Annotated in this window: 51 protein-coding genes (2 of these 51 running past the window's edge); 29 read left to right on the plus strand and 22 right to left on the minus strand. The window is 70.4% G+C overall.

All coding sequences use genetic code 11. The annotated features are described in order from the left end of the window. The 3 genes in view from C4T42_RS06165 to C4T42_RS06175 are tightly spaced (at most 25 nt apart) and all read left to right on the plus strand, a layout consistent with a single transcriptional unit that may run on beyond the window. Positions 1–484, plus strand: partial view of a flagellar basal body P-ring protein FlgI gene (locus tag C4T42_RS06165; RefSeq protein ID WP_042672916.1) — the final stretch only. The gene continues 653 nt to the left of window position 1, outside the view; 484 of the gene's 1,137 nt are visible here — the last part of the coding sequence; its start codon lies beyond the left edge, outside the window; its stop codon occupies positions 482–484. Positions 485–509: 25 nt separating this feature from the next. After that, entirely contained in the window at positions 510–869 is a 360-nt protein-coding gene (locus C4T42_RS06170; protein WP_020092928.1) for a rod-binding protein, read from the plus strand. Continuing rightward, entirely contained in the window at positions 856–1,329 is a 474-nt protein-coding gene (locus tag C4T42_RS06175) for a hypothetical protein (protein WP_020092929.1), read from the plus strand. The genes C4T42_RS06170 and C4T42_RS06175 overlap by 14 nt, the downstream gene beginning before the upstream one ends. Here the strand turns inward: C4T42_RS06175 and C4T42_RS06180 are convergent. From C4T42_RS06180 to C4T42_RS06200, 5 genes are all read right to left on the minus strand, one after another. Further along, positions 1,326–1,661 carry a hypothetical protein gene (locus C4T42_RS06180; protein ID WP_020092930.1) on the minus strand — a complete coding sequence of 112 codons (336 nt, stop codon included), beginning with the start codon at positions 1,659–1,661 and terminating at the stop codon, positions 1,326–1,328. The genes C4T42_RS06175 and C4T42_RS06180 overlap by 4 nt on opposite strands. A 1-nt stretch (position 1,662) precedes the next feature. Continuing rightward, a complete protein-coding gene (locus C4T42_RS06185; RefSeq protein WP_020092931.1) occupies positions 1,663–1,923 on the minus strand; it encodes a hypothetical protein in 261 nt (86 codons plus the stop codon). 147 nt (positions 1,924–2,070) lie between these two features. Beyond that, a complete protein-coding gene (locus tag C4T42_RS06190) occupies positions 2,071–3,678 on the minus strand; it encodes a flagellin (RefSeq protein ID WP_103984878.1) in 1,608 nt (535 codons plus the stop codon). A 2-nt stretch (positions 3,679–3,680) separates the two neighbouring features. Continuing rightward, positions 3,681–5,564: a flagellar hook-associated protein FlgK gene (flgK, locus tag C4T42_RS06195; RefSeq protein WP_042672917.1), complete on the minus strand. Its 1,884-nt coding sequence runs from the start codon at positions 5,562–5,564 to the stop codon at positions 3,681–3,683. Between the two features lie 34 nt (positions 5,565–5,598). Further along, positions 5,599–6,984: a flagellar hook-basal body complex protein gene (locus C4T42_RS06200; RefSeq protein ID WP_103984879.1), complete on the minus strand. Its 1,386-nt coding sequence runs from the start codon at positions 6,982–6,984 to the stop codon at positions 5,599–5,601. Between the two features lie 310 nt (positions 6,985–7,294). Between C4T42_RS06200 and C4T42_RS06205 the strand changes: the two genes are divergently transcribed. Next, positions 7,295–7,762 carry a BLUF domain-containing protein gene (locus C4T42_RS06205; RefSeq protein ID WP_020092935.1) on the plus strand — a complete coding sequence of 156 codons (468 nt, stop codon included), beginning with the start codon at positions 7,295–7,297 and terminating at the stop codon, positions 7,760–7,762. A gap of 7 nt (positions 7,763–7,769) precedes the next feature. After that, the gene (locus C4T42_RS06210) at positions 7,770–8,228 is read left to right on the plus strand and encodes a response regulator (RefSeq protein WP_020092936.1); all 459 of its coding nucleotides are present in this window, start codon (positions 7,770–7,772) and stop codon (positions 8,226–8,228) included. A gap of 51 nt (positions 8,229–8,279) precedes the next feature. Here C4T42_RS06210 and C4T42_RS06215 read toward each other — a convergent pair whose 3' ends face one another. Next, positions 8,280–9,893 (minus strand): peptide chain release factor 3, encoded by a 1,614-nt coding sequence (locus C4T42_RS06215; RefSeq protein WP_020092937.1) that lies wholly within the window; start codon positions 9,891–9,893, stop codon positions 8,280–8,282. A 185-nt stretch (positions 9,894–10,078) separates the two neighbouring features. Here C4T42_RS06215 and C4T42_RS06220 point away from each other — a divergent pair, with 185 nt between their 5' ends. Beyond that, on the plus strand, positions 10,079–11,608 hold the full coding sequence (locus tag C4T42_RS06220; RefSeq protein ID WP_020092938.1) for a DUF1800 domain-containing protein: 1,530 nt from the start codon (positions 10,079–10,081) through the stop codon (positions 11,606–11,608). After that, positions 11,605–12,792 carry a DUF1501 domain-containing protein gene (locus tag C4T42_RS06225; protein WP_020092939.1) on the plus strand — a complete coding sequence of 396 codons (1,188 nt, stop codon included), beginning with the start codon at positions 11,605–11,607 and terminating at the stop codon, positions 12,790–12,792. Before C4T42_RS06220 ends, C4T42_RS06225 begins: the two co-directional genes overlap by 4 nt. A 259-nt stretch (positions 12,793–13,051) precedes the next feature. Here C4T42_RS06225 and C4T42_RS06230 read toward each other — a convergent pair whose 3' ends face one another. Next, a complete protein-coding gene (locus C4T42_RS06230) occupies positions 13,052–14,098 on the minus strand; it encodes a low specificity L-threonine aldolase (RefSeq protein ID WP_020092940.1) in 1,047 nt (348 codons plus the stop codon). Positions 14,099–14,320: 222 nt separating this feature from the next. Between C4T42_RS06230 and rpsU the strand changes: the two genes are divergently transcribed. After that, the gene (gene rpsU / locus C4T42_RS06235; RefSeq protein WP_012322424.1) at positions 14,321–14,656 is read left to right on the plus strand and encodes a 30S ribosomal protein S21; all 336 of its coding nucleotides are present in this window, start codon (positions 14,321–14,323) and stop codon (positions 14,654–14,656) included. Positions 14,657–14,941: 285 nt separating this feature from the next. On the opposite strand, the gene C4T42_RS06240 is transcribed toward rpsU, so the two are convergent. After that, positions 14,942–15,334, minus strand: coding sequence for a response regulator (locus tag C4T42_RS06240; protein WP_026604893.1), 393 nt, complete (start codon positions 15,332–15,334; stop codon positions 14,942–14,944). Positions 15,335–15,654: 320 nt separating this feature from the next. Between C4T42_RS06240 and C4T42_RS06245 the strand changes: the two genes are divergently transcribed. Together C4T42_RS06245 and C4T42_RS06250 are read left to right on the plus strand one after the other, a co-directional pair. Beyond that, positions 15,655–16,440, plus strand: coding sequence for a class II glutamine amidotransferase (locus C4T42_RS06245; protein WP_020092942.1), 786 nt, complete (start codon positions 15,655–15,657; stop codon positions 16,438–16,440). A 101-nt stretch (positions 16,441–16,541) separates the two neighbouring features. Then, positions 16,542–17,975, plus strand: coding sequence for an NAD-dependent succinate-semialdehyde dehydrogenase (locus C4T42_RS06250; protein WP_020092943.1), 1,434 nt, complete (start codon positions 16,542–16,544; stop codon positions 17,973–17,975). A 39-nt stretch (positions 17,976–18,014) separates the two neighbouring features. Here the strand turns inward: C4T42_RS06250 and C4T42_RS06255 are convergent, their stop codons facing one another. Further along, positions 18,015–18,221: a SlyX family protein gene (locus C4T42_RS06255; RefSeq protein ID WP_020092944.1), complete on the minus strand. Its 207-nt coding sequence runs from the start codon at positions 18,219–18,221 to the stop codon at positions 18,015–18,017. A gap of 372 nt (positions 18,222–18,593) precedes the next feature. Between C4T42_RS06255 and C4T42_RS06260 the strand changes: the two genes are divergently transcribed. Next, the gene (locus tag C4T42_RS06260) at positions 18,594–20,069 is read left to right on the plus strand and encodes a PAS domain-containing methyl-accepting chemotaxis protein (RefSeq protein WP_103984880.1); all 1,476 of its coding nucleotides are present in this window, start codon (positions 18,594–18,596) and stop codon (positions 20,067–20,069) included. A gap of 17 nt (positions 20,070–20,086) precedes the next feature. On the opposite strand, the gene C4T42_RS06265 is transcribed toward C4T42_RS06260, so the two are convergent. The 3 genes from C4T42_RS06265 to C4T42_RS06275 all read right to left on the minus strand — a co-directional run bounded on the left by C4T42_RS06265 (position 20,087) and on the right by C4T42_RS06275 (position 26,306). Then, positions 20,087–21,241, minus strand: a complete 1,155-nt coding sequence (locus tag C4T42_RS06265; protein ID WP_020092946.1) for a GGDEF domain-containing protein — start codon at positions 21,239–21,241, stop codon at positions 20,087–20,089. A 295-nt stretch (positions 21,242–21,536) separates the two neighbouring features. Next, on the minus strand, positions 21,537–25,607 hold the full coding sequence (locus C4T42_RS06270) for a Pls/PosA family non-ribosomal peptide synthetase (protein ID WP_020092947.1): 4,071 nt from the start codon (positions 25,605–25,607) through the stop codon (positions 21,537–21,539). 111 nt (positions 25,608–25,718) lie between these two features. After that, the gene (locus tag C4T42_RS06275) at positions 25,719–26,306 is read right to left on the minus strand and encodes a histidine phosphatase family protein (RefSeq protein WP_020092948.1); all 588 of its coding nucleotides are present in this window, start codon (positions 26,304–26,306) and stop codon (positions 25,719–25,721) included. A 96-nt stretch (positions 26,307–26,402) separates the two neighbouring features. Here C4T42_RS06275 and C4T42_RS06280 point away from each other — a divergent pair, with 96 nt between their 5' ends. Both C4T42_RS06280 and C4T42_RS06285 read left to right on the plus strand, forming a co-directional pair. Beyond that, complete coding sequence (locus C4T42_RS06280; RefSeq protein WP_020092949.1) at positions 26,403–27,395, plus strand: polyphosphate kinase 2 family protein; 993 nt, start codon at positions 26,403–26,405, stop codon at positions 27,393–27,395. Positions 27,396–27,411: 16 nt separating this feature from the next. Beyond that, positions 27,412–28,566, plus strand: a complete 1,155-nt coding sequence (locus C4T42_RS06285) for an AAA family ATPase (protein WP_020092950.1) — start codon at positions 27,412–27,414, stop codon at positions 28,564–28,566. Between the two features lie 55 nt (positions 28,567–28,621). Here the strand turns inward: C4T42_RS06285 and fabI are convergent, their stop codons facing one another. Together fabI and C4T42_RS06295 are read right to left on the minus strand one after the other, a co-directional pair. Next, positions 28,622–29,446, minus strand: a complete 825-nt coding sequence (fabI, locus tag C4T42_RS06290; protein ID WP_020092951.1) for an enoyl-ACP reductase FabI — start codon at positions 29,444–29,446, stop codon at positions 28,622–28,624. 127 nt (positions 29,447–29,573) lie between these two features. Continuing rightward, on the minus strand, positions 29,574–30,494 hold the full coding sequence (locus C4T42_RS06295; RefSeq protein WP_056531888.1) for a J domain-containing protein: 921 nt from the start codon (positions 30,492–30,494) through the stop codon (positions 29,574–29,576). Positions 30,495–30,725: 231 nt separating this feature from the next. On the opposite strand from C4T42_RS06295, the gene C4T42_RS06300 reads away from it, so the two are divergent. From C4T42_RS06300 to C4T42_RS06315, 4 genes are read left to right on the plus strand one after another with little or no spacing between them, the layout of a single operon-like run. Continuing rightward, positions 30,726–31,109 (plus strand): VOC family protein, encoded by a 384-nt coding sequence (locus C4T42_RS06300; RefSeq protein ID WP_020092953.1) that lies wholly within the window; start codon positions 30,726–30,728, stop codon positions 31,107–31,109. Beyond that, on the plus strand, positions 31,109–32,173 hold the full coding sequence (locus C4T42_RS06305) for an iron ABC transporter substrate-binding protein (protein WP_103984881.1): 1,065 nt from the start codon (positions 31,109–31,111) through the stop codon (positions 32,171–32,173). The genes C4T42_RS06300 and C4T42_RS06305 overlap by 1 nt, the downstream gene beginning before the upstream one ends. Next, positions 32,170–33,222, plus strand: a complete 1,053-nt coding sequence (locus C4T42_RS06310; protein WP_103984882.1) for an iron ABC transporter permease — start codon at positions 32,170–32,172, stop codon at positions 33,220–33,222. The genes C4T42_RS06305 and C4T42_RS06310 overlap by 4 nt, the downstream gene beginning before the upstream one ends. After that, positions 33,222–33,995 carry an ABC transporter ATP-binding protein gene (locus C4T42_RS06315; RefSeq protein ID WP_103984883.1) on the plus strand — a complete coding sequence of 258 codons (774 nt, stop codon included), beginning with the start codon at positions 33,222–33,224 and terminating at the stop codon, positions 33,993–33,995. The genes C4T42_RS06310 and C4T42_RS06315 overlap by 1 nt, the downstream gene beginning before the upstream one ends. Positions 33,996–34,023: 28 nt before the next feature. Here C4T42_RS06315 and C4T42_RS06320 read toward each other — a convergent pair whose 3' ends face one another. Both C4T42_RS06320 and C4T42_RS06325 read right to left on the minus strand, forming a co-directional pair. Further along, complete coding sequence (locus C4T42_RS06320) at positions 34,024–34,797, minus strand: Crp/Fnr family transcriptional regulator (protein ID WP_020092957.1); 774 nt, start codon at positions 34,795–34,797, stop codon at positions 34,024–34,026. A gap of 134 nt (positions 34,798–34,931) precedes the next feature. Continuing rightward, entirely contained in the window at positions 34,932–35,816 is an 885-nt protein-coding gene (locus tag C4T42_RS06325; protein WP_020092958.1) for a GH25 family lysozyme, read from the minus strand. Positions 35,817–36,018: 202 nt separating this feature from the next. Here C4T42_RS06325 and C4T42_RS06330 point away from each other — a divergent pair, with 202 nt between their 5' ends. Continuing rightward, positions 36,019–36,462, plus strand: a complete 444-nt coding sequence (locus C4T42_RS06330) for a DUF488 domain-containing protein (RefSeq protein ID WP_020092959.1) — start codon at positions 36,019–36,021, stop codon at positions 36,460–36,462. Positions 36,463–36,468: 6 nt separating this feature from the next. Here C4T42_RS06330 and C4T42_RS06335 read toward each other — a convergent pair whose 3' ends face one another. The 4 genes from C4T42_RS06335 to C4T42_RS06350 all read right to left on the minus strand — a co-directional run bounded on the left by C4T42_RS06335 (position 36,469) and on the right by C4T42_RS06350 (position 41,573). Further along, positions 36,469–36,855, minus strand: coding sequence for a hypothetical protein (locus tag C4T42_RS06335; RefSeq protein ID WP_020092960.1), 387 nt, complete (start codon positions 36,853–36,855; stop codon positions 36,469–36,471). A gap of 47 nt (positions 36,856–36,902) precedes the next feature. After that, positions 36,903–37,136: a hypothetical protein gene (locus C4T42_RS06340; RefSeq protein WP_042669484.1), complete on the minus strand. Its 234-nt coding sequence runs from the start codon at positions 37,134–37,136 to the stop codon at positions 36,903–36,905. A gap of 146 nt (positions 37,137–37,282) precedes the next feature. Continuing rightward, positions 37,283–38,200 (minus strand): DNA-binding response regulator, encoded by a 918-nt coding sequence (locus C4T42_RS06345; RefSeq protein ID WP_020092962.1) that lies wholly within the window; start codon positions 38,198–38,200, stop codon positions 37,283–37,285. Next, on the minus strand, positions 38,193–41,573 hold the full coding sequence (locus C4T42_RS06350; protein ID WP_020092963.1) for an ATP-binding protein: 3,381 nt from the start codon (positions 41,571–41,573) through the stop codon (positions 38,193–38,195). The genes C4T42_RS06345 and C4T42_RS06350 overlap by 8 nt, the downstream gene beginning before the upstream one ends. A 283-nt stretch (positions 41,574–41,856) precedes the next feature. Between C4T42_RS06350 and urtA the strand changes: the two genes are divergently transcribed. The 10 genes from urtA (at position 41,857) to C4T42_RS06400 (ending at position 51,492) form a co-directional block, all read left to right on the plus strand. Further along, entirely contained in the window at positions 41,857–43,125 is a 1,269-nt protein-coding gene (gene urtA, locus C4T42_RS06355) for an urea ABC transporter substrate-binding protein (RefSeq protein WP_042669481.1), read from the plus strand. 196 nt (positions 43,126–43,321) lie between these two features. After that, positions 43,322–44,248, plus strand: a complete 927-nt coding sequence (gene urtB / locus C4T42_RS06360; protein ID WP_012322399.1) for an urea ABC transporter permease subunit UrtB — start codon at positions 43,322–43,324, stop codon at positions 44,246–44,248. A gap of 13 nt (positions 44,249–44,261) precedes the next feature. Then, the gene (gene urtC / locus C4T42_RS06365) at positions 44,262–45,434 is read left to right on the plus strand and encodes an urea ABC transporter permease subunit UrtC (RefSeq protein WP_020090546.1); all 1,173 of its coding nucleotides are present in this window, start codon (positions 44,262–44,264) and stop codon (positions 45,432–45,434) included. 7 nt (positions 45,435–45,441) lie between these two features. Continuing rightward, positions 45,442–46,227: an urea ABC transporter ATP-binding protein UrtD gene (urtD, locus tag C4T42_RS06370; protein ID WP_020090547.1), complete on the plus strand. Its 786-nt coding sequence runs from the start codon at positions 45,442–45,444 to the stop codon at positions 46,225–46,227. 2 nt (positions 46,228–46,229) lie between these two features. Further along, complete coding sequence (gene urtE / locus C4T42_RS06375) at positions 46,230–46,994, plus strand: urea ABC transporter ATP-binding subunit UrtE (protein WP_020090548.1); 765 nt, start codon at positions 46,230–46,232, stop codon at positions 46,992–46,994. Positions 46,995–47,003: 9 nt separating this feature from the next. Beyond that, positions 47,004–48,023: an alpha/beta fold hydrolase gene (locus C4T42_RS06380; protein WP_020090549.1), complete on the plus strand. Its 1,020-nt coding sequence runs from the start codon at positions 47,004–47,006 to the stop codon at positions 48,021–48,023. A gap of 63 nt (positions 48,024–48,086) precedes the next feature. Beyond that, the gene (gene fmdA, locus C4T42_RS06385) at positions 48,087–49,316 is read left to right on the plus strand and encodes a formamidase (protein WP_103984884.1); all 1,230 of its coding nucleotides are present in this window, start codon (positions 48,087–48,089) and stop codon (positions 49,314–49,316) included. A 126-nt stretch (positions 49,317–49,442) separates the two neighbouring features. Beyond that, a complete protein-coding gene (locus C4T42_RS06390) occupies positions 49,443–49,760 on the plus strand; it encodes a zinc ribbon domain-containing protein (protein WP_103984885.1) in 318 nt (105 codons plus the stop codon). A 47-nt stretch (positions 49,761–49,807) separates the two neighbouring features. Beyond that, positions 49,808–50,863 carry an aliphatic amidase gene (locus tag C4T42_RS06395; RefSeq protein ID WP_091977677.1) on the plus strand — a complete coding sequence of 352 codons (1,056 nt, stop codon included), beginning with the start codon at positions 49,808–49,810 and terminating at the stop codon, positions 50,861–50,863. A gap of 59 nt (positions 50,864–50,922) precedes the next feature. Then, on the plus strand, positions 50,923–51,492 hold the full coding sequence (locus C4T42_RS06400) for an ATP-dependent Clp protease proteolytic subunit (RefSeq protein WP_103984886.1): 570 nt from the start codon (positions 50,923–50,925) through the stop codon (positions 51,490–51,492). 189 nt (positions 51,493–51,681) lie between these two features. Here C4T42_RS06400 and C4T42_RS06405 read toward each other — a convergent pair whose 3' ends face one another. Beyond that, positions 51,682–53,643, minus strand: coding sequence for a cytochrome C oxidase Cbb3 (locus tag C4T42_RS06405; protein ID WP_103984887.1), 1,962 nt, complete (start codon positions 53,641–53,643; stop codon positions 51,682–51,684). A 134-nt stretch (positions 53,644–53,777) separates the two neighbouring features. Beyond that, positions 53,778–54,530, minus strand: a complete 753-nt coding sequence (locus C4T42_RS06410) for an SDR family oxidoreductase (RefSeq protein ID WP_103984888.1) — start codon at positions 54,528–54,530, stop codon at positions 53,778–53,780. A 111-nt stretch (positions 54,531–54,641) separates the two neighbouring features. Between C4T42_RS06410 and C4T42_RS06415 the strand changes: the two genes are divergently transcribed. Next, a protein-coding gene (locus tag C4T42_RS06415; RefSeq protein ID WP_103984889.1) for a LysR substrate-binding domain-containing protein crosses the window boundary here: on the plus strand, positions 54,642–55,414 show its 5' portion. The gene runs 121 nt beyond the window's last position; only the first 773 of its 894 coding nucleotides appear in the window; its start codon is at positions 54,642–54,644; its stop codon lies beyond the right edge, outside the window.

Here is a 55,414-nt window from a genome sequence, read left to right on the forward strand (position 1 = left end):
CGACTTCATGGGCGCCGACACCGCCGAGCCCACCGACCCGGCCACCGTCACGATCCAGATCCCGTCCCGCTACAACGGCAACATGATCCGCCTCATCACCGAGGTGGAGCAGCTGAAGGTCGAGCCTGACCAGACCGCCCGGGTCGTGGTCGACGAGCGTTCCGGCATCATCGTCATGGGCCGGGACGTGCGCGTGTCGACGGTGGCCATCGCCCAGGGCAACCTCACCGTCACCATCACCGAGCAGCCGCAGGTCAGCCAGCCGGCGCCGTTCTCCGACGGACGCACCGTCGTGGTGCCGCGCACGGGGGTGAAGGTCGATACCGGGGACGGAAACAAGCTCGCCCTGGTGAAGGAGGGTGTTAGCCTGCGCGAGCTGGTCGACGGTCTCAACGCCCTGGGCGTCGGCCCGCGGGATCTCATCTCGATCCTCCAGGCGATCAAGGCCGCGGGCGCGCTCCAGGCCGATATCGAGCTGATGTGACCGAACGGACGCGAAGGGACGATCCATGCTGCAACTCGCCAGTCTCGCGGCCAGCGCCGCCGCCAGCGTCGGAACCTCGGTGGCCGGGAGCGCCGTCGACGGGATCATCAAGACCGCCAACAAGGCCAAGGCCTTGAAGACGGCGACCGAGTTCGAATCGATGTTCCTGGAGAACAGCCTCGACCGGCTGACCCAGTCGGAGGGCACCGACGGGCCGCTCGGCGAGAACGGGACCGGCGGCGGTGTCTACCGCTCGATGCTGACCAAGGAATACGCGAAGCAGATCGTGAAGAGCGGCGGAGTCGGCATCGCCGATTCGGTTTTCCGTGAGATCATGAAGATGCAGGGCGCGGCGAGCGAGGGAGCGATCCATGCAAAGGGCTGAACCGCTGCGCGTCGGGGACCGGATCACCGCCGAGGCCCTGGTGGCGGGCGTGCTCGGCAACATGGCCGCGCTGGAAGCCGTGCTCGCCGAAGAGGCGGCCTACGTCCGGGAAGGGCGACTGCAGGAGGGCGTCGCCGCGGCCGAGCCGAAGGCCGCGCTGGCCGCCGCCTACATGCAGGGTCTCGAGGTCGCGAAGGCGAACGCCGTCGCACTGAAGCGCTTCCATCCCGACGGGGTCGAGGCCCTGCGCACCGCCCACCGGCGGTTCACCGCGGCCGTGGAGGCGAACCAGACGGTGCTCGCCAGCGCCAAGACCGTCTCGGAAGGGCTGATCAAGACCTTGGCGGAGGAGATCGGCCGGGCACAGCTCCCCTCCGGCTACGGGCGGCAGACGCCAGCGCCGTCCCCGTACGGCCGCGGCGTGCGCAGCGGGCCGCTGGTCCTCTCGCGCAACCTCTAGGGCCCGCCCGGACGGCGGCCGGCGCCGATCCGGACGTAGGTCCGCACCTCGCCGAGATCGGTGTCGACGCGGTTGTCGACCGCGATGCGGCCGGCGACAACTGGCGCTGCCGCGACGCCGCTCCCCGCGGCCAGATCCGCCCCCGCGACGACGCGGCCCGAGACGCGGAGGCAGCTGCCGCTCCCCGGCAGCCGCACGAAGCCCTGGCCCTTGGACGGGCACGGCACCGGCCCCGGGATCACGGGCAGATCCCGCAGGTCGAGGGCCTCGGCCGGGCCAGCGCCGGCCACGATCGCCGCGAGGGCAGCGCAGACCGGGATCCGGCCGCGCATCTCAGGCGGCCTGGCGGGCGAGATCCCGGTGAAGCAGGTCGATGTAGTGCTCGACCTCGCCGACGAACCCGTCGAGGTCGGGCTCGTGGATGCGCAGGCGGGCGAGGTCCCGCAGCAGGATGTCGAGGGCGATGGCGCGCTCTTCGGGATGCACGTAGCCCGCGAGGTAGGTGTCGACGGCCTGCTCGACCAGGACGATCGCGCCGCTACGCGGGACGGCTCCCAGGCGGAGGACGAGTTCGATGGGTCCGGACAGCGCCATGCCGACCTCTCCTCAATCGAATGACGGCGCGTGGGCGCGACCGCACGCTGCGCTTCATTCCCGGAAAGCGGCAAGACTATGGTGAACCCGACACGTCGCGAGATTTTTCGAGCGTCAGGCGCGCGTTGACCGGTCTCGGCGATCAGCTCAGCTGATGTAGTTCACGAGGGAGAGCTTCGAGAGCGTCGCGGTCACCTGATAGCTGGCCTGGAGCCGGTTCTGCACGTCGAGCAGCTTGGTGATGACCTCCTCGGGGGAGATCTGCTCGATCCCGTCCAGGGTATTCTGGACGGTGTTCTGGAGCGCCTTGTTGGTCGTGCCGGCATTCGAGAGCCGCGTCGACGCGACGGTGAGCTGCGTGACCGTGTCCTGGACGCTCGGAATCTGGTTGGCGGACGAGAGCAGGCTGCCGGCCTTCGTCGCCACCGTCTGGTAGGTGTTGTAGGTGTTGGCGTCGTTCGTGGTGGGCAGGCCGAAGGCCATGGTCGCCAGGCCGGCGAGCACGTTCTGGACCGCGGGATCGTTGGCGCGGGCGCCTGTCCCGACGCTCCCGGTCGCGCTCACCTGGACCGACTGCGTGTCGATCGCCGAGGTCGGCTGCGGGACTGCCGGCGGCGCGGGCTGCGTGTAGGTGTTCTCGCCCTGGTACCACAGCACCGTGTCCTGAGGCGTGGCCGCCCTGTAGCCGACCGGGGTGGTGCCATCGTACAGGATGCGCTGCGGCATCACGCCCGACCCCGACGGGCCGCCTTCCGCCGCGCCGGAGAAGAAGTTCGACGCGGTCGCCGCGGTGGCGTTCACCGCCAGCGTGCTGTTGGCCGCACCGGTCAGCGCGTTGCTCAGTGTCGCCGACAGGTTGGCCATCGTCTGGGCGGGCGTCGAGCCGATGGCGAAGTTGGTGATCGATTTCGGGTCCGCGCTCGTCGCGGCCGTGAGCGTGATCGTCGTGGAGGTGCCGTCGGCCATCTTCAGCGCGAACGACACGGTGTCGCCGGCGCTCGGCTGCGTCGTCATGCTGAGGCTGAAGCTGCCCGGGCTCGTGGCCGTGCCCGCCGTGTAGGTCGCGCCGATCGCCGAGCCGGTCGTGGTCGGCGCGCCCGCCAGGGTGAAGCCGAATTGCCCTCGGGTCAGGTTGTTCGACTCTTCGGTGACCCGCACGCTCGTGGCCGGGCTGGCCAGAGTCTGCGTCAGGCGGCCGTTGCCCCCCGCGCCGAGCTCGGCGGTGACCCGCTGCGAGATCAGGGTCGAGAGGCCGTCGAGCGTGTTGCCGCTCGCGTCGGTCGTGCCGTTGAGGATCTTGCTCGAATCGACCACCGGCTGGGTCGTGGTGTCGGTGCCGCCGAACAGGTAGTTGCCCGCCGCCGATTCGTTGAGCGTGTCGAGCGCCGTCTGCAGGTTGGCCAGCGCCGTCGACCGGCCGGAGACCGAGTTCGCCGCCACGCTCTGCAGGCCGTTCTGGAGCATCGTCCCGGTGGAGGTGCCGAGGGTCGCAACCTGCGTCAGGCTCGTGACCGCGAGGTCGGTCCGGGTCTGCGCGGCGGTGATTCCGGCGGCGTAGCCGGAGAGCGCGCTCAGGGTGGCCTGCGCGGACAGAGCCGTCGACCGCCCGGAGCCGAGGCCGCCATAGGTCTGCGAGACCTGACCGCTCGAGAGCTGGTTGGTCAGGTCGTTGAGCTGGCTCTTCAGCGCCTGGAGCTGAGAGGCGTTGCGGTTGGTGATGTAGGAGCCGGCCGCGAAGGGCGTGATCGTCGTCATGATCAGATCTGCAGCAGCTGGTTGAGCATGTCGCGGGCCGCGGTGAGCACCCGGGCGTTGGCGCCGTACGCGGTCTGCAGGGCGATCAGGTTCGACATCTCTTGGTCGATGTTGACGCCCGCCCCGGCGGAGAACCGGCTCTGCGCGGTGGAGAGCGCCGTCTGCTGGGTGGCGTCGAGAGCGGCGGCGTTCGACGCGTTGGCCCCCTGCGTGGACACGATGTCCTGCGCGAAACCGATCACGGTGGCGCTGTAGGGGGCCGAGACGCCGCCGATGCCGCTCGACGACGAGAAGGTCTGCTGGTTCGCGGTGAGCGCCGTGAACAGCTTCTGGGCGCGGGCGCCCGACGTGCTCGTGTCCGTGGCGCTCGTCGCCGTCAGCGCGGCGGTGTTGCCCGCCAGCGCGCCGTTGACCGTGATGCGCTGGGCGAAACCAGTGAGCTGCGAGCCGCCGTCGAACGTGCCGGTGTAGAGCTTGTTGCCCGTACCGTCGACGAACATCGCGAGCGACGGGTTGCCGGTGTTCAGGTCCGACGCCGAGACGGCCGTGACGCTGGCGCTCGCCGCGCCGGCGACCTTGCCGGCCGCCCCCAGCGTCAGCGTCGCGCTGGTGGCGGTCGAGGAGACCGGACTCGCCGACAGTGTCGGCAGCTTGTAGGTGCTGCCGGAGGCGTTGAACGTGGCGAAGGCGGACTGGATCGCCGCCGCGTAGGTGCCGGGCCCGCCGCTGGCATTGAAGGTCAGCGTGAGGCCGCTGGCATCCGTGGTCTGCGCGGCGGGCACGACCGCGCCGCTGGAGGTCGCGGACGCCACCAGCGTCACGTTGCGCACGGCCCCGGTGTTGTCGGTGACCGGGAAGGTGATCGTGTTCCCGGGCTGCATCGTCGAGACGCTGATCTGCGTGTCGGTCCCGCTGTACGTCCCGGTGGTCGCGGTATTCGTGAGCGCCTTCGAGAGGCCGGCCGCGAGATCGTCGAGCTGCCGCTGCGCCTGCGGCAGGGTCTGGTCGCGCATCTCGATCTCGGCGGCCAGGCTGCCGGACCGCAGCACGCCGGGGGCGCCGAGGTCGATCTTGCCGCCGCCCGGCAGCGTCGCCGTGATGGTTCCGACCGTCCGCTGGGCGGGGTCGGTCGCGTAGCTCGCGGTGGGGCTGAGCACGCCGCGTCCGTCGAAGGTCAGGGTCGCGGCGTTCCCGCGGTCGACCAGCGTCACGCCCGACTGGGTCATGACCGAGACCGTGCCGTCGCGCTGCTGGACCGTCTGCACGTCCATGTAGCTCGACAGGCTGTTGATCGCCTGGTCGCGCTGGTCCTGAAGATCGGTCAGCGAGGTGCTGTCAGTGGTGTTCTGGATCTTGCCGTTGAGCGTCGCGATGTTGGACAGGATCGTGCTCGCCGCGCTCGTGTCGGTGCCGAGCTGCGACTCGAGGCCGGTGCGCAGGTTCTGCACCGTTCCGGCGGCGCTGTTGATGAGGCTCGCGACGGCCGCGGCATTGCCCAGCACCGTCGTGCGGGCGGCCGCCGAGGTCGGGTTCGCGGCGAGTTCCTGGAGCGATTGGGTGAAGGTGTTCAGCGTCCCGTCGAGGGAGGTAGCGCTGCCGGGCACGCCGTAGAGGGCGTCGAGCTGGGCGGCGATGCCGGACTTGGTGCCCGTGTAGGCGGCCCCCGAGGTCTCCAGCCGGAGCTGGTTCAGCGCCGCGGCATCGAAGCTGCGGGTGATCGTGCCGGCGGCCACGCCGGAATTGTTCGTCCCGGTGGCGACCGTCGAGAGCGTGCGCTTGACGTAGCCCGCCGTCCCGGCATTGGCGACGTTCTGCGAGACGATGTTGATCGCCGCCTGGGTGGCGGCGAGGCCTGCGCTCGAGGTGGAGATCGCATTCAGCGACATGTCACGGCCTCCGCGGCTCGAATCGCACCCTCACTCAGCGGATCACGTTGAGCAGATCAGACATTATCGTCTGGGCCGTCGACATGACGCGCGTGTTCGCAGAGTAAGCCTGCTGGGTTACGATCATCTTAGAGAATTCGGTCGCAATGTCGGTGTTCGATTGCTCGTTGCTCGCGCCCGAGATCGTGCTGCCGTTGAGGCCCGCGAGCGGAGGCCCCGAATCGACCGTCTGGAGATAGTTCCCGTTCGTATCGGCCTTCAGGCCGTCGGCATTGGCGAACTGGACGACGCCGACCGAGGCGAGAGCCACGACCGAACCGTTGGAGAAGGTGCCGTTGACCTTGCCGTCCGGACCGACGGCCACGCTTGTGAGCGTCCCGGAGCTGTTGCCGTTCTGCGTCAGCGCGTTGGTCGTCGCCGCACCGGTCGTGTCGGCATACTGCGTCAGGCCTGAGGCGCTGAGATTCATGTTGAGGCTGGGGAATGTGTAGTCACCCATGGTGATCGGCCCCAGCGGGATCGGGTTCGTCGAGGGCGAGGTGAGCTTCCCGGTGGAATCGAAGGTGAAGGCCGTGCCCACGTTGTTCCAGTCGGACGTCGTGAGCGCGCTCGGGTTGGTGGAGTAGTACAAGTTCCACACGGCCGGCTGAGCCGGCGTGGTCGTCGCGTCCTGGACCTTGGCCCAGCGGGTCGTCAGTGTGAGCGGCGCGCCGGTCGACGTGTAGACCGGCAGCGACGGGCCGGCGATGCTGTTGCTCATGAAGGTCGAGACGGCACCGGTCTGGGTCGAATCGACCTTGACGCCGGTCTGCCCCGATCCGGAGGTCACGACGGCCGCGGTATTCTGATTGTAGAGATCGGATCCCGACGTCGCCGAGGCCGACGTGCTCGGCGTCGAGGGCAGGTTGGCGGCGTAGGTGATCGTCGTGGTGGCCTGCGCCGGCAGCGCCGAGTTGCCGATCTTGATCGGACCGATGCTGGTCGTCTGACCGGTGATCGGATCGAGGTTCGATCCGGTCAGGTATCCGCCGGCGCCGTTGACGAGATAGCCGTCCTTGTCCTGGGCGAAATCGCCCCGGCGCGTGTACAGGCTCGTGCCGCCGAAGGATGTGGCGCCGTTCGCGTCGCCGGTCTTCTGCACGACGGTGAAGAAGCCCTGGCCGTTGATGGCCATGTTGGTGGGCACGCTCGACGAGACCACGTTGCCGGCCAGGGTGTTGGTGAGCTGCGACTGGGGCAGCACCGAACCCGCGACCTCGCGGCCCGGCGTCTTCTCGGACATCAGGTCGACGAAGCTGGTGTCGATGCGCTTGTAGCCGGTCGTCTGCGAGTTCGCGATGTTCCCGGAGATGTTGCTGATGGCGTAGGACTGCGCCTGGAGTCCGGAGACCGAGGTCTGCAGGGCGGTGAAAAGATCCATGGCGAACGATCCCGATGCGCGCCGCACTGGCCCGCAGGCCGGTCCGGCCGCAACCGGCATGCCAGGGCTAAGTCCTTGATAATCCTGGACCGGATTGTCGACGACCCGGCAGGGTTGACCGGTCATGGCCGCGCGCCCGGCAGATCCTGCCGGGTCGGTCCCGCGGGCGCGGAGATCCGGACCGGAAGTCCCGTCCGCCGCGTTTACGCGGTGTTATTCGACACGCGCGAAGATGCCGCCGGGCCGGGGCCACGCGCGGTGCGTCCTGTCCGGAAGCGCTGAACGGGTACGGATTGCGGATCTCGGGATCATGCGGGCGAAACGGACAAGCCTCGTCCACATCATCTACTTCTCGCGTCTCAACCTGTCGTCGGACGCGGCGAAGAGGTCCGAGCAGATCAGCGATATCGGTCGCATCGCTCAGAAGAAGAACGAGTTCGCGGTGATCACGAGCTTTCTGGTCATCGAGGGGAACTTCGCCTGCCAGGTCATCGAGGGCGAGCGCACATCCGTGCACGAGACCTTCGACCGGGTGAGTGCCGACAGCCGGCACCGCGAGGTCCAGATCAGCGAGTGGCGGGAGATCACCAAGCGCGAGTTCGTCCACTCGTTCAAGAGCGCGCAGCGCACGGCCGGGAACGACACGCTGTTCGCCAAGGCCAACCTGCTCCCGATGCTCCAGCGCGGAACGCCGAAGGCGTCCGCGATACACGGGCTGTGCCTGTCGCTGCAGTCCGACGCGATGTCCCGTCAGGGCATCGACCACCTCTTCATCTGAGCCGCCGATGTCCGAGAGCGATACGCCCCCGATTCTCATCGTCGACGATCAGGAGAAGCTCCTGCGGCTGATCGTGATGCTGATGACCCGCATCGGCTTCCCGGACGTCGAGGGCGTCACCAACGCGCCCGAGGCGCTGGAGCGGATGCGGCAGCGCCGCTACGCCCTGGTGATCTCCGATCTCGACATGGAGCCCATGGACGGGCTCACCCTGCTGCGCGAGATCCGCGCCGACGACGCGCTGATGAACACGCCCTTCATGCTCACCGAGTCGTCCTTCGACTTCGAGGACATCAACCTCGCCCACCAGGCGGGCGCGGACGCCTTCATCCTCAAGCCGTTCGACATGGCGGTGCTGAAGACCAAGCTGAAGCAGGTCCTCAACCGCAAGCCGCGCAAGCGCGAGGCGCCGATCGCGTCCGAATCGACCCTGAGCGTCGAATTCCCGATGCTCGGCAAGTTCTGACGCCGCGCACCCCTCGCGGGCCCGGCGACGCGGAGGCGCCGCCGAAGCGCGTCACGCCGCCCGCTTCTGGTAATCCTTCACGTCGGTGAAGCGCACGGCCGGGTAGCGCTCCTCCTCGTAGCGGAGCGAGAAGGCCGTGGTCGCCATGAAGACCGGGGCACCGTCGAGGTCCTTGGCCATGGCCGAGCCGTGCGAGTCGATGAACTTGTCGAGCTCGGCCTCCGAATCGGACGACACCCAGCGGCAGACCGAGAATCGCGAGGTCTCGTAATCCACCGGCAGGCCGTACTCGGCCTGGAGCCGCTCCTTCAGCACGTCGAGCTGCAGCGCGCCGACCACGCCGACGATCGCCTGGCTTCCGTCCTGCGGCACGAACACCTGGACGACCCCCTCCTCGCCCATCTGCTGGAGCGCCTCGCGCAGCTTCTTGGCCTTCATGGCGTCGGTGAGCTTGATCCGGCGCAGGATCTCCGGCGCGAAGCTCGGGACACCCCGGAACACGATATCCTCGCCCTCGGTGAGCGTGTCGCCGATCCGCAGCGTGCCGTGGTTCGGGATGCCGACCACGTCGCCGGCATAGGCCTCGTCGGCGATGGCACGGTCCTGGGCGAAGAAGAATTGCGGCGCCGAGAGCGAGATCGGCTTGCCGGTGCGCACCAGCCGGGCCTTCATGCCTCTGTTGAGCTTGCCCGAGCAGACCCGCATGAACGCGATCCGGTCCCGGTGATTCGGGTCCATGTTCGCCTGGATCTTGAACACGAAGCCGGTCATCCGCGGCTCGGTCGGCTCGACGAGGCGCTTGTCGGCGTCCTGGCCCCGCGGCGGCGGCGCCACCTTGGCCAAGCCGTCGATGAGGTCGCGCACGCCGAAATTGCGCAGCGCCGAGCCGAAGAAGACCGGCGTCAGGTGACCCTCGCGGAACGCGTCGAGGTCGAACGGCTTCAGGCCGCCCTCGGCGAGTTCGACCTCCTCGCGCCACGCGTCGGCGGCGCCGTCCTCGGTGAGCAATTCGTCGAACAGCTTGTCGTCCGGGCCGGACACCGCGACCATCCCGGCATCCTCGGCGGCGTCGAGGCGGCGGACACGGTTGCCGCCGAGCTCGTAAGTCCCGGAGAAGTTGCGGCCGGTGCCGATCGGCCACGTGACCGGGGCGACGTCGAGGGCCAGCGTCTTCTCGATCTCGTCCAGAAGCTCGAACGGGTCGCGCGCCTCGCGGTCGAGCTTGTTGACGAACGTGACGATCGGGATGTCGCGCAGGCGGCAGACCTCGAACAGCTTGCGCGTGCGCGCCTCGATGCCCTTCGCGGCGTCGATCACCATGACGGCCGAATCGACCGCCGTCAGCGTCCGGTAGGTGTCCTCCGAGAAATCCTCGTGGCCGGGCGTGTCGAGGAGGTTGAAGACGCAGTCGCCGTACTCGAAGGTCATCACCGAGGTGACCACCGAGATGCCGCGCTCCTTCTCGATGCCCATCCAGTCGGAGCGGGTCGAGACCCGGTTGCGCTTGGCCTTCACCTCGCCGGCGAGCTGGATCGCGCCTCCGAACAGCAGAAGCTTCTCGGTGAGGGTGGTCTTGCCCGCGTCGGGGTGGGAGATGATCGCGAAGGTGCGCCGCCGCGACACCGGATCGGCCGGCCTCGCCTCGGTCTTGGTCTGCATCAGCATGGAGCGAACGCTCTGGGTCGGCGGAACGTGGTGGTGCGCGGCGCGGCACTCGCGCGGTCTCGGGATCGTGTAGCGGCAAGCCCCGATATTGGCAAAGACGGCGGCAGAATGGGGCCTCCTTTCAGGCACCGTACAGGGGCGCGACACCACGCTTCCCCGGTCGATCCACGCTTCGCGAGGCCCCGATGTCGCGCGCCGCAGCACGCTGCTGTCTGGTCACCGCTCTGCTGTTCGCCTCCGCGGGCCCCGGGCCCCGCGCGGCCGAGGCGCCGCAGCGCGCCGCAGCGGCCGACGCCGCCTTCCTCGATGCCCTGACCTGGGGCGCCACGCCCTCGGCCTTCGCGCAGCTCACCGCGGAGGGGCGGACGCGCTGGCTACACGATCAGCTTCACCCGCCCGCCGAAATGCGCCTGCCCCCCGACGCCCAGGCGCAGGTCGACGCGCTGACCCCGCCGGGCAGCCTGTTCGAGCGAGCCCAGGCCCTGGACGCGCAGGCCAAGGCGGCGAAGGACATCGCCGATCCCGAGGCCAGGAAGGTTGCGCAGCAGGCTTTCCAGGCGACGCTCAACACGGCCGCGCGGAACGCCGCCTCCGTCTGGGTACTGCGGGCGCTCTACAGCCCCGACCAGCTGCGCGAGCGGCTGACGTGGTTCTGGTTCAACCGGCTCAACGTCCACCAGGGAAAGTCGACGCTGCGCGCCGCCGTGGGCGACTACGTCGAGACGGCGATCCGCCCGCACGTGCTCGGGCGCTTCCGCGACCTGCTGATGGCGAGCCTGCGCCACCCGGCGATGCTGCGCTACCTCGACAACGACGCCAACGCCGCCGGCCGCCCGAACGAGAACTACGCCCGGGAGATCATGGAGCTGCACACGATGGGTGTCGGCTCCGGCTACACGCAGGGCGACGTCGAGGCGCTGGCCCGGATCCTGAGCGGGGTCGGCATCGACCTGAAGCCCGAGAACCCGAAGCTCCGCCCCGAGCGCGCCGCCGACTTCCGCCGGGACGGCCTGTTCGCGTTCAACCCGAACCGGCACGATTACGGCGACAAGGTCTTCCTCGGCACGCGCATCCGGGGGCGCGGCTGGCCCGAGGTCGAGGAGGCGGTGGACCTGATCGCCCGCAACCCCGCCACCGCGACCAACGTCTCCCGGGCGCTGGCGACCTATTTCCTCGGGCAGGCATCCGACGACGCCCTCATCGCCCGACTCGCCGCCGTCTTCACGCGGACCGACGGCGACATCGCCGCGGTGATGGAGGCGCTGGTGCGCGAGCCGGCCTTCACGGCCGAGCGCGGCGGCACCTTCAAGGACCCGGTGCGCTACGTGTTCTCGGCCCTGCGCATGGCCTACGACGGGCGCGTGATCCGCAACGCCGGCCCGGTGCTCGGCTGGCTGAACCGCCTCGGCGAGGGCCTGTTCAACCGCTCGACGCCCGACGGCTACCCCCTCGACGCGGCCGCCTGGAGCGGGCCCGGGCAGCTCGCGACGCGGTTCGAGATCGCCCGGCAGATCGGGTCCGGCTCGGCCGGCCTGTTCAAGCCGGCGCTGCCCGATCAGGCCGAGGAGCCGGCCTTTCCGGTGCTCGCCAACGGGCTCTATTTCTCGGCGCTGTCCGGCACCCTGTCGGCGGCGACGCGCGCGGCCCTCGCCCAGGCGGTCTCGCCGCAGGACTGGAACACCCTCTACCTCGCCTCGCCGGAGTTCATGCGATGAACCGTCGCGACCTGATCCGCGCCTCGGCGGCGCTCGGCCTGTCCACGGTGGCCGGCCGCGTCTGGGCCGCCCCGAAGGCCGACGCGCGCCTCCTCGTGGTGTTCCTACGCGGCGCCTACGACGCCGCCAACGTGGTGATCCCGACCGGCAGCGACTTCTATTACCGGTCGCGGCCAAACCTCGCGATCCCGAAGCCCGACGCGTCGGACCCGAAGGCGGCGCTGGCGCTCGACGCCGACTGGAGCCTGCACCCGGCTCTGCGCGACACGCTCCTGCCGCTCTACGCCAAGGGTCAGGCCGCCTTCGTGCCGTTCGCCGGCACCGACGACCTGACCCGGAGCCATTTCGAGACCCAGGACACGATCGAGATGGGCCAGACGGTCGGCGCGGCCCGCGACTACAATTCCGGCTTCATGGCCCGGCTCGCCGCGGAGCTGACCCGGGTCCGGCCGATCGCCTTCACCGACCAGATGCCGCTCATCTTCCGGGGCGGCGAGACGGTGCCCAACATCGCCATCAACGGGGTCGGCAAGCCCGGCATCGACGACCGGCAGGCCCGCCTCATCGCGGCGATGTACAGCGACACCAAGCTGGCCGCCGCCGTGACCGAGGGGTTCCGGGTGCGCGACGCGGTCTACCACACGATCTCCGATCATGCCGGGCAGGCCGACCGCGGGGCGGTCTCGCCCAAGGGCTTCGAGCTGTCGGCCCGGCGCATCGGCCGCCTGATGCGCGAGAACTTCAACCTCGGCTTCGTCGATGTCGGCGGCTGGGACACGCACGTGAACCAGGGCGCGGGCACCGGCTACCTCGCCGACCGACTCGGCGAGCTGGGGCGCGGACTCTCGGGCTTCGTCGAGGAGATCGGGCCGGGCTGGTCCGACACGGTGGTGGTGGTGCTGTCGGAGTTCGGACGCACCTTCCGGGAGAACGGGAGCCGCGGCACCGATCACGGCCACGGCAGCGTCTACTGGATCCTCGGCGGCGGCGTCCGGGGCGGCCGGATCGCGGGACCGCAGGTGCGGGCCGACGAGGCGCACCTGTTCCAGAACCGGGACTATCCGGTGCTCACCGACTATCGCGGCCTGCTGGGCGGCCTGTTCCGGCGGCTCTACGGGCTCGACCAGGCGAGCCTGCGGCGGATCTTCCCCAGCGCGGACCCGGCGGATCTCGCGCTGCTGTAGGGAGCGAGCCGTCGCAGCGTCGCGCCGTCCCAGCACTCGCGAGCCCGGGCTCTCAGCCCCTCCGTCATCGCGAGCGCAGCGAAGCGACCCAGGGCCGCACGAGTTCGGCAGGCGTCGCGCGACGCTGGGTCGCTTCGCTGCGCTCGCAAGGACGACCAAGCGCATGTCGTGCCGACGTATCGATGCTCCTCAGCGGATCTCGACATCAGCGCGCGAAACACCTTCAACGGGTTGGCTCCGCGCCCCTCTGTCCGCGCGCTCAGGCCGCGGCGGCCGCCAGGGCGCGCAGGTCGCCGACCAGCTCGTCGACCCGCTCCGTCCGGGCATCCCAGGCGAACATGAAGCGCGCCCCGCCGCCGATGAAAGTGTAGAACCGCCAGCCCCGGGCGCGCAGGCCCTCCATCGTGGCCGCCGGCATCGTCAAGAAGACCGCGTTCGCCTCGACGGGAAACAGCGCTCGCACCCCCGGCAGCCCGCCGACCGCCTCGGCGAAGCGGCGGGCGCAGGCGTTGCCGTGGGCCGCGTTCCGCAGCCACGCGCCGCTCTCCAGCATGCCGACCCAGGGGGCCGCGAGGAAGCGCATCTTCGAGGCGAGCTGGCCGGCCTGCTTGCAGCGGTAGCCGAAATCCTCCGCGAGCGTGGCGTCGAAGAACACCACCGCCTCGCCGGCATGCATGCCGTTCTTGGTGCCGCCGAAGCACAGGACGTCGATGCCCGAGCGCCACGTCATGTCGGCGGGGCTGCACCCGAGGCTCGCGCAGGCGTTGGCGAAGCGCGACCCGTCCATGTGCAGGGCGAGGCCCAGCTCGCGGCAAGTCGCCGACAGGGCCCGCAGCTCGGCGAGGCTGTAGACCTGCCCGGTCTCGGTGGGCTGCGTGATCGTCACCACGCGCGGCCGCGGGAAGTGGATGTCGCTGCGGTTCTGCGCCAGCCCGCGGATCGCCTCCGGCGTGAGCTTGCCGCCCTCGGTCCGGACGGTCAGCAGCTTCGAGCCGTTCGAGAAGAATTCCGGCGCGCCGCACTCGTCGGTCTCGACATGGGCCGAGTCGGCGCAGATCACGCTGTGGTAGGACTGGCACAGCGCGGCCAGCGCCAGCGCGTTGGCGGCCGTGCCGTTGAAGGCGAAGAACACCTCGCACGGGGTCTCGAACAGGTCCCGGAAGGCGTCGGCCGCCCGGGCGGTCCAAGCGTCCTCGCCGTAGGCCGGGGCGTGGCCGCGATTGGCCGCCTCCATCGCAGCCCAGGCCTCCGGGCAGATGCCGGAATAGTTGTCGCTGGCGAATTGCTGCGAGTCGTCGTGTCTCATCCGCGCAACCTAGCACGGCGCAGGCGCGGATGGATCGCGCGGACAGGTTGGAACTGGTGCGCGCTTGGTGTAATAGCCCCGTCAAGGCGTGAGCTCCACGCCGATTCGGAAACCGACGTTCCCGTCCCTCCCGGGTTCAAACCGGGCGAGGGACGTTGCCGGTTTCCAGATCGGCGGCGGGCCGCGTGAACCCAGAACTTCAGGTCCAGAGGATCAAGTCCGTTGCAGGTACTCGTTCGCGACAACAACGTCGATCAAGCGCTCCGCGTCCTCAAGAAGAAGATGCAGCGCGAGGGCATCTTCCGCGAGATGAAGCAGCGCAAGGCTTATGAGAAGCCGTCCGTGCGCAAGGCTCGCGAGAAGGCCGAGGCCGTCCGCCGCGCCCGCAAGCAGGCCCGCAAGACCGCGATCCGCGAGGGCCTGATCGCCGCGCCGAAGCCGAAGCCCCGCTTCCCCGCCGGCGGCCGTCGTCCCGGCTTCCCGTCGCCGTCCGCCGCGCAGGGCCAGGGCGGCAACGCCGCCGGTCAGACCCCGGTCAGCCCGGCTCCCGCCGCCTGAGCGACACCACGTCAGTCATGAGAGAGCCCGGCCTGCGCGCGCAGGGCCGGGCTTTTTCTTTGCGTCGCGTCCGGATGAAGGCGCCCGGGCACGCGAGCCGCACGTGGCGCGGGTCCCCTCTCCACCCGAGTCGAGCTTGCCCCGAGTCGGGCTTCTCGGGACGGATCTCGGGCAGGCCCGAGATCCGTCTGGAGAGGAGGAAGGTCGCGCCTGTAGCGCCGAGCCGGGGCCCTGCGCTCGCGATGACGTGAAGAGCTTCGAGCGCTAAGCGCTCAGGCCGCCAGCTCAGGCCGCCTTGGCGGCCATGGTGGCGTGCTCGGCCTGGACCAGCACGTCGAGGGCCCGCCAGGGCTTCTGCATGTAGACCGCCTGATCGGGGAGCCGCGCATCCCGGCTCGCGCCCGAGGTGACGACCACGCGCACGTCCGGCCACCGCCGCTTGACCGCCTGCGCCAGCGACACGCCGTCCATGGCGCCCGGAAGGCGCACGTCCGCGAAGAGCAGCGCCACGGTCACGTCGGACCGCTCCAGCACCGAGAGGGCCGCCTCGGCGCTCTCGCAGGCGATCACGCCGAGATCGGTCTCCTCGAGCACCGCCGTCGCGAGATCGCGCACAGCCGCATCGTCCTCCACGACGAGCGCCACGGGGGCGGAACTATCGGGCGTTGCGCGATCCATCAAAGTCTCCTGCTGCCGGTGCCTTGCCCCGCGTCGGGTGGCCGCCTGTACGGCGAGCTTCTGATTCCCCGATTCGGCCATGCTGATCCTTCATGAGGCGGCTCACAAGAGTCGCGTCGCTCCGGAGGCGAATGCCTGCCCTGCGGACAGGCGGCACCATTTTCATGCGGAACGCACGAAAATGGCGCAGTTTCCGGGCGGTTAAGAAACTGTTCACTGGAGTGGACCGACTGTTAACGTCCTGCGGCGGAACGTCTCCACCCGCGCGGGGCGTTTCGCCGGATCGAACGCGGCCCAGAGCTGAAGGATCATCGTCCGACATGTGCCGTTTCCTCGCCTACAGCGGTGAGCCGGTCTTCCTCTCCGACCTCGTCTGCGCGCCGACCCACTCGCTGGTGCACCAGTCGCTGCACGCCGACGAGGGGAAGACCGAGACCAACGGCGACGGTTTCGGCATCGGCTGGTACGCCGAGCGGCCCGAGCCGGGTGTCTACCGCGACATCTCCCCGGCGTGGTCGGACGAGAACCTCGTGAACCTCTGCGGGCAGGTGCGGGCGCGGACGTTCTTCGCGCACGTGCGCGCCTCGACCGGGACGGCCACCGCCCGGGCTAACTGCCACCCCTTCGTGTTCGGCCGCCACCTGTTCATGCACAACGGCCAGATCGGCGGCTACCACCGGATCAAGCGGCGCCTCGAGGCGCTGATCCCGGATTCCTACTACGACCATCGCCGCGGCAGCACCGACTCGGAGGCGATCTTCCTCCTGGCGCTCGCCAACGGCCTTGAGGCGGACCCCGTCGGCGCGATGGCGCGGACGCTGAAGACCGTCCGCGAGTTGATGGAGTCGGCGAATGTCTGCGAGCCGCTGCGCTTCACCGCGCTGCTCACGGACGGCGAGACGCTGACCGCCTATCGCTGGGCCTGCGACGGCCGGCCGCCGAGCCTGTACTACCGCGAGGGGCCGGGCGGCATCGTGGTGGTGTCGGAGCCGATCGACGGCTGCCGCGAGGGCTGGCGGGTGGTCCCGAAGGGCGCGACCCTGCGCGCCCGCCACGGGACCGCGACGCTCGTCGAGGCGCCGGAGCCCGCCCGCGCCGCCGCCTGAATACAGACGGCCCCAGCCATGCCGCCGCGGGGATTGCCGGGGCGCGCCACATCGCCACATTCCGCCTGCGGCCGATGGTGCGGCCGAGCGGGAATCGACCGATGTATCCGGATACCGAGCTTCACATCGCCGGGCGCTGGCGCGCGGGTGCCGACCGGGACACCCTGGGGGTCCTGAACCCCGCCACGGGCGAGACGATCGGCCAGTGCGCGGTCGCCACCACGGCGGATCTCGACGAGGCCCTGGCGGCTGCCGCCCGCGCCTTCCCGACCTGGCGCAAAGTCGCGCCCTTCGAGCGCGCCAAGATGATGCGCAAGGCGGCCGACCTGCTGCGCGCCCGGGTCGACGAGATCGCCCGGATCATGACGCTGGAGCAGGGCAAGCCGCTCGCCGAGTCGCGTGTCGAGACCCTGGCGGCGGCCGACATCATCGACTGGTTCGCCGAGGAGGGTAAGCGCGCCTACGGCCGCGTCATCCCGGGCCGCGCCGACGGCGTGCTGCAGGCGGTGGTCCGCGAGGCGGTAGGGCCGGTGGCCTGCTTCACGCCCTGGAACTTCCCGATCAATCAGGCGGTCCGCAAGATCTCGGCGGCGCTCTGCACCGGCTGCACGGTGATCCTGAAGGGCCCGGAGGACACGCCGGCGAGTTGCGCCGCCCTGGTCCGCGCCTTCCTGGATGCGGGCATCCCGGGCGACGCGCTCTCGCTGGTCTACGGCGATCCCGAAGCCATCTCGGCCTACCTGATCCCGCACCCGGTCATCCGGAAGATCTCGTTCACCGGCTCGACCGTGGTCGGCAAGAAGCTCGCGGCGCTCGCGGGCGAGCACATGAAGCGCGCCACGATGGAACTCGGCGGCCACGCCCCCGCGATCGTGTTCGGCGACGCCGACGTGGAGAAGGCGGTGGCCGTCCTGGCCCCCTCGAAGTTCCGCAATGCCGGCCAGGTCTGCGTCTCGCCGACCCGCTTCCTCGTGCACGATTCGGTCTTCGATCGCTTCGTCGAGGGCTTCACGACCTTCGCCAAGTCGGTGAAGGTCGGCGACGGGCTCGATCCCGAGACCAAGATGGGACCGCTGGTCCACGGGCGGCGCCTCGACGCCGTCACGGCGCTGGCGGCGGACGCCGAGTCGAGCGGCGCGACGCTGCGGGCGGGCGGCAAGCGCATCGGCAACCAGGGCAACTTCTTCGAGCCGACGGTCTTCACCGAGGTGCCGCTGACCGCCCGGATCATGAACGAGGAGCCCTTCGGCCCCCTGGCGATGATCAACCGGTTCTCCGACGACGAGGAGGCGCTCACCGAGGCCAACCGCCTGCCCTACGGGCTCGCGGCCTACGCCTACACCCGCTCCGCCGAGCGCGCGGCGCGGGTGTCGAATGCGGTCGAGAGCGGCATGATCTCGATCAACCACCATGGCCTCGCCCTGCCCGAGACGCCGTTCGGCGGCGTCAAGGATTCGGGCTACGGCAGCGAGGGCGGCCCGGAGGCCCTCGACGCCTACCTGGTCACCAAGTTCGTCACGCAGGCGAATTTCTGACGCACCGGCCGGCGCGCCGCGGCGCGCCGGCCCCTCCCCTCAGTAATGCGGCGGCGGCGGTTCCGGCCCGCGCGGCGCCGCGCGGGCGGCCGCCTCCTCCACCTGCTCCCGCAGCGCGTCGAGCTGCCGGACGAGCCGGTCGATCACCCGCCACTGCTCGGTCACGGTCCGGTTCAGATCCTCGATCGTCGCATCCTGCTCGGTCAGGCGCATCTCCAGGCGATCGATCCGTGTCGCCTCGTCCATGTCGGGTCTCCAGGCAGTGCCGTGTCGCGAGCTGTCCCCGCCCCGATCGTCTCGGACCGCCGGCGCTCGACGCTCCTCCTAACGCAGGCCGCGCGCCGAACAACCCGACGGACCGCCTCCAGCCATGACCAGTCGAGAACGTCCATCAGTCGATGCATAGGCTCGAAGACCGATAATGGCGCAAAAGTGATTTATATCTCGGTTATCTTTGTCGTTTGTATAAATGCATTTTGCGACGATCGACTGCGCTCCTACAACTTTCTCGAACTCTCATTGAGCCCGTTTCATGACGAGAGCACGCCATTGACGGATTTTTAAGCGCGTCTCCTCATGATCGTCCGCACTTTACAGATCAGGCGGGCACGGGCTCCGATGGCGATGTTTGGTTCACGCGACGATGCCCTCCTCGCGGCGATCGACCGGACGATGGCGCGGGTGGAATTCGACCTCGACGGCACCGTCACCGACGCGAACGCCGTGTTCCTCGACCTCGTCGGCTACACGCTCGACGAAGTCCGGGGCCAGCATCACAGAATGTTCGTGCCTGAGGCCGACAGGTCCGGTCCGAACTACAGCGCCTTCTGGGACCGGTTGCGCGCCGATCAGCACGAGGCGCGTGCCTTTCCGCGGGTGACGAAAGCCGGCCACACCGTGTGGATCCAGGGCTCCTACAACCCGATCCTCGACCGCCGCGGCAAGCCCACCAAGGTGGTCAAGCTCGCCACCGACATCACCGCGGAACGCGCCCGCAACGCGCTCCACGCCGGTCAGGTCGAAGCGCTCAACCGTTCGCAGGCGGTGATCTGCTTCGCCCTCGACGGGACGATCACGGACGCGAACAGCAACTTCCTGTCCACGATGGGCTACACGCTGGAGGAGATCCGCGGGCGGCATCACCGCATGTTCATGGCGCCGGCGGAGGCGGCCAGCCCGGACTACACGGCGTTCTGGGCCGCGCTCGGCAACGGCCAGTACCAGGCGGGCGAGTTCCGGCGGATCGGGAAGGACGGCCGCACCGTCTGGATCTTCGGCGCCTACAACCCGATCCTCGACGCCGACGGCAAGCCCTGCGCGGTGGTGAAGTTCGCTACCGACGTGACCCGGCAGGTCGAAGACCGCCAGCGCCGGGCCGAGGGGCAGCGCGCGATCGACGCCGACATCGCGGCGATCCGCGATTCGATGAGCCGGGTGGTCCGGCAGGCGGACGAGACCGCGGAGGCCTCGAGCCGGACAAGCCGCAACGTCGATGCGGTCGCTGCGGGTTCGGAGGAGTTCGCCGCCTCGATCGAGGAACTCAGCCGTCACGCGATGCAGGCGAAATCCTCCGTCGATCTGGTCGTTTCCCGCGCCGAGGAGGCGGGGGCGATCGTCGTGGGGCTGACCGGCGCCGCGGACCGGATCGGGGCGGCGGTGAGCCTGATCCGGTCCATCGCCGACCAGACGAACCTGCTGGCGCTGAACGCCACGATCGAGGCCGCCCGGGCCGGAGCGGCCGGCAAGGGTTTCGCGGTCGTCGCCGCCGAGGTGAAGGCGCTCGCCGAGCAGACCGCCAAGGCCACCGGCGAGATCGGAACCCAGATCGCCGCCGTGCAGGCCGAGACCTCCCGAGCCGTCTCGGCGATCGACGGGATCGGCGCCACGATCGAGCAGCTCAGCGCGATCTCGCTCAGCGTCTCGTCGGCCGTGACCGAGCAGGCCGCGGTGACCCGCGACATGACGGAGAACATGCAGTCGGCGGCGCAGGGCGTCGCGGCGATCCATACCGCCATGGCGGAGATCGCCTCCTCGGCGAGCGTCGTGGACGCCTCGGTGCGCAAGGTCTCGGAGGCGGCGCGCGCCCTCGCGTGAGCCGGCCCGGCAGGGCCTCAGGCCGCGCGAGTGGCGACCGGATCGGCCACGGAGATCCGGTCCCGTCCGCCATTCTTGGCGGCGTAGAGCGCGGCGTCGGCCCGCTGCATCAGCAGGTCGAACGCGATGCCGGGGCGCGCCTGCGCGATCCCGATACTGACGCTGACGCGCAGGGCCGGAAGCTCGGGAACCGCGAGTTGCGCGAAGGTCTGGCGGAGCTCCTCGGCTCGGGCCAGAGCCTCGGCGGGCGAGACGTCCGGCAGGAGGCACGCGAACTCCTCACCGCCGAGGCGGCCCAGCAGGGCCTCCCGCGGCAGCAGGGTCGACGCCATGGTGCAGAAGCCGATGAGCACCGCGTCGCCGACCCCGTGGCCGAAGCGGTCGTTGACGGCCTTGAACCGGTCGAGGTCGAACAGCAGCAGGGCGGCGTCGCCGTGCCGCGCCATCGCGTCCGCGGCGGCCCTGGCGAAGGCCCGGCGGTTACGCACGCCCGTCAGCGCGTCGGTGGAGGCGGCGATGCGCTGCTCCCGCTCCGCCCGCTCCTTGACCAGCGCCATGAAGGTGAAGGCCGAGGCGATCGAGAACATCAGGGTGACGAAGCACAGGATCGCCACCCAGTGCGACGCGAGCGGGCTGAGACCCGGCTGTGGGGGCGCCACCAGCGTCGCGGGGATCCGCACGATGTAGAAGCTGCCGTGCAGTCCCAGGATGGTGGCGGCGGCGATCCGGGAGGCGAGCCGCTCGGCGCGACCGCGCCAGATCTCCGCGGCCGCGGCGCAGCAATAGAGCGCCGCGGTCCCCGAGGCGTAGATGATGCGGGCCTCGATCGACGCGTAGAAGGTCGGGATCAGGCACAGGACGCACCAGCCGAGGGCGCCGGCCATGGCGATGCCCACCCGCGGCTCCCGATGCTCGAAGGAGCGGACGCCGCTCCAGATGAGGCCGTAGGCGGCGAGCACCACGGCATTGGCCAAGCCCACCGAGATCAGGTCGGGGATCTGGTTGCGCAGCGCGAGGCCGGCCGATCCGGCCGCGCCCACGAGATGCGCCGCGCCCCAGTAGGCGAGCACCCGGGATTCGGGCGCCTGCCGCCACGAGGCCATGAAGAGCGTGCCGACCAGGAAGGTCGTCGCCGCGCTGACGACCAGCAGGGTGGCGGGATCGAGTTGCACGGACGCCTGTCTATCCTCGACCCGGACGTTAGCCGCCCCCGCCCCCGTGTCGCACTATGGCCGAGCAACGATACGCGCCGGCAGAGTATATCGCTCTATCTTGCCGGAAGCCACTGTAAGCTAGATTAGAACGGCCAACCGGGACGAGGGTGCTAGTACACCGGCATATTCGTCCCGGAGCTTGCCGGGTCTCCCGTGCTGAGTGCCGCAGGGTCGCCGACTCTGACCTCGGCGCGGGCCCGCCCCCGCACGGCCCCGGAACGCCGGGGCCGGAACGCGCGGTGCGGCCCGCCCGTCAGGCGCGGTGGATCACCGGGACCGCGGGCGCGCCCTCCCACTCGGTGTTGGCGGGGATCGACTCGCCCTTCATGACGATGGTGAGCGGGCGCAGCCGGGCGAAATCGCCCACCTTGGTGTCGTAGAGCACGGTCGAGAACGCACCCACCGAGACGCCGCGCCCGACGACGACGCGGCCGATCTTCATGATCCGGTCCTCGTAGAGGTGCGTCTGCAGTGCCGAGACGCGGTTGATCGTGGCGTAGTCGCCGATGGTGACGCAGTCGAACTCGGTGATGTCGGTGGTGAGCATGCAGACGCCCTTGCCGACCTTCACGCCGAACAGCCGGAGCACCCAGGGCAGGAAGGGCGTGCCCTGGAGGTGCTCGAGCAGCACCTTGCCGGCGAGCCCCCAGTAGGCCACCGCGATCGCCTCGGTGCGCATCGCCCACCACGACCACATCGGCTGCATGCCGGGCTTGTAGACGCCCATCAGCAGCCACTTCATCGCGATGACCGCCGAGGACTGGATCAGCGCGATGGCGACGCTCGCACCGACGAAGCTGTAAGCCAGACCCCACCAGTCCTGCTCCAGGATGGCCGGGTAGAAGTACCAGTCGATCGCCGTGATCGCGAGGGTAATGTAGAGCATCGGCGAGAACGAGGTCGCGAAGGCCTCGAAGACGCCGCGCCGGATCTTCGGCCACGCGCCGGGCTCGTAGGTCTGGGCGGTCGAGCCGAGATCGACCTTCTGGCGGGCCGGCAGCCGGATCGGCGGCGAGCCGAACCACGTCTCGCCGGGGCTCATCGCGGCGTTCTCGGGCGGCTTCGACTTGATGCCGATGAGAACGTCGTCGGGGATGACGGCGCCGGGCGGCACAACGGCGTCGTTGCCGACGAAGACCCGGGCGCCGGTGCGCACCGGCTCCAGGTGCATCCAGCCGCGCCGGATCTCCTCCTCGCCGTACACCACCTCGTCGGCGATGAAGTTCTTCGCGCCGACCTCGGCGAGGTCGTAGCGGCCCGCGAGGTTGGTCGAGATCTCGGCGCCGTGGCCCATATTGGCGCCCATCAGCCGGTACCAGGCCCGCATGTAGACGGTCGCGAACAGCGACGAGAGCGTCTCCAGGGTGACCTCGACGGCGAGCGCCAGCGACCATTTCCGCAGGTAGAACAGCGAGTGGACCGAGTAGGTGCCGGAGCGGGTCCGCGGCAGCACCACCCAGCGGATGCCGGCGATCAGCAGCACCGTGCCGGCGGTCATCAGCATGGCGGTCGGCCAGGTGAGGATCGGCAGGTACCAGTGGTAGTCGATGTCGGTGATGTCGGAGAGCGAGTCCGAGATCTGGTCGAAGATGAAGAAGGCCGGGAAGATCGGCAGCAGACCCACCGCGGGGATCGCGCCGAGCAGCACCACGTAGGCCGCCATGAACGCCGCGCGGCGCGCGAAGGAGGCCTCGGCGGGGGCGGGCAGCTCCGTGGGGTCGGCCATCCCGACCTTGCGGCCGGGCGAGCCGTCCCACCGCTCGGCCGCGCCCACCCGCGAGCCCGTGGGGATCGTGGTGAGGTCGGCGATCTCCGCCTGCGGCCCGATCACCGCGTCGTGGCTGATCACGCAGGAGGTGCCCACCGCCGCGTCCGCGCCGATCTCGACCCTGCCGATGACCAGCTCGTTGCCGACGATCTCCGCGTTGGCGATGACGAGGCGGCCGCCCAGGGACGCGCCGTCCCCGATGGTCAGGAGGTCGGCCGCGCCGATCTCGATGTCGGAGATGAGCGTGTCGCGTCCGACCTTCGCACCCATCAGCCGGAGGTAGACGGCGATCGCGGGCGAGCCCTGGAGCCACTTCACGTGGACGAGGGGCGCCAGCCGCTGCGCGAGCCACCAGCGATAATAGTAGGTGCCCCAGAGCGGGTACCGGCCCGGCTTGGTCCGGCCGAGGATCAGCCACTTGCCGGCGACCGCCGCGACCGCGGTCACGCCGTTGATCGCCACGTAGACGAGGAGCAGTACGCCGAGTTCGGCGAAGAAGCTCAGGCCTCCGCCGGTGAGCAGCAGGTAGGTCACGAACATGCCGAGCCACTGCGCGGTGGCCAGCGCGATCACGAAGGGCAGCGCGACCAGCTGCCCGAGGCCGCACAGCGCCCGGCGCAGCAGCGGCGGCGGCGCGAAGCTCAGGTCGCGGGTCGCGGCCCCGGCGCCCATGCCGCCCGTCCGGGCGATGAGCGCGTCGGCCATCGCCCGCACGGTGCGCAGGGCGTAGACGTCCGGCAGCGTGATCCCGGCCAGCGGCGGGTTCTCGCGCACCGCCGAGACGAAGCGCGCGGCGAGCAGCGAATGGCCGCCGAGATCGGCGAAGAAGTCGCCCTCGAGGGCGATCGGCTGGTTGCCGAAGATCTGCTTGGCGGCGGCGACCAGGGCCGCCTCGGTCTCGTTGGCGGGCGTCTCCTGCTCGCCGTCGGCGGCGACCACCGTGAGCGGGGCGACCTTGAGCGCCTTGCGGTCGACCTTGCCGGACGTGAGCCGAGGCAAAGTCTCGGCCACCTCGAAATGGCCGGGCACCATGTAGGGCGGCATCTGCCCGGCGAGGGTCCGGCGGAGGGCGGCGGCGTCGATGGACCGGCCGCGCTCCGGGATCAGGAAGGCGACGAGGCGGTCGACGCCGTCGTCGTTCCGCAGCACGACGGCGGCCTGGTTGACGTCGGGCGCCGCCCGGATCCGGGACTCGATCTCGCCGAGTTCCACGCGGAAGCCGCGGATCTTCACCTGGTCGTCGATCCGGCCGTGGAACACGATCCGGCCGGCGGCGTCGAGGGAGACCGCGTCGCCCGAGCGGTAGAGCACCGGGTCGGTCCCGTCCGACGCGAACGGGTTGGCGATGAACTTCTCCGCCGTCAGCTCGGGACGGGCGAGGTAGCCGCGCGCCACGCCGGGACCGCCGATCAGCAGCTCGCCCTGCTGGTCTCGGCCGAGCAGGGTCAGATCCTCGCCGGCGACGTAGACGGAGTAGTTCGGGATCGGGCCGCCGATGGTCACCGGCTCGCCGGGCCGCATCTCGGCCGCGGTGGCCACCACGGTGGCCTCCGTCGGGCCGTAGGTGTTGAACAGCTGGCGGCCGCCGGTCGCCCAGCGGGCGATCAGCGGCTCGGGCAGCGCCTCGCCGCCGAGCAGGACGAGGCGCACTCGCGGCAGGTCGCCGGAGATCATCGCCAGGAGCGTCGGGACGGTGTCGAGCACCGTGATCCCCTCGGCCTCCAGGATGCCGGGGAGCGATTCCAGGTCGCCCATCATGGCGGGGCTCGCCACGAACAGGGTCGCGCCCACGAGATACGGCACCCAGATCTCCTCCATCGAGAGATCGAAGGCCACCGAGGCGCCCTGGAAGACCACGTCGTCGGCGCGCATCCCGTAGAGGGCGTTCCCGGACCGCAGGAAGTGGCAGATGTTGGCGTGGCTGATGACGATGCCCTTGGGCACGCCGGTCGAGCCCGAGGTGTAGATCAGGTAGGCGGGGTGCTCGGGCGTCAGCCCGGCCGCGCGCGGATCGGGCAGCGGCGCACCGGCGGGCGTCCCGGAGTCGAGATCGGCGGGCGTCAGGGCCGGGGCGACGTCGGGCGCCGCCGCGGCGAGCGCCGGGGAGACCAGCAGCGCCTTCGCGCCCGCGTCGGCGAGGCACACGCCCACCCGGTCCGCCGGCGCCTCGGCGTCGAAGGGCAGCCAGGCCGCGCCCGCCATCGTGATGCCGATCTGCGCCACGAGGAGGTCCGGGCCACGGGCCATCCAGAGGCCGACGATGTCACCCGGCCCGATGCCGCGATGGGCGAGGCCGGCGGCGATCCGGCCGGCCCGGGCGGCGACCTCCGCGTAGGTCAGGTGCGGGTGAACGCCCCCGGCGCCGACGCCGGCGCCGTCGACCAGGCAGGGATGATCGGGCCGGGTCTCGGCCGCGTGCAGGAAGATCTCGGCCAGGACCTCGTCGCGGATGAGGTCGGGCCGGTGGTCGCCGCGCAGGATCGCCGCCGCGGCTCCGAGAGGCGCGGGCTCCCCGGCCGTCGGTCCGGGCCGGGTCTTCTCGGCGACGTCGCTCATCCGCTGCTCCGCTGGCCGCCCGCTCGGGCCGGCGCCTGTCCTGGCCGCCGCCCTATAGCCTGCCGATCATGCCGTTATCGAGGCGGCTTTGCACTGCGCCGGCGCACGGGATCAAGCCCAGCGCCAGCCACCGGGCTCGAGGATCAGGACCTCGCCCTGGCGGATGCCCAGGCGGGGCGCCGCGTAGACGTCGAGGTGGCCGAGGGCGACCAGCGCGGCCCGCGCGACGCCGCCATGGGCGACGATGACCGTGTCCCGCTCCAGCCCCGCGATCATCGGCCCGACGCGCTCGACGAGGCCGGCATAGCTCTCCGCGCCGAGACCGGGCGGGCGGTAGTGCCAGCGGTCTCGGTCGCGGCCGGCGGCCCCGGCCGGGTCGCGGCGGCGGATCTCCGCCCAGGTGGAGCCTTCCCAGCTGCCGAAACCGATCTCCCGCAGGCGCGGGTCGACGCGGTACGCCTCGGGCGGCAGGCCGAGTGCGCCCCGCAGGATCTCCATGGTGCGCCGGGTGCGCTTGAGCGGGCTCGCGACGAAATCGGCCTCTGCCAGGGCCGGCCCCGCCGCGGCGGCGAGGCGCTCCGCCACGGCCGCGGCCTGTGCCTCCCCCTGGGCATTGAGGTCGGTGTCGCGCCCGCCCTGGAGGCGCCCCTCGGCGTTCCAGGCGGTCTGGCCGTGCCGGATGAAGTAGATCGTACCCAACCGTCTCAACCCCGTCCTGCACAGGCGTCCGGAACAGCCTGGACTACCGGCCGTTCTCGCCGGCGGTCGGCAATATCCGGAACTAGGTCCTGCCCCATGTCCAAGAAGCACGGCAAGCATCATCGCGGCCACAAACGCGGTGACGGCATGACAGGTGAGGCCGATCTGCATGGCGCCACCGTGGATCACCGCCCGTCGACGGCCCGCTGGGCCGGCAGCGTCGACAGCGTGGCCGAATCCGTCCCGGCGGCGCTCGGCCGGCACGGGCCGGTACCGATCCGCCCGGCGCCCGGCATCGTGGCGGTCGAACCGGGGGCGCCCTTCGATCTCGGCACGGTCGATCCCGACGACGTCGGCGGTCTCGACAAGGACTGGGCGAAGGACGCCCTCGCCCAGGAGCGGGCGCGCATCGTCGCCCTCCAGGAGCGCCTCTACGCGGAGCGCGCCAGGAGCCTCCTGCTGGTGTTCCAGGCGATCGACACGGGCGGCAAGGACGGCACGATCCGGTCGGTGCTCAAGGGGGTGAACCCCCAGGGCTGCGCGGTGGCCTCGTTCAAGGTGCCCTCGAGCGAGGAGCTCGATCACGACTTCCTGTGGCGCTACCACGCCCGGGTGCCGGGGCGCGGCATGATCGGTGTGTTCAACCGCAGCCACTACGAGGACGTGCTCGTCGTGCGGGTGAAAGGCCTCGTGCCGGATGCGGTCTGGCAGAGCCGCTACGGCCGGATCAACGATTTCGAGCGCCTGCTCACCGAGTCGGGCACGACGGTCGTGAAGTTCTTCCTGCACATCTCCAAGGCGGAGCAGAAGCGGCGCCTGGAGGCCCGGATCGCCGACCCCGAGAAGCACTGGAAGTTCGACCCGGCCGACCTGGTCGAGCGGAAATCCTGGGACGCCTACCAGCAGGCCTTCGCGGACGCCCTCGGCCGCTGCTCGACGCCCGAGGCGCCCTGGCTGGTAGTGCCGGCCAACCACAAGTGGTTCCGCAACTACGTGATTGCCCGGACCGTGGCGGATACGCTGGAGGCCATGGACCCGCGATTCCCCGAGGCCGCCAAAGGCATCGCGGATCTGACGGTCCCCGACTGACGCGGGAGAATCCGGGATGCTGGTGGTTCGAGAGGTCGCGATCTCGGGCTACCGCTCGCTGCGGCGGATCGGCTTCCCGGTCGACGCGCTGTCGGTCTTCGTCGGCGGCAACGGCACCGGCAAGACCAACCTCTACCGGTCTTTGGAGTTGCTGCAGGCCGCCGCCCGGGGCACCCTCACCCGCGACCTCGCCGCCGAGGGCGGCATGGACTCCGCCCTCTGGGCCGGCCGCCGGCGGCAGGGCGAGGCGGCGCGGATCCGCCTGTCGGCCACCCTGCGCCACGACACGATCGGGCAGGAATTCGTCTACGCCGTCGAGATCGGGCTGGTGCAGCAGGTCGGCGGGACGACCTTCGGCGCCGCCTTCCGGAAGGAGCCGCAGGTCAAGGCCGAGCGTCTGACGGTCCGCACCCGCGGCCGCGCGGCCGTGATCCTCGATCGCGACGGGCGGAGCGGCTTCGTCCGGGACGCGGAGGGCCGAAAGCGCACCCTCGGCGGTGACCTGCTGCCGACCGAGACCGCCCTCGGCAGCCTCCTCGACGCCACCGGCCATCCCGAGATCGCCGTGGTCCGCCTCGCCCTGGCGGGGTGGCGCTTCCACCACGATTTCCGGACGGATGCCGAGTCGCCCCTGCGCCGGCCCTGCCTCGCGGTGACGACGCCGACCCTCGCGTCCGACGGCGCGGACCTCGCCGCCGTCTTCGCCACCCTGGCGCATATCCGGGAGGACACGACCGAGATCGACGAGGCCGTCGACGGCGCCTTCCCGGGCGCGGCGCTCGTGCTGCCGGAGCCGGGCCGTCACGCGCGCTTCGGCCTGCGCTTCCCCGACTTCCCGGGCCGGACCTTCGATCCGCCGGAACTGTCGGACGGCACCCTGCGCTACCTCGCCCTGGCCGGCGCGCTGCTCGGCTACCGGCTGCCGCCGTTCATCGCGCTGAACGAGCCCGAAACCAGCCTGCATCCCGATCTCATGGATCCGCTGGCGCGGCTGATCGCGCGGGCCGCGGAGCGCACGCAGGTCTGGCTCGTCACGCACTCGGAGCGGCTGGCGGCCGGCATCGCGGAGCACGGGAAGGTCCGGCCGCGCACCGTCATCAAGCGCGACGGCGAGACCTGGATCGACGGGCTCACGCTCTCGGGAGAGTTCGACGAGGCGGAGGACGCGTGAGCCACGCCGGGCCGCTCACGCCTCAGGTCCGGGCCGCCGCGACGACAGACCCGTCTCAGTCCTTGTCGAGGGTGAGATCCGGCGCCTCGGGATTCTTCATGCCGACGACGTGGTAGCCGGCATCCACGTGGAGGATCTCGCCGGTCATGCCGGCCGCCATGTCGGAGACGAGGTAGGACGCGGTCTCCCCGACCTCCCCGATCGTCACGGTCCGACGCAGGGGCGCGTTGTACTCGTTCCACTTCAGGATGTAGCGGAAATCGCCGATCCCGGAGGCCGCGAGGGTCTTGATCGGGCCGGCCGAGATGGCGTTGACCCGGATGTTCTTCGGGCCGAGATCGGCCGCGAGGTAGCGCACCGACGCCTCCAGGGCCGCCTTGGCGACGCCCATCACGTTGTAGTGGGGCATCCACTTCTCGGCGCCGTAATAGGTCAGCGTCACCAGCGAGCCGCCCGGGCGCATGATCTTCTCGGCGCGCTGGGCCACGGCGGTGAACGAGTAGCAGGAGACCAGGAGCGACTTGGTGAAATTGTCCTCGGAGGTCTCGATGTAGCGGCCGGTCAGTTCGTCCTTGTCGGAGAAGGCGACGCAGTGGACGACGAAGTCGATGCCGTCCGGGAAGACCCTGGCGGCCTCCGCGAAGACCGCGTCGATCGTGGCCGCCTCGGTGACGTCGCAGTGCCCGATCACGTGGGCGTCGAGTTCCTTGGCCAGGGGCTCGACGCGCTTGCGCAGGGCGTCGCCCTGGTAGGTGAACGCCAGTTCGGCCCCGTGGGCGCGGGCGCTGCGGGCGATGCCCCAGGCGATCGAGCGGTTGTTGGCGACCCCGAGGACGATGCCCCGCTTGCCCGCCAGAAGGCCCTGCCCGTGTTCCGCCATGATCGATCCCGAAGCCGCGCGACCCCTCTCGGGGCCGGGGGGCCTCCTTAGCGGAGGCGGCCCGGCGACGGAAGTCCGGGACGCCGCCGAGCACCTTCATGCGCGCCCCGGTGGCTACGCCGGCGCGTCAGGCCGCGTTGGCCGCCCGGCGGCCGCGGGCGAATTCGGTCAGTGCCGCGTCCTCGCCCTCCGGCAGGACGATCGCCGTCGTGGCGAACAGGTCGCCGCGGGTGCCGTCCTTCTTCGGAAGCCCCTTGCCGCGCAGACGGAAGGTGCGGCCGGAACTCGTCATCGCCGGGATCTTCATCTCGACGGCGCCGGTGAGCGTCGGCACGCGGATCGTGCCGCCGAGCACGGCATCCTCCAGCGGAACGTCGACACTGGTGCGCAGGTCGGCCCCCTCGACGGTGAAGCGCGGGTGCGGCCGGATCCGGATGGTGAGGAGGGCGTCGCCCGGCTCGGCCCGGAGGCCGCCACTCTGGCCGAGGCCGCGAAGCCGGATGGTCTGGCCGTCGACCACGCCGCGGGGAATCACGACGTCGACCTCACGGCCCGTGGGCAGGGCGAGGCGCAGCTTCTCCTCGCTGGCGACCTGCTCCAGCGTCACCAGCAGCTCCGCGGCGACGTCCTCGCCCCTGGCCGCTTGACGCTGGCCGCCCGGACCGGCCCCGCCGGCGCGGAACGCCTCCCCGAAAATGTGCGAGAAGATATCCTCGCCCATCCCGCCGCCGCCGCCGCGCTGCGCGCGCGCCATGTTCTCGAAATCGAAATTGCCCCCGCGCCCGCCGCCGAAGCCGCCGAACCCCTCGAAGCCGGTCGCGCGCGGCTTGCCCTCGGCGTCGATCTCGCCGCGGTCGAACTGCTTGCGCTTCTCGGAATCGCCCAGGATCTCGTAGGCCGAATTCGCCTCGGCGAACCGGTCTTTGGCCTTGGCGTCGTTCTTGTTGCGATCGGGGTGGAAGTCCTTGGCGAGCTTGCGATAGGCCTTCTTGATCTCGGCCTCGCTCGCCCCCTTGGCCACGCCCAGCACGTCGTAGGGATTGCGCATGGATCTCTTGGCTGTGCGGTTGGCTGTGCGATGTGGGTTCGCAACCGGGATGTGGGATGGATGTTGCATCCCTGCAACGGTTCTGGCGGCGAAAGTCTGCGGGTTCGGGCCGAACGTCAAGCGGCCGATCTCGCCGCGGCTCCGCGCCGGCCCTATCGTCGGACACGGCGCAAAACGGCGCCTCCGGGCCGGGGGCCGCGCCCGTCTGGATCACCTGAAACCGGAGAGCCGATGCACTACGCCTGCGACCACCTCCACCTGCGCAGCCGCGACGCCGTCGCGGCCGCCTCCTTCTACGTCGAGACCTTCGGGGCCCGGGAGGTGAAGCGCGTCGGCGCGGACCCGGTGCAGCGCGTCGTGCTCGACCTCGGCGGCCTCGCCGTCTTCATCGAGCAGGCCCCGGACGAGATCGCGCCGGCGACCGCCACGCCCTGCCTCGGGATCGAGCATTTCGGGCTGCGCGTCGCCGACATCGAGGCCGCGATGGCCGATCTCACCGCCCGGGGCGTGCCCGTGCGGACCGGCATCACGGAGCGCGGCCCCGGCCTGCGGATCGCCTTCGTGGAGGGCCCCGACGGGGCGCTGATCGAGATCCTGGAGCGGAAATCCGCCTGATGGCGCCGCGACCCGCGCGCCGCCGCGCCCTCACCGCGGCGCTGATCCTGCTGCTGGCGGCGTCCGGCGGGGCGGCGGCGCGCCCGTTCACGGACGCGGCCGGCCGCACGGTCGAACTCCCCGAACGGGTCGGGCGGGTGCTCGCCGCGGGACCGCCGGCCGCGGTGCTCCTCTACACGCTGGCGCCCGACCTCATGGCCGGCTGGGTGAGCGCCCCGCATCCCGAGGCGCTGCCCTTCCTCGCGCCCCGGACCCGGGCCCTCCCCGCCTACGGCCGCCTGACCGGGCGCGGCGGCACGGCGAACGTCGAGGCGGTGCTGGCCGCCAAACCGGACCTGATCGTGGATTCGGGCAGCCTCGGGCCGACCTACGCGTCGCTCGCCGACCGGGTCCAGGCGCAGACCGGGATCCCCTACATCCTGCTCGACGGCAGCTTCGCGAAGACACCGGAGGCGTATCGGCAGCTCGGCGCGGCCCTGGGCCGTCAGTCCGACGCGGACGCCCTGGCGGCGGAGGCCCAAAGCCTCGCCGACACGGTGGACCGCGCCGTCGCGATGGTCCCGGAGGACAAGCGACCGCGGGTCTACTACGCGCGCGGGCCGCGCGGGCTGGAGACGGGGTTCGCCGGCTCGATCAACACCGAGCTGGTCGAGGCCGCCGGCGGCCGCAACGTCGCGCAGGACGGGGGCGGCCGCCTCGGCAACGTCTCGCCCGAGCAGGTGCTCGCCTGGAACCCCGACGTGATCGTCACCCTCGACCCGGCCTTCGCGGCCGGGCTGCGCGCCGACCCGCTGTGGCGGGACGTCCGGGCCGTGCGGACCGGGCGGGTCTACGTGGCGCCGCTCCACCCTTTCCCGTGGTTCGACGCCCCGCCGGGGGTCAACCGGCTGATCGGCCTGCGCTGGCTGGCGGCCCGGCTTCATCCGGACCTGTTCCCGCAGCCGATGCCCGAGGTGGTGCGCGCCTTCTACGGCCGCTTCTACCATGTCGACCTCGATTTCGGTCAGGCCGTCGCCCTCCTCGGCCCGACGCCGCCGGGCGGCCCCCCGGGCCCGGCGCGGTGACTCGCGTCCCGGCCGCCGCCGAGACGATCCGGGCGCGCACCCGCTTCCGCCTGCCCGCGGCGCTGCTGGCCGGGCTAGCCCTGCTGACGCTGACCGCCGTGGCGCTGGCGGTCGGCAAGTACCCGGTCGCGCCCGCCGACCTCGCCGCGATCCTCGGCCACCGCTTGCTCGGGCTGCCCCTCCGGGTTCCGGCAACGGCGGAGACGGTCGTGATGCAGGTGCGCCTGCCCAGGGTGATCGCCGCGCTGGTCGTCGGCGCGGCCCTGTCGGCCGCGGGGGCGACCTACCAGGGCCTGTTCCGCAACCCGCTGGTCTCGCCCGACATCCTCGGCGTCTCGGCCGGCGCCGGGCTCGGCGCCGTCCTGGGGATCTATCTCGGCCTGCCGGTGGCGCCGATCCAGGCCCTGGCCTTCCTGGGCGGGCTCGGCGCCGTCGCGGCGGTGTACGGCGTCGGCCTCGCCGTGCGGCGGCACGACCCGGTCCTGACGCTGGTCCTCGCCGGGGTCGCGGTGGGGGCGGTCCTCGGGGCGGGCATCTCGCTCCTCAAGGTGCTGGCCGATCCCTACAACCAGCTGCCGGCGATCACCTTCTGGCTCCTCGGCAGCCTGTCCTCGGTCACCATCGGCGACGTCGCCGCCACCCTGCCGATGCTGCTGCTCGGCCTCGTGCCGCTGGTGCTGCTGCGCTGGCGCATGAACCTGATGAGCCTCGGCGACGCGGAGGCGCGGGCCCTCGGCGTGGAGACGCGGGTGCTGCGCCCCGTCCTGATCGCCGGCGCGACCCTGATCACGGCGGCGGCCGTGGCGATGACCGGGGTCATCGGCTGGATCGGGCTGATCGTGCCGCACGTCGCCCGGCTGCTGGTCGGGCCGGATTACCGCCGCCTGCTGCCCGCCTCGCTCGTTCTCGGGGCGGGCTACCTCGTGCTGGTCGACCTGATCGCCCGCAATCTCGGCATCGTCGAGGTGCCCCTCGGCATCCTGACGGCCCTGGTCGGGGCGCCGTTCTTCCTCTGGCTGCTGGCGTCCGGGCGCCGGGGCTTCAGCTGATGCTGCTCCGGGTCCGGGACCTCGCCTTCGGCCACGGCAGCCGGATCGTCGGCCACGACGTGTCGTTCGACCTCGCCGCCGGCGAGGTGCTGTGCCTCGTCGGGCCGAACGGCGGCGGCAAGACCACGCTGTTCCAGACGCTGCTCGGCCTGCTGCCCGCCCGCGCCGGGCGGGTGATCCTCGACGGCACCGACCTGTCGCGCCTGTCGCGGAAAGCCGTCGCCCGCACCATCGCCGCCGTGCCGCAGGCGCACGCGGCGTACTTCCCGTTCACGGTGCGCGAGGTCGTGGTGATGGGCCGGGCGAGCCGGCTCGGCCCGTTCGCCGCCCCCGGGCCATCGGACGTCGCGGCCGCCGAGCGGGCGCTGGCGGCGCTCGGGATCGGCCATCTCGCCGATCAGGTCTACACCGAGATCAGCGGCGGCGAGCGCCAGCTCGCGCTGATCGCGCGGGCGCTCAGCGGCGAGCCGCGGCTCCTCGTCATGGACGAGCCGACCGCGAGCCTCGATTTCGGCAACCAGGCCCGCGTCCTCGGGCAGGTCCGCCGCCTCGCCCAGGCCGGCATCGCCGTGCTGTTCTCGACGCACGATCCCGGGCACGCCCTGCTCTGCGCCGACCGCCTCATCGCCCTGCACGCGGGCCGCCTCGTCGCCGACGGGCCCGCCGCCGCGACGGTCACGCCGGAGCTGCTGCGCCTGATCTACGGGATCGACGTGGTGGTGGCGCCGGTGCCCGGCCTCGCGGCGCCGGTCTGCGTGCCGGTCGTTGCCTGACGTGGTCGACGGATCGCGGGCCGGTCCCTCACCCGGCGCGCGACAGCGTCTCGACCGGCTCGGTCCGGCGGGGCTCCTCGGCCCGGAAAACCGCGCCGAGCACCGCCTCGCACTGCATCCGCACGCGGGCGTGGCACTCGCAGGCGGCGTTCGAGACCGCCCGGCGGTCGAGGATCGTGATGCGCCCGCGGCCGACCCGGATGAGGCCCTGCTCCTGCAGCACCCGCAGGATCCGCGTGAGGTAGGTCCGCTGGACCCCCAGCATGGAGGCCAGGACCTCGTGCGTGATCGGGAGGGTGTCGCCGCCCGTCCGGTCCTGCAGCGACAGCAGCCAGCGCAGGCAGCGCTGCTCGATCGGGTGCAGGGCGTTGCAGGCCGCGATCTGGAACAGCTGAGCCAGGAAGCAGTCGGCGTAGCGCGCGAACAGGTCGCGGAGCGTCGATGACTCGAGCTCGGCCTGCCGGAGCCGCGCCGCGTCGAGGCGCAAAGCCGCGCCGCCGATCTGCGCCAGCCCGCTGACCGCGGGCGGCAGCCGCCCCTCGCCGATGATCCCGCCGATCGCGCCCTCGTGCCCGACGCTCGCGATCTCGGCCGTCCGGCCGTCCCGCGTGGCGACGATCAGCGCCACGACGGTCTGGTCGCGGGGGAAGATGACGTGGCTCGCCGCGGCGCCCGCCGCCAGCGCCGTATCCCCCTTGGCGAAGGTCACCGGCTCCAAGTGGGGGGCGATCAGGGCGCGATCCGAACCCGGCAGCGCGTCGAGGAGCAGGTTGCCGGTGGAGGCGGCAGAGTCGATCGGCATAGGGGACGGAGAGGTGCGGGAGGAGAGTCTCCCGTCAGGATCCTCTCGGGCTCGCCCGCCGGTGCGCGGGCCCGTCAGCCATACCCCGCGCTCTACGTCCTTGAACTAACCTAGGTTTCGCCGACGCCTTTCATCTACTTGTCCGTGCAGAGCCCCTGCTCGGAGAGCCGCTTGTGCTCGCGCGGGTCGCAGTCGGTCGTCAGGAACGAGGCCCATTCGGACGGGGTGCCGTAGAAGGCGTTGCGGTCGACGTCGCCGCGCACGCCCGGAACCCGGCCCGTGGACGTGAACTGCCACAGCATCCACTTGCGGTTGACGAAGCGCTGCTCCGGCTCGGCCGCGGTGGAGCGCAGCCAGTGCGGGTAATCGGGGAGCTCGCCCTCCAGGACGTCCTTGTGGAACGTGATGTCGGTGTAGATGATCGGGCGCTTGCCGGTGTAGCGCTCCATCTCCTCCAGCATCTCGGTGACCATCGCCAGGGCCTGGGCCTTGGGCAGCTTCTTCGGGCAGGTCTGCGAGTGGCCGTTCCACTCGACGTCGAGGACAGGCGGCAGGGCGGTGGGGTCGTTGGGGACGTTCTTCTTGAACCAGTCCATCTGCTCCCGGGCGGAGCGGCACCAGAACACGAAGTGGTAGGCCCCGCGCGGCACGCCGGCCCGGGCCGCGCCGTCCCAGTTGGTCCGGAAGCGCTCGTCGACGTGGTCGCCGCCCTCGGTGGCCTTGATGAAGGCGAACTGGGTGCCGGCGGCGCGGACCGAGGCCCAGTCGACGTTGCCCTGCCACTTCGAGATATCGATGCCCTGGATCGGGTGAAGCTTGGCCTTGGCCACGCCCGGATGGGGCTTGGCGTCGCCCTTCGTCGGATAGAAGTCGTTGTTCGACGCGCAGGCGGCGAGGCCGGCCAGGATCGCGGCGGCGGCGAAGCGCCCGGCGAGACGCCGGGCCGGCTTGAGGCGACTGATCAGGCCCCGAGCGAGATCTTCGATCGGTGACCGCGAAGGCGTGTAGATCCGCGACATCAGTGTTTAGCCCGCCACCGAAGATGCGCCACAGACAGGCGTATTCGATGGCCCTGGCGCGGTTAACGGAGCTTTGCGATCATTGCGGCGGAATTCCGGGACGCGTTGCATCCCCGCGACATACGGCGTCGATCCCCGGCTGGTTCACAGGGCCGCATACGGCTAAGTCGCGGTCCCGCAACGCGAGTCCGGACGGGGCACCGTGAGTAAGCAACTCTTTACCATAGGCTACGAAGGCCTCGACTCGGAGCGCCTCGTCGGCGTCCTGCGCTCGGCCGGGGTCGCGGTGCTGGCGGATGTCCGGGCGGTGGCGAACTCGCGCAAGCGCGGCTTCTCGAAGGGCGCGCTCGGCACCTCCCTGCGCGAAGCCGGGCTCGGCTACGCGCATCTGCGCAGCCTCGGCACCCCGAAATCCGGCCGGCAGGCGGCGCGGGCCGGGGACGCGGCGCTGATGCGCCGGATCTACTGCGAGGAAGTGCTGGACACCGCTGCCGGGATCGCGGCGCTCGACGAACTCGCCGCGCTCGCCGAGGCGTCGCCGATCTGCCTGCTCTGCTTCGAGCGCGATCCGGCCGGCTGCCACCGGCGCGTACTGGCCGAGCGCCTCGCGCCGCGGGGCTTCGTGGTCAGCGATCTCTACGGCTGAAGCGTCTCAGCGCCCGGGCAGCGGTCGCGGCTGCGGCTGCGCGCGCATGCCCAGCGCGCCGGCGAGGCGCCGGACCGGGCCGAGGGCGGCCGTCAGTCCCCGCGGCGCGGCCCCGCGGGGCGCGCGCGGCCGGCGCCGGTCGGCGTCGGGCACCGGCTCGACCGGCAGGTACAGCGTGTCGAAGAAGGACATCTCGAGCAGCACGGCGCCGTCGTCGCCGGTGATCACCATCGCGGCCTCGATGAGGCGTGGGTCGCCGCCGTGCTGACGCATCAGCCCCTGCACGATCGTGCGCGCGGTCGACCGGGCGGCCTCGACATCCTCGACCCACTGGGCCGCCGAGGCCGGGAGCGAGGCGTTGCCGAGGCGGATGGTGAAGTGCGCGCGGACCATGGAGCGCTCCTGGGAGGGGACCGGCGGGACGCCGCCGGCAACGGGTGTCAGGCGGCCTGGGCGTCGTCGACCGCTTCGGCGACGCTCGCACCGTCGGCCTCGGATCTCTCGGCCGCGGATTTCGGATCGAAGGCGTCCGCGAGCAGGCCGAGGCGCCGCGCCATGTCCCGCACCTCATTGAGGGCGATCGACTTCTGGCCTTCCTTCACTGCCCGCGTGATGTCGCTGACCTGGGTGGTGGCGATCCGCTTCAGTTCGTCGGCGAGCTGCTGGCTGGTCATCATCGCATCCGGACTCGGCTTGTCGGGCTGAGCCGGGACCGTGGGGCGGCGGGGCTTACCAAGGCGTTTCGCCGGGGATCGACGCCTGTGGACAAGCTTGGGGATCCGCGGCCGGCGCAACCCTGCCGACCGGCTTCCGCGCGGGCTCAATCCTGCAGGTGCCGCGCCGCGATGATCGAGGCGGCCGTGCGGTTCTCCACGCCGAGCTTCGCGTAGATGCTCTCGAGGTGCTTCGTCACGGTCCGGTGGCTCAGCCCGAGGATCTCGCCGATGTCGCGGCTCGACTTGCCCCGGGACAGCCAGAGGAGGACCTCCGCCTCGCGCCCGGTGACCGGCAGGCGCACCCGCAGCCGCTCGACCCCCGCCGACAGCGCGTCGCGCGACAGGCGGAGCAGGATCTCGTCTGGGGTGCGGCCGATGAAGGTCAGGGCGTAGGCGACGCCGTCGCGATCGGTCAGCGCGAGGGGCTGGGCGGCGCCGGCGAGGCAACCGCGCAGCCACTCGCGGGCGCCGGCGGGCAGCGCGGGGGTGCCGGAGGGTACCGCGCCGAGCCCGGCGAGCAGGCGTCCGGCCTGCGGGGTCGACCACAGGATCGTGCCATCCTCGGCGACCGCGAACAGGGTCCGCCCGGCCGTGTCGAGGGCGGTCCGGGCGCTCTGCGCGGCGCGGGCGCTCGCGAGATGCACGCGGATCCGGGCCAGGATCTCGTCGGGGGCGATGGGCTTCGTGACGTAGTCGATCCCGCCGGCGGAGAGCCCCTTCACGATGTGCTCGGTCTCGCTCAGCCCGGTCATGAAGATCACCGGCACGCCGGCGAGCTGCGGCTTGGCCTTGAGCCGCCGGCAGGTCTCGAACCCGTCGAGGCCCGGCATCACCGCGTCGAGGAGGATCACGTCGGGGGTGATCTCGTCCACCAGGGTCAGGGCGAGGTCGCCGCCGACGGCGACCAGCACGGTGGCGCCGGACCGCTCGATCGCCTCGGTGAGGAAGCTCAGCGTGTCGGGCGAATCGTCGATCACCAGGACGATGTCCCGGTGCGGCTGGACCTTCGGCGCCTCAGTCATGGCGGGCGAGTTCCTGCAGGACCGCGAGGTAGCGGCGAAGGTCGTATCCCTCGACGAGCCCGCGCATCCGGGTGACGAAAGCGGGCGGCACGGTCGGGTCCTGCTCCATCTGGGTCAGCTTGGCCTCGATGGCGCGGATATGCCCGATCCGGCCGAGGCGCAGGAGCTCGCCGACATGCTCGGGCCCCGGCCCCGGGACGTCCGCCGCGGCCGCGGCCGCGGCCGCCCCGGACCGCCCCGGCGCGGCGCCCTCGGTCCATTCGAGGTGCAGGAGCTTGCCGATCCGCTCCATCACGTCGCGCAGGTCGAAGGGCTTGGCGAAGATCGCGTCGTGCGGGGCGTCGTCGCCCCGGGTCGGGCTGATCTCGTGGACGTTGGCGGACATCATGGCGATCGGGCCGGTATGCCCGGCCTGCCGCAGGGCCGCCGCCGCCGCCCAGCCGCTCATCCCGGGCATCGCGATGTCGAGGAGGACGAGGTCGACGCCGCCTTGTGCGACCGTCGCGAGGCACTCGGATCCGGAGCCGGCCTCCCGCACGGAGATGCCCTGCGGCTCCAGGATCGCCCGCATCAGCGCGCGGTGAGCGCTGTCGTCGTCGGCGACCAGGACGGTGCGGCGCGCGCCCGCGTAGGCCCGCTCCGGGGGTGCGGCCGGCGCGGGCGCGACGATCGGCGCGGGCTGGGCCACGGAGGCCAGCATCAGGCGCAGCCGCGCCTGCGTGCCGCCGCCGGGGGCGGCGGTCACGGTGATCTCGCCGCCCAGGAGCTGCGCCAGCAGGTTGGCGATGGTGAGCCCGAGCCCGGTCCCCGGCGTGCTGCGGGCGGCCGGGGTCGAGCCGCGCTCGAACGGCTCGAAGATCCGCGCGAGGTCCGCCTCCGGGATGCCCGGCCCGGTATCGCGGATAGTGAACACCGCGATCTGGCTCCGGTAGCTGAGGTCCAGCGAGACGGTGCCGGCTTCCGTGAACTTGATGGCGTTCGACAGGAGATTGAGCAGCACCTGCCGCAGGCGCTTCTCGTCGGTGGCGACCACCGCGGGCAGGATCTCGGGCCGCGCGAAGCGGAACTCGAGCCCGGCCTCCCGCGCCTGGAGGCGGACCATGTCGACCAGCTGGTCGAGGAAGTCGGTCAGCCGGACCTCGTCGCGGTGGATCTGGAGGCGCCCGGCCTCCATGCGCGAGATGTCGAGGAGGCCGTCGATCAGGCCCGACAGGTGCTGGGCGCTGCGCCGGATCACCCGCAGGCCGTTGACCCGGTGGGCCGGGATCGCGGGGTCGGATTCGAGGAGCTGGGCGTAGCCGAGCACCGTGGAGAGCGGCGTTCGCAGCTCGTGGCTGATCCCGACCACGTAGCGGCTCTTGGCCTGATTGGCGGCCTCGGCCCGCTCCTTGGCCTCCTGCAGCTTGGCGTCGGTGATCTTATGGGCGGCGATCTCGGCCTGGTAGAGCGCGGTCTGGCGCATCGTCTCGGCCTGGGCGACGCGCCGGCTCTCCTGGGCGAGCACGAACAGCCACGCCACGACGCCGAGGATCACCACCAGGGTGAAGAACACGCTGGTCAGCGCCGTGCGCAGGAACTCGCGATTCTCCGGGTGGGCGATCGTCGCGCCCGCGTGCACGATGCCGAGGATCAGGCCGATCACCGCGCAGAGCGTCAGCATCACCGCGAGGTAGCGGCCCAGTGGCGCGCCGATCCAGGCAGCGGTGCGGCCCGGCAGGATCCGCGCGACGGCGGCCTGCGCCTGCACCTCCAGGCGCCCGTGGGGCTTGCACAGGTCGCCGCAGCGGGCGTCGAGCGAGCAGCAGAGGGAGCAGATCGGGGCGTCGTAGGCCGGGCAATGGGCCATGTCCTCGCCCTCGAAGGGCAATTCGCAGACCCGGCAGACCACCTCGGCCGCGCCCCAATCCCGCTTCGGGACCCGCGCCAGGTACCAGCGCCCCGCCGTCGCCCAGGCGATCGCCGGCGCGGCGCAGAACGCGATCGCCAGGGTCAGCAATGGCGCGAAGGGCTGCAGGGTCGCGCCGAGCCAGCCGACATAGGCCGCGCCCCCGGCCGCGAGGGATAGCGCCATGGCGCCGGTCCCCACGGGATTCACCGCGTAAAGGTGGGCGCGCTTGAACTCGATGCCCGGGGGCGAGAGGCCGAGCGGCTTGTTGACCGCGAGGTCGGCGGCGAGCGCGCCGACCCAGGCCGAGACCACGGAGGCGTAGAGTGGCAGGGTGCTCTCGATGGTCTTGTCGATGCCGAGCTCCATCAGGAGCACCGCGATGGCGACGTTGAACACGAGCCAGACCACCCGTCCCGGATGGCTGTGGGTCAGGCGCGAGAAGAAGTTCGACCACGCGATCGAGCCGGCATAGGCGTTGGTCAGGTTGATCTTGAGCTGCGACACGAGGACGAACAGCCCGGTGAGCAGCAGCGCCGCCCGGCTCCCCTCCCCCGTCAGGTAGCCGAAGGCCACCGCGTACATGCGGGTCGGCTCGGCGGCGTGCTCGGCCGGGACGCCGTGCCCCAGCGCAAGGACCGCCAGCGCGGCGCCGAGCAGGATCTTCAGCATCCCGGGCAGGATCCAGCCAGCGCCGCCCGAGAGGACGGCGAGCCACCAGCGGCGGTCGCGCGGGCCCCGCGGCTCCGGCACGAAGCGCAGGAAGTCGACCTGCTCGCCGACCTGGGCGAGCAGCGCCAGCAGGACGCCGGTGGCGAGACCGAAGCGCGCGAGGTCGAAGCCGCCCCCGCCGCCGTCGAGGCCCGGGTAGCCGGCGAGCGCCCGCAGCGGCCCCGTGCCCTGCGCCGCCACGAAGATCAGCGGCAGCAGGCTCAAGGCGATCCAGATCGGCTGCGTCCAGATCTGGAACCGGCTGATCAGCCGGATCCCGTAGACGACCAGGGGAATCACCGCTCCGGCGCAGAGCAGGTAGCCGACGCCGAGCGGCAGCCCGAAGCAGAGCTGCAGCGCCAGAGCCATGATCGCCGCCTCGATGGCGAAGAACAGGAAGGTGAAGCTCGCGTAGATCAGCGAGGTGACGGTCGAGCCGAGATAGCCGAAGCCGGCGCCCCGGGTGAGCAGGTCCATGTCGACGCCGTAGCGGGCGGCGTAGACCGTGATCGGCGCCGCCGTGGCGAAGATGATCAGGCCGACGACCAGCACGGCCGCCACCGTGTTGGGAAATCCCGCTGTGAGCGCCAGCGTCCCGCCGATCGCCTCCAGCGCGAGGAACGAGATCGAGCCGAGGGCCGTCTGCGCCACCTCGAGGCTCGACCAGCGCCGCGCCTTCTTGGCGGTGAAGCGGAGGGCGTAATCCTCCAGCGTCTCGTCGGCGACGAAGCGGTTGTAGTCCCGGCGGATGGGGATGATGCGCTGCGGACCGCTCATCGGGCCCCGGCCGGGACGATCAGCCCGTCGTGCCCGGGCAGCGTCGCGCACGGGCGGCCGCGCGACGCGCGCGCGCGCGAAAGACCGGGCACCGGAGCGGTGCTCCCACTATTCGCGCTCTCAGCCACCCCGACCTCAAAGTATTCCGCCGCGATGGTGCGGCGCATGCAAGACCACGGCCATACGCAAAATCGCGTATAGGCCGCACTGCAACCCAGGACCTAGCCTGCGCTCGTCGATCCGGGCCGCCTCTCAAGGCCCGGACGCGAACAGGGTCAGGCACATGGCAGACGACACCGAGACCGGCGCCGATCACGGCTTGCGCTCCCCGCTGCGGCGCAGGCTGCTCATGGGATTGGCCGGCGCCCCGGCGCTGGCGCTGTTGCCGCGCACCGCCTGGGCGGCGCCGCCGACCGCGGCGGTCAACACCACGGGCCTCGCGGTGACCGACAGCGAGGTGACGGTCGGCATTCTGCACTCGGTCACCGGCACGATGGCGATCTCGGAGACGGGCGCGCAGGAAGCGGAGAAGCTCGCGATCCAGCAGATCAACGACGCCGGCGGCGTGCTCGGCCGCAAGATCAAGATCATCCAGGAGGACGGCGCCTCCGACTGGCCGACCTTCGCCGAGAAGGCCAAGAAGCTCCTCGTCAACGACCACTGCGCCGCCGTGATGGGCTGCTGGACCTCGGCCTCGCGCAAGGCGGTGCTGCCGGTCTTCGAGCAGTACAACGGCCTGCTGTACTACCCGACCTTCTACGAGGGCCTGGAGCAGTCGAAGAACGTCTTCTACACCGGCCAGGAGGCCACGCAGCAGATCCTCGCCGGCCTGGACTGGGTCCACAAGGAGAAGGGCGGCGACAGCTTCTACTTCATCGGCTCCGACTACATCTGGCCGCGCACCTCCAACAAGATCGCCCGCAAGCACGTGGAGAACGTGCTCAAGGGCAAGGTCGTCGGCGAGGAGTACTTCCCCCTCGGCCACACGCAGTTCAACTCGGTCATCAACAAGATCAAGCTCACCAAGCCCAAGGTGATCTTCGCCGACGTGGTCGGCGGCTCGAACGTGGCGTTCTACAAGCAGCTCAAGGCGGCGGGCATCGACCTGTCGAAGCAGGTGCTGATGACGATCTCGGTGACCGAGGACGAGATCGACGGCATCGGCGGCGAGAACATCGCCGGGGCCTACGCCTGCATGAAGTACTTCGAGTCGATCCAGAACGAGAACAACAAGGCATTCGTGGCCGCGTTCAAGAAGATGTGGGGCGAGAAGACGGTCATCGGCGACGTGACGCAGGCGGCCTATCTCGGCCCGTTCCTGTGGAAGATGGCCTGCGAGAAGGCCGGCTCGTTCGACGTCGACAAGGTGGTGGCGGCCTCGCCCGGGATCGAGTTCAAGGGCGCGCCGGAAGGCTACGTGAAGATCGACGAGAACCACCATCTCTGGTCGAAGACCCGGGTCGGCCGGGCGAAGCCCGACGGCCAGTTCGAGATCGTCTACACCAGCCCCGAGCTGATCAAGCCCGATCCCTTCCCGAAGGGCTACCAGTAGTCACCTCGTTCGGAGGGGCAAATTAGCCCCTCCCCAGCGTCATCGCGAGCGCAGCGAAGCGACCCAGGGCAGCGAGACTTTCCGGCACGAAGCGCGTCCCTGGATTGCTTCGCTCCGCTCGCAAAGACGGCCCGGTTCGCCCGGAGGCCGTGACGAGTCGGCAGAAGACGCACTCCTTTTGCGGAAGACCGAAACCATGCTCGGCGACTACTCCCTCGGCGACCTCGGCGCGATCTTCGCCATGCAGGGCTTCGCAGGCCTGATCCTGTTCTCCGTCTACCTGCTGATGGCGCTGGGGCTCGCGATCATCTTCGGCCAGATGGGCGTGATCAACATGGCCCACGGGGAGTTCATGATCCTCGGCGCCTACGTCACCTATCTCTGCTCGACCTTCTTCCAGACCTACCTGCCGGCGCTGTTCCCGATCTACTTCTTCATCGCGATGGGCTTGGCGTTCCTCGCCTCCGGGGCTCTGGGCATGCTGGTGGAATGGGGCCTGATCCGGTTCCTCTACAAGCGCCCGCTCGACACGCTGCTCGCCACCTGGGGCCTGTCGCTGATCCTCCAGCAGGCCTACCGGTCGATCTTCGGCGCCCGCGAGGTCGGCGTCGAATTGCCGTCCTGGCTGATCGGCTCGGTGCAGGTCACCGACACGATCGAGATCCCGATCAACGGCCTGTTCGTCATGGCCGTCACCATCCTGATCACCGTCAGCGTCGCGCTGCTGATCTTCCGGTCGCGCTTCGGCCAGCAGGTCCGCGCCGTGATGTCGAACCGCGCCATGGCGGGGGCGGTCGGCATCGATACCGAGAAGGTCGATCGCTACACGTTCGGCCTCGGCTGCGGCATCGCGGGCATCGCCGGCTCGGCCTTCACGATGATCGGCTCGACCGGGCCGACCTCGGGCCAGCTCTACATCGTCGACACCTTCCTGATCGTCGTGTTCGGCGGGGCCGCGAGCCTGCTCGGCACTATCGCGTCGGCCTTCTCGATCTCCCAGACGCAGTCGACCCTGGAGTTCTTCCTCTCCGGCTCGATGGCCAAGGTCATCACCCTGCTCGCGGTGGTCGGCATCCTGATGCTGAGGCCGCAGGGCCTCTTCACCCTCAAGGTCCGGCGCTGAGGATGTTTTCCCGATGACGAACCCGGTCCAGACTCTCACCAAATCCGTCACCGTCAACGACAACCCGTTCATGAAGCCGGTGGAGTGGCTGAGCCTGCTCCTCCTGGCCGGGGTGATCCTGGTCGTCCTGCCGCTGGTGCTCGACAGCTTCCGCCTCAACCTCGTCGGCAAGTACCTCACCTACGCCTTCGTCGCCCTCGGGCTGGTGATCTGCTGGGGCTACGCGGGTATCCTCTCCCTCGGCCAGGGCGTCTTTTTCGGATTGGGCGGCTACTGCATGGCGATGTACTTGAAGCTGGAAGCTTCGAGCATCGAGAATACGAAAATCCAGTCGACTCCCGGCATCCCGGACTTCATGGACTGGAACCAGATCACCGCCCTCCCCTGGTTCTGGCAGCCGTTCAAGAGCCTGCCGCTGACGCTGATCCTGGCGGTCGCCGTCCCGGTCCTGTTCGCGATGCTGATCTCCTTCGCGATGTTCAAGCGCCGGGTCGGCGGCACCTACTTCGCCATCATCACCCAGGCGATTGCCGCGATCCTGACCATCCTGATCGTCGGCCAGCAGGGCTATACCGGCGGCATCAACGGCATCACCGACCTGCGCACCCTCCACGGCTGGGACATCCGCACCGACTCGGCGAAGTTCATCCTGTACTTCGTCAATGGCGGCCTGCTGATCGCCTGCATCCTGGCGGCGCAGTACGTGAAGAAGTCGAAGCTCGGCCGCATCCTCGTCGCCATGCGCGACAAGGAGGACCGGGTCCGGTTCTCCGGCTACTCGGTGGCGGGGTTCAAGGTCTTCGCCTTCTGCTTCGCCGCCGGACTGGCGGCGATCGGCGGCGCGATGTTCACCCTCCAGGTCGGGTTCATGTCGCCCTCCTTCGTGGGCATCGTCCCCTCGATCGAGATGGTGATCTACGCCGCGGTCGGCGGGCGCCTGTCGCTGTTCGGCGCGGTCTGGGGCACGCTGCTCGTCAACTGGGCCAAGACCAGCTTCTCCGAGAGTTTTCCGGATCTCTGGCTGTTCGGCCTCGGCGCCCTGTTCATCGCGGTGGTGCTGGCTTTCCCGAACGGCCTCGCCGGCATCTGGCGCGAGCATATCGAGCCTCGCCTCACCCGCCGGGTGAAGGGGCTGCGCGCCCCGCCGCCCGCCATCGTCCCGCCCCACGGCACTCCGGCCGAGTGAGCAAGCCATGAACGCCGCGATCCTCTCCTCCCCCGTGGTCGGCGCCGAGGCCGCCCCGCCCGACTACCTCCTCGCCGTCGAGGCGCTCACGGTCTCGTTCGACGGGTTCAAGGCGGTGAACGACGTGTCGTTCTACGTCGATCCCGACGAGATCCGGGTGATCATCGGGCCGAACGGCGCCGGCAAGACCACCGTCCTCGACCTGATCTGCGGCCGCACCCGGGCCAGCGCCGGCTCGATCAAGTACAAGGGCCAGGAACTGACCAAGCTCTCCGAGAGCGCGATCGTGCAGGCCGGCGTCGGCCGCAAGTTCCAGACGCCGTCGATCTACGACGACCTGACGGTGTTCGAGAACCTGGAGATCTCGTTCCCCCGCGGCCGCTCGGTGTTCGGCGCGCTGACGTTCAAGCGGGACGCGGAGGTCCGCGACCGCATCCACGCCATCGCCGAGACGATCTTCCTGAAGGACCAGCTGAAGGAGCGGGCCGAATTCCTGAGCCACGGCCAGAAGCAGTGGCTGGAGATCGGCATGCTGCTGATCCAGGACCCGGAGCTGCTGATGCTCGACGAGCCGGTGGCCGGGATGAGCGTCGGCGAGCGGATCAAGACCGCCGAGCTTCTCAACCAGATCATCAAGGGCCGCTCGGTGCTGGTGATCGAGCACGACATGAAGTTCGTCGAGGACATCGCTCACCGGGTGACCGTCCTGCACCAGGGCAAGGTGCTCTCCGAAGGTTCGATGGAGCGGGTCAAGAACGACCCGAAGGTCATCGAAGTGTACCTGGGACATTGACGATGGCGTCGCTCCAGACTGCGCACATCCCTGGCGTCCAGGCGCCCCCGCTGGCCGCGGCCCCGTCCGCGACGCCGGCCCTCGCCGTCGAGGACCTGCACGCCGCCTACGGCCAGAGCGAGGTCCTGCACGGGCTGACCTTCTCGGTGGCGCCCGGCGAGATCGTCGCCGTGATGGGCCGCAACGGCATGGGCAAGACCACGCTGATGAAGACCCTGATGGGCCTCGTGCCGGTCAGGGCCGGCTCGATCCAGGTCGAGGGCGCGGACGTCGCCGGGCTCAAGAGCCACGCCCGGGTCGCCAAGGGCCTCGCCTACGTGCCGCAGGGCCGCATGATCTTCTCGACCATGACGGTGCAGGAGAACATCGAGACCGGCCTGACAGTCACCGGCACCCGGAAGGTGCCGCAGGACCTCTACGACATGTTCCCGGTCCTGCTGGAGATGAAGGGACGGCGCGGCGGCAACCTCTCGGGCGGGCAGCAGCAGCAGCTCGCCATCGCCCGGGCCCTGGCGAGCCGCCCGAAGGTCCTGCTCCTCGACGAGCCGACCGAGGGCATCCAGCCCTCGATCATCCGCGAGATGGGCCGGACCCTGAAGGCGATCCGCGACCAGCGCGGCCTCTCCATCGTCGTTTCCGAGCAGGTCCTGAGCTTCGCACTCGACGTCGCCGACCGGGTGATCGTGCTGGAGAACGGCGCCATCGTCCACGAGGCCCCGCGCGACGGGATCGACGAGGCCGCCGTCGCCCGGTTCCTGTCGGTTTAGGGGCGCAGCATGGCCGATCACGAGATCTTCGAGCTCGGCGACTTCGTGCTCCAGTGCGGCAAGACGCTGCGCGCGGCCAAGCTCGCCTTCAAGACCTTCGGGACGCTGAGCCCAGCCAAGGACAACGCCATCGTCTACCCGACCTGGTACTCGGGCCAGCACACCGAGAACGAATGGCTGATCGGCCCCGGCAAGGCGCTCGACCCGGACAAGTACTTCATCATCATCCCGAACATGTTCGGTAACGGGCTGTCATCCTCGCCGAGCAACACGCCCGCGCCCTGGAACGGGCCGCGCTTTCCCAACGTCACCGCCCACGACAACGTCCGTGCCCAGCACCGCCTCGTCACCGAGCATTTCGGCATCGAGAAACTCGTGCTCGTCACCGGGTGGTCGATGGGCGCGCTCCAGACCTACCACTGGGCGTCGATGTACCCCGACATGGTGCCGAGAATCCTGCCGTTTCAGGGCTCGGCGAAGTGCTCCCGGCATAATTACGTCTTCCTGGAGGGCGCCAAGGCGGCGCTCCAGGCCGACGCCGCCTGGGCGGAGGGCTGGTACACGAGCCCGCCGACCCGGGGCCTGCGCGCCTTCGGCCGGGTCTACGCGGGCTGGGGACTGTCGCAGACCTTCTACCGCCTTGAGGCCGACATCACCCACATGGGCTACGCCTCGCTGGAGGACTTCCTGATCGGGTTCTGGGAAGGCCTGTTCTACGAGCGCGACGCCAACAACCTGCTCGCCATGCTGTGGACGTGGCAGCACGGCGACATCAGCGCCAACGACACCTTCAAGGGCGACTTCAAGGCCGCGCTCGGCGCCATCCGCGCCAAGGCGATCCTGATGCCCGCCTCGACCGATCTCTATTTCCCGCCCGAGGACAACGCCATCGAGGCGACCGCCATGCCGAACGCGGAGCTGCGCGTGATCGACACGTGGTGGGGCCACTTCGCAGGCGGGCCCGGCACCAGCCCGGACGACATCAAGGTCCTCGACGACGCACTGAAAGAGCTGCTCGCGAGCGGGTGAGAGACGCGCAACGGCGCGCGGACGGGGCCTGCCCCGGTTGAGTCAGGGAGCTGGAGACACGAGATGCCCGAGACGCTGATCAAGGTCGATCTCACGCAATCGGCCTACGACAACGACATGGTGCACAACCGCTGGCACCCCGACATCCCGATGGTCGCCTACGTGAAGCCCGGCGCGGACTTCATCGTCGAGACCTACGACTGGACCGGCGGCTTCATCAAGAACAACGATTCCGCCGACGACGTGCGCGACATCGACCTGTCGATCGTGCACTTCCTCTCGGGACCGATCGGCGTCGAGGGTGCCGAGCCCGGTGACCTTCTGGTGGTCGACCTCCTCGACATCGGCGCCAAGCCCGAGAGCCAGTGGGGCTTCAACGGCTTCTTCTCGAAGAAGAACGGCGGCGGCTTCCTCACCGAGCACTTCCCGCAGGCCCAGAAGTCGATCTGGGACTTCGAGGGCATGTTCACGAAATCCCGCCACGTCCCGGGCGTGCGCTTCCCCGGCCTGATCCATCCCGGCCTGATCGGCTGCCTGCCCGATCCCAAGATGCTGGAGACCTGGAACACCCGCGAGAAGGCGCTCTACGACACCGATCCGGAGCGGGTGCCGGCGCTCGCCACCCTGCCCTTCGGCCCGACCGCCCATATGGGCCGCCTGAAGGGCGACGCGAAGGATGCGGCCGCCGCCACCGGCGCCCGCACGGTCCCGCCCCGCGAGCACGGCGGCAATTGCGACATTAAGGATCTGTCGCGCGGCTCGAAGATCTACTTCCCGGTTTACGTGCCCGGCGCCGGCCTCTCCATGGGCGACCTGCATTTCAGCCAGGGCGACGGCGAGATCACCTTCTGCGGCGCCATCGAGATGGCCGGCTGGGTGCACCTCAAGGTCGAGCTGATCAAGGACGGCATGGCCAAGTACGGGATCAAGAACCCGATCTTCAAGCCGTCGCCGATCACGCCGAAATACGACGACCACTTGATCTTCGAGGGCATCTCGGTCGACGAGAGCGGCGGCCAGCACTACCTCGACGTCCACATCGCCTACCGGCAGGCCTGCCTGAACGCGATCGAGTACCTGAAGAAGTTCGGCTACTCGGGCGCGCAGGCCTACTCGATCCTCGGCACGGCGCCGGTTCAGGGCCACATCTCGGGCGTCGTCGACATCCCGAACGCCTGCGCGACGCTCTGGATACCCACCAAGATCTTCGAGTTCGACATCAACCCCGGCGCCGACGGACCGACCAAGTTCCTCGACGGCTCGGTGCAGATGCCGCTCTCGCCGGATCTCTGACCCTCCGGTCGTCCGGTGGGCACCTCGGTCTCACCGGACGCGACCTGCCCCCTCTCCCGTGCGGGAGAGGGGACCCGCGATCCGTCGGCACCGTTCGCACCTCTCAAGACCCTGCTGGAAGCACCCATGCCCGTCTACGACTACGCCTGCGAGGCCTGCGGGCCCTTCACCGTGATGCGGCCGATGGCGGAGTTCCGCGAGCCGCACGCCTGCCCGGATTGCGGCGGCACGAGCCAGCGCGCCTTCCTCACCGCGCCGCGCATCGCCGGCATGGATGCGGGGCTGCGGGCCGCCCACGCCACTAACGAGCGCAGCCGCCACGCTCCCCGGCGCTCGGGCAGTCACGGGGCCGGCTGCGGCTGCTGCTCACCCAAGAAAGCGAGCGCCGCTCCGGCCGCCGCCAAGAGCTTCCCGAAGGCGCGGCCCTGGATGATCAGCCACTGAGCCGCCCTCAACCGGGGGGACGATCAAGGTCAGGAGGACATCACGCCATGATGCACGGAGACATCTCGTCCAGCCAGGACAGCGTCGGCGTCGCCGTCGTGAACTACAAGATGCCGCGCCTGCACACCCGCGCGGAGGTGCTGGAGAACGCCAAGGCGATCGGCAAGATGATCGTCGGCATGAAGACCGGCCTGCCCGGCCTCGACCTCGTGATCTTCCCCGAATACTCGACCCACGGCATCATGTACGACGCCGCCGAGATGTACGAGACCGCCTCGACGGTCCCGGGCGCGGAGACCGAGGTGTTCGCCGCCGCCTGCCGGGAGGCCAAGGTCTGGGGCGTGTTCTCGCTCACCGGCGAGCGCCACGAGGAGCACCCGCACAAGGCGCCCTACAACACCCTGATCCTGATGAACGACCAGGGCGAGATCGTGCAGAAGTACCGCAAGATCATGCCCTGGACCCCGATCGAGGGCTGGTACCCGGGCGACCGCACCTACGTGTCGGACGGGCCGAAGGGGCTGAAGATCAGCCTGATCATCTGCGACGACGGCAACTATCCCGAGATCTGGCGCGACTGCGCCATGCGGGGCGCCGAGCTGATCATCCGCTGCCAGGGCTACATGTATCCGGCCAAGGAGCAGCAGGTCGTCATCTCGAAGGCGATGGCCTTCGCCAACAACACCTACGTGGCGGTGGCCAACGCGGCGGGCTTCGACGGCGTCTACACCTATTTCGGCCACTCCGCGATCATCGGCTTCGACGGCCGCACGCTCGGCGAGTGCGGCGAGGAGGAGATGGGCATCCAGTACGCCGCCCTATCGAAATTCCTGATCCGGGACTTCCGCGCCCACGGCCAGTCGGAGAACCACCTCTTCAAGCTGCTGCATCGCGGCTACACGGGCATGATCAACTCGAAGGAGAACCGGCACGGGATGTCGGAATGCCCCTACGATTTCTACCGGCGCTGGATCGAGGATCCCGACGGGACCCGCGACGCCGTCCGGGCCATTACCCGTCAGAGCGTCGGCACGGAGGAATGCCCGATCGAGGGCATCCCCTTCGTGGGCAAGGGCCAGGGTGCGCCCGACCCGGCGCGCTGATCGCCGGGCCGGAGCCGCGGGAGAAGTGGGTCTGGGCCGCTCTATTGATGAGGAGGACCATGGACACGACTCCCCTCGGCCCAACCGCCTTCCGGGCCCCGGCCGTCCTGCTCTCCGGACCGGTCGACTACGACATGTACAAGGACTTCCGCCGCCAGCTCGACGCGGCGGGGGACCGCGACCTCGTCGTCGTCGAGCTGACGACGCTCGGCGGCGACCCGGAGGTCGCTCGGATGATGGGCGAGGACATCCGCTTCAACAGCGCGATGGATCCGAACCGGCGATTCGTGTTTCTCGGCAAGGCCGCGATCTACTCGGCCGGCACGACCTTCATGAGCTTCTTCGCCCGGCCCAACCGCTATCTCACGTGCGGGACGCGGCTGATGATCCACGAGCGCAAGATGAACAAGCAGCTTCAGGTCGAAGGACCGCTCACCACCTGCATCGCCTCCGTGGAGGCGACGCTCAACGAGATCCTGTGCTCGATCGAGATCCAGAACGAGGGCTTCGCCAACCTGATCCAGGGCTCTGACGTCACCCTCGACGAGGTGCTCGAGAAGGCACCGTCGAACTGGTACCTCGAGGCCGAGGAGGCCAAGCGGCGCGGCCTGATCGAGGCGGTGATCTGAGCCGCGTCTTTGCGAACGCAGTGAAGCAACCCAGGGCAGCGCGACATCGGCGCGCGCGGCGCTGCTGGATCGCTTCGCCCCGCCCGCGAGGACGATGAAATTTCACAGCGCCGGGTAACAGGGGCCGAGGCTGACCAAGACCGGGGTGAGGGTCCGCGACATGGGAGATCCGGCTCGCGGGCGGCGCGGTCAGGGCGTCGCGGCCGGCTCCGTCAGACGATCGACCGAGAGCAGGTACGCGATCAGCGCCGTCTGCTCTTCGCGCGAGACGCCCGAGCCGGCATCCGCCCAGTAGGCGTGCCCCTTGCCGGTCACGCGGGCGATCCGCGCCGTGTCCGAGGCCGCGTTGGCGGCGATCACCTTCGCCCGGAGATCCCGGTCGACCAGGGCGCGCAGGCTGTTGGCGGGATCGGGGGCGACACCCCGGTACAGCGTGCCCGGGACGCCGAGCTGGCCCTCGGCATCGGGACCGACCGCGACGCCGGAATCGTGCAGGTACGGCGCCGTCCAGGCGAGGCCCACGAGGTTCGGCACCTTGTAGCCGCCCTCCGTTCCCCCCTGCCCCCAGGCGAGCTGCACCTGGGCGAGGGCGTCGCCCGCGAGCGGCATCGGGACGATGACCGGGTCGGCCGGGGTCGGGAACGGCGTGTCGGCGGCGAACATCGCCGGCGCCGACAGGCGCGCCTCCATCTTGGCGCCCGCCCGCGCCCGGGTCGGCTCGGTGCCGATCTCGGCCTCCGGGACGACCCGGTGGTTGGTGAGCGCCGGGCCGGAATGGCAGCTGCCGCAGCCGGCCTTCTCGAACACCGCGCGGCCCGCGCGGACCCGGTCGGGATCCTGCCCGGCGGCCGGCGGGTGCAGCAGGTTCTGGAAGGCCGACATGGCGTTGTTGGCGTGGTTGACCGGCTCCCCGGGCACGGACGTGAACAGGCCGTTGTCGGTGACGTAGTTGGTCGCCGGGTAGGTCGGCAGGACCGCGTAGCTGTTCAGCCCCGGCGAGGCCGGGGTCGGATCGACGCTGCGCAGCACCTCCGACGGGCTCCGGCCGCCGTCGGGCTTGTAGCGGAACGCATCCGTGGCCGAGCCGCGCAGCACGATCCCGAGATACGTCTCGGGATCCATGCCGAACAGCCAGGGCGCGGCGGCGGCGAGCTGGGTCGTGTCGGAATTGGCCGCGTGGACGTTGTTGTTGAGCGAGGACAGGCCCGCGAAGGGCCCGATCGCCTCGCGCCCGCTCCAGCTGTAGGGCTCGCCGTGGGCCGAGAAGCTCGACGGGATCGAGGTCGGGTTGGTCACCCGGTCGGCGGACGAGTCGAAGCTGCCCGGCGGCCAGCTCGCCACCTGCACCTTCGTGGCCGCCTCGACGGAAGCGGCGTCCGGGAGCGCCGGCCCCGTGCCGGTCGAGCCGGTATGCTGCGGATCAGCGGGGGGCTTGGCATCGGCCTCCGGCACGCTGGCGTGCATGAAGTAGGCCGAGGAGTTCTTCGCGAGCGCCATCAGCAGGCCGGCATTGAGGTCGGTGTTGGGCGCACCCTCTACGACCCTGCCGGTGCCGGGATCGACCGCCGCGTGGCACAGGGCGCAGGTGATCCCCATGCGCAGGTGGCCGCGGTCGTAGAAGGTCTTGATCCCGATGATGAAGGCGCCGCCCTTCGGCACGTCGAGCCCGGTCGGGACCAGCTCGCCCGCCCGGTAGACGCGGTCGCCGACGCGCACGTCCCTGGCCATGGCAACTTTGAGATCGGTGGTGCCCTGGCCACCGAGCTTGGCCACCGCCAGGGCGACCTGCGTGGGAGTCAGGCCGCCGTCGAGCATGCCCATGACGTCGGTGAGGAAGACCTCGTTGCCGAACGTCTCCTGATAGAAGGCCTGCCGGCCGCGCTCGACCATGGCGGGATTGATCGCGACCGCACCGCTCTTCGGCGAGAGCGCCTTCCGTCCGGCCTCGATGCCGCTGAGCCGGTCGGCCTCCGCGCGCGAGACGCGGCGGCCGAGGATGTCGAAGGCGGTCTGGATCGGGTAGCGGTCCGGGTTGAGCAGGTCCGCCCGGTCGGGCATCGGCGCGTAGCTGAAGCGGCCGACGCCCAGGGCGACGCCGGCCGCGACGGTCACGAGTCCGGCGGTGATCAGGATGCGGCGCGGCCAGCCCATGGAAACCGTTTGTCCTTCCCGGCGCCCGCCCGCGAGGAAGCGGGACCGGAGGGCCGGGCCTTTAACCGCCGGCCATTGCCAGGGTTCACGGGGGCGGCCGGGACCGGGTGTCGCGTCCCGGCCGCCCCGAACCCTCAGATCTGGACCTGCCCGCCGTCGGCGAACAGCTCGACGCCGTTGACGAAGCTCGCCGCGTCCGAGGCGAGGAACAGCACCGCCTGGGCGATCTCCTCGGGCCGGCCGACGCGGCCGGCCGGGATCTGGCCGGCGAGGACGTCCTTGGTGGCCGCCGCCTGATCGCCGCCGCCGAAGAGCTCGTCGAGGCCGGCGGTCTCGGTCACGCCCGGGCTGATCGTGTTCACGCGGATGCGCCGGTCCTTCAGGTCGAGGATCCAGTTCCGGGCGAAGTTGCGCACCGCCGCCTTGGTGGCCGAGTAGACGCTGAAGGCGGGCGTGCCCGAACTGCCGGTGGTCGATCCGGTGAGTACGATCGCGGCGCCGTCCCGCAGGAGCGGCAGCGCCTTCTGCACGGTGAAGAGCACGCCCTTCACGTTGGTGTCGAAGATGCTCTGGTAATGCGCCTCGGTGATCGCGCCGAGCGGCGCGAAGCTGCCGCCGCCGGCATTGGCGAAGACCACGTCGATCTGCGCGTGCTTCTGCTGGACCGCGTCGTACAGGCGATCGATATCGGCGAGGTTCGCCATGTCGCCGCGGACGCCCGTGATCCGGCCGCCGATCTGCCTCACCGCCGCGTCGAGTGCCTCCTGCCGGCGGCCCGTGATGAACACCGAGGCCCCCTCGGCCACGAAGGCCTGGGCCGCGGCGAGCCCGATGCCGCTGGTGCCGCCAGTCACCACCACGACCTTGTCCTGAAACCTGCCGGTCATCGTCGTTCTCCGCTGTTCGGCACCGTGCGCGCCGTTGGTCGGAGACATGCCGCCGGAACGATGATGCGGGTAGTCGGCGAATGTGGCACTCAGCGTTCCACGGGAGGAACGATGATCCGCGCCGATCTCAACGACTACGTCTACTTCGCCGAGGTCGTCGCGCACGGCGGCTTCGCGGCGGCGGGCCGGGCGCTGCACCAGCCAAAATCGAAGCTGAGCCGCCGCATCGCGGCCCTGGAGGCGCGCCTGGGCGCCCGCCTGATCGAGCGGTCGAGCCGGCGCTTCCGCGTGACCGAGGTCGGCCAGGGCTTCTACGAGCGCTGCCGAGCGATCATGCTGGAGGCGGAGCGGGCCGAGGCGCTGGTCGCGGAGGCGCAGACCGAGCCGCACGGGCGGATCCGCATGAGCTGTCCCACGGGCCTCACCGACATCGTCGCGGCGCGCGTCCGCGGCTTCCTCGTCCGCTACCCCAAGGTGCGGCTGCAGTTGGTCGTGACCGACCGGCCCGTCGACCTGATCGAGGAGCGGATCGACGTGGCGCTGCGGGTCCGCCGGGACCTCACGAGCGACGCGTCGCTGACCATGCGCACGCTCGGAACCTCGCGCTGGATCCTGGTCGCCGCGCCGCGGGTCGCGCGCGGCCTCGGCCCCGACATCGCCGCGCTCGGCGCGGTCCCGACCCTCGGCACCCGCGACGATCCCGGCGAGGCGGAGTGGCGGCTTGAGCACCGCGACGGCACGATCTTCACCCTGCGCCACGAACCGCGCCTGACCTGCGGCGACTTCGCCGCACTCTGCGACGCGGCGGCCGACGGCCTGGGGGTCGCGTTCCTGCCCGACCACGCCTGCACCGACGCGGTCGCGGCGGGCCGGCTCGTGCCCGT

The organism is Methylobacterium sp. 190mf (assembly GCF_900107945.1).
GTDB lineage: Bacteria > Pseudomonadota > Alphaproteobacteria > Rhizobiales > Beijerinckiaceae > Methylobacterium.

Excerpts from the sequence above, each read along its gene's own strand:
- C4T42_RS06170 (WP_020092928.1), top strand. The coding sequence starts at position 510 with ATGCTGCAACTCGCCAGTCTCGCGGCCAGCGCCGCCGCCAGCGTCGGA.
- C4T42_RS06175 (WP_020092929.1), top strand. The coding sequence starts at position 856 with ATGCAAAGGGCTGAACCGCTGCGCGTCGGGGACCGGATCACCGCCGAG.
- C4T42_RS06180 (WP_020092930.1), bottom strand. The coding sequence starts at position 1,661 with ATGCGCGGCCGGATCCCGGTCTGCGCTGCCCTCGCGGCGATCGTGGCC.
- C4T42_RS06185 (WP_020092931.1), bottom strand. The coding sequence starts at position 1,923 with ATGGCGCTGTCCGGACCCATCGAACTCGTCCTCCGCCTGGGAGCCGTC.
- C4T42_RS06190 (WP_103984878.1), bottom strand. The coding sequence starts at position 3,678 with ATGACGACGATCACGCCCTTCGCGGCCGGCTCCTACATCACCAACCGC.
- flgK (WP_042672917.1), bottom strand. The coding sequence starts at position 5,564 with ATGTCGCTGAATGCGATCTCCACCTCGAGCGCAGGCCTCGCCGCCACC.
- C4T42_RS06200 (WP_103984879.1), bottom strand. The coding sequence starts at position 6,984 with ATGGATCTTTTCACCGCCCTGCAGACCTCGGTCTCCGGACTCCAGGCG.
- C4T42_RS06205 (WP_020092935.1), top strand. The coding sequence starts at position 7,295 with ATGCGGGCGAAACGGACAAGCCTCGTCCACATCATCTACTTCTCGCGT.
- C4T42_RS06210 (WP_020092936.1), top strand. The coding sequence starts at position 7,770 with ATGTCCGAGAGCGATACGCCCCCGATTCTCATCGTCGACGATCAGGAG.
- C4T42_RS06215 (WP_020092937.1), bottom strand. The coding sequence starts at position 9,893 with ATGCTGATGCAGACCAAGACCGAGGCGAGGCCGGCCGATCCGGTGTCG.
- C4T42_RS06220 (WP_020092938.1), top strand. The coding sequence starts at position 10,079 with ATGTCGCGCGCCGCAGCACGCTGCTGTCTGGTCACCGCTCTGCTGTTC.
- C4T42_RS06225 (WP_020092939.1), top strand. The coding sequence starts at position 11,605 with ATGAACCGTCGCGACCTGATCCGCGCCTCGGCGGCGCTCGGCCTGTCC.
- C4T42_RS06230 (WP_020092940.1), bottom strand. The coding sequence starts at position 14,098 with ATGAGACACGACGACTCGCAGCAATTCGCCAGCGACAACTATTCCGGC.
- C4T42_RS06240 (WP_026604893.1), bottom strand. The coding sequence starts at position 15,334 with ATGGATCGCGCAACGCCCGATAGTTCCGCCCCCGTGGCGCTCGTCGTG.
- C4T42_RS06245 (WP_020092942.1), top strand. The coding sequence starts at position 15,655 with ATGTGCCGTTTCCTCGCCTACAGCGGTGAGCCGGTCTTCCTCTCCGAC.
- C4T42_RS06250 (WP_020092943.1), top strand. The coding sequence starts at position 16,542 with ATGTATCCGGATACCGAGCTTCACATCGCCGGGCGCTGGCGCGCGGGT.
- C4T42_RS06255 (WP_020092944.1), bottom strand. The coding sequence starts at position 18,221 with ATGGACGAGGCGACACGGATCGATCGCCTGGAGATGCGCCTGACCGAG.
- C4T42_RS06260 (WP_103984880.1), top strand. The coding sequence starts at position 18,594 with ATGGCGATGTTTGGTTCACGCGACGATGCCCTCCTCGCGGCGATCGAC.
- C4T42_RS06270 (WP_020092947.1), bottom strand. The coding sequence starts at position 25,607 with ATGAGCGACGTCGCCGAGAAGACCCGGCCCGGACCGACGGCCGGGGAG.
- C4T42_RS06280 (WP_020092949.1), top strand. The coding sequence starts at position 26,403 with ATGTCCAAGAAGCACGGCAAGCATCATCGCGGCCACAAACGCGGTGAC.
- C4T42_RS06285 (WP_020092950.1), top strand. The coding sequence starts at position 27,412 with ATGCTGGTGGTTCGAGAGGTCGCGATCTCGGGCTACCGCTCGCTGCGG.
- fabI (WP_020092951.1), bottom strand. The coding sequence starts at position 29,446 with ATGGCGGAACACGGGCAGGGCCTTCTGGCGGGCAAGCGGGGCATCGTC.
- C4T42_RS06295 (WP_056531888.1), bottom strand. The coding sequence starts at position 30,494 with ATGCGCAATCCCTACGACGTGCTGGGCGTGGCCAAGGGGGCGAGCGAG.
- C4T42_RS06300 (WP_020092953.1), top strand. The coding sequence starts at position 30,726 with ATGCACTACGCCTGCGACCACCTCCACCTGCGCAGCCGCGACGCCGTC.
- C4T42_RS06305 (WP_103984881.1), top strand. The coding sequence starts at position 31,109 with ATGGCGCCGCGACCCGCGCGCCGCCGCGCCCTCACCGCGGCGCTGATC.
- C4T42_RS06315 (WP_103984883.1), top strand. The coding sequence starts at position 33,222 with ATGCTGCTCCGGGTCCGGGACCTCGCCTTCGGCCACGGCAGCCGGATC.
- C4T42_RS06320 (WP_020092957.1), bottom strand. The coding sequence starts at position 34,797 with ATGCCGATCGACTCTGCCGCCTCCACCGGCAACCTGCTCCTCGACGCG.
- C4T42_RS06325 (WP_020092958.1), bottom strand. The coding sequence starts at position 35,816 with ATGTCGCGGATCTACACGCCTTCGCGGTCACCGATCGAAGATCTCGCT.
- C4T42_RS06335 (WP_020092960.1), bottom strand. The coding sequence starts at position 36,855 with ATGGTCCGCGCGCACTTCACCATCCGCCTCGGCAACGCCTCGCTCCCG.
- C4T42_RS06340 (WP_042669484.1), bottom strand. The coding sequence starts at position 37,136 with ATGACCAGCCAGCAGCTCGCCGACGAACTGAAGCGGATCGCCACCACC.
- C4T42_RS06345 (WP_020092962.1), bottom strand. The coding sequence starts at position 38,200 with ATGACTGAGGCGCCGAAGGTCCAGCCGCACCGGGACATCGTCCTGGTG.
- C4T42_RS06350 (WP_020092963.1), bottom strand. The coding sequence starts at position 41,573 with ATGAGCGGTCCGCAGCGCATCATCCCCATCCGCCGGGACTACAACCGC.
- urtA (WP_042669481.1), top strand. The coding sequence starts at position 41,857 with ATGGCAGACGACACCGAGACCGGCGCCGATCACGGCTTGCGCTCCCCG.
- urtB (WP_012322399.1), top strand. The coding sequence starts at position 43,322 with ATGCTCGGCGACTACTCCCTCGGCGACCTCGGCGCGATCTTCGCCATG.
- urtC (WP_020090546.1), top strand. The coding sequence starts at position 44,262 with ATGACGAACCCGGTCCAGACTCTCACCAAATCCGTCACCGTCAACGAC.
- urtD (WP_020090547.1), top strand. The coding sequence starts at position 45,442 with ATGAACGCCGCGATCCTCTCCTCCCCCGTGGTCGGCGCCGAGGCCGCC.
- urtE (WP_020090548.1), top strand. The coding sequence starts at position 46,230 with ATGGCGTCGCTCCAGACTGCGCACATCCCTGGCGTCCAGGCGCCCCCG.
- C4T42_RS06380 (WP_020090549.1), top strand. The coding sequence starts at position 47,004 with ATGGCCGATCACGAGATCTTCGAGCTCGGCGACTTCGTGCTCCAGTGC.
- fmdA (WP_103984884.1), top strand. The coding sequence starts at position 48,087 with ATGCCCGAGACGCTGATCAAGGTCGATCTCACGCAATCGGCCTACGAC.
- C4T42_RS06390 (WP_103984885.1), top strand. The coding sequence starts at position 49,443 with ATGCCCGTCTACGACTACGCCTGCGAGGCCTGCGGGCCCTTCACCGTG.
- C4T42_RS06395 (WP_091977677.1), top strand. The coding sequence starts at position 49,808 with ATGATGCACGGAGACATCTCGTCCAGCCAGGACAGCGTCGGCGTCGCC.
- C4T42_RS06400 (WP_103984886.1), top strand. The coding sequence starts at position 50,923 with ATGGACACGACTCCCCTCGGCCCAACCGCCTTCCGGGCCCCGGCCGTC.
- C4T42_RS06405 (WP_103984887.1), bottom strand. The coding sequence starts at position 53,643 with ATGGGCTGGCCGCGCCGCATCCTGATCACCGCCGGACTCGTGACCGTC.
- C4T42_RS06410 (WP_103984888.1), bottom strand. The coding sequence starts at position 54,530 with ATGACCGGCAGGTTTCAGGACAAGGTCGTGGTGGTGACTGGCGGCACC.